The sequence below is a fragment of the Mesorhizobium sp. YM1C-6-2 genome (genome assembly GCF_003666685.1).
Taxonomy (GTDB): domain Bacteria; phylum Pseudomonadota; class Alphaproteobacteria; order Rhizobiales; family Rhizobiaceae; genus Mesorhizobium_K.
The window spans coordinates 55,271-109,238 of record NZ_RCIZ01000007.1 but is presented as its reverse complement, the minus strand read 5'-3'; the positions used below and the strand labels follow the sequence as shown (position 1 = coordinate 109,238).

Annotated in this window: 60 protein-coding genes, 1 tRNA gene and 1 riboswitch (2 of these 62 cut by a window edge); of the genes, 23 read left to right on the top strand and 38 right to left on the bottom strand. The window is 65.3% G+C overall.

The window, feature by feature from the left end:
* Together D8676_RS18215 and rpmB are read right to left on the bottom strand one after the other, a co-directional pair.
* Positions 1 to 647, bottom strand: partial view of a queuosine precursor transporter gene (locus D8676_RS18215; RefSeq protein ID WP_121582523.1) — the 5' portion only. The gene continues 31 nt to the left of window position 1, outside the view; 647 of the gene's 678 nt are visible here — the first part of the coding sequence; its start codon is at positions 645 to 647; its stop codon lies beyond the left edge, outside the window.
* 56 nt (positions 648 to 703) lie between these two features.
* On the bottom strand, positions 704 to 997 hold the full coding sequence (rpmB, locus tag D8676_RS18210; RefSeq protein ID WP_121582522.1) for a 50S ribosomal protein L28: 294 nt from the start codon (positions 995 to 997) through the stop codon (positions 704 to 706).
* A gap of 216 nt (positions 998 to 1,213) precedes the next feature.
* On the opposite strand from rpmB, the gene D8676_RS18205 reads away from it, so the two are divergent.
* Together D8676_RS18205 and D8676_RS18200 are read left to right on the top strand one after the other, a co-directional pair.
* Positions 1,214 to 1,990 carry a DUF3108 domain-containing protein gene (locus tag D8676_RS18205; RefSeq protein WP_121582521.1) on the top strand — a complete coding sequence of 259 codons (777 nt, stop codon included), beginning with the start codon at positions 1,214 to 1,216 and terminating at the stop codon, positions 1,988 to 1,990.
* 32 nt (positions 1,991 to 2,022) lie between these two features.
* Positions 2,023 to 2,925: an EamA family transporter gene (locus tag D8676_RS18200; protein WP_121582520.1), complete on the top strand. Its 903-nt coding sequence runs from the start codon at positions 2,023 to 2,025 to the stop codon at positions 2,923 to 2,925.
* Here the strand turns inward: D8676_RS18200 and D8676_RS18195 are convergent, their stop codons facing one another.
* Together D8676_RS18195 and gloB are read right to left on the bottom strand one after the other, a co-directional pair.
* Entirely contained in the window at positions 2,926 to 3,354 is a 429-nt protein-coding gene (locus D8676_RS18195; protein WP_121582519.1) for a cupin domain-containing protein, read from the bottom strand.
* Between the two features lie 4 nt (positions 3,355 to 3,358).
* Complete coding sequence (gloB, locus tag D8676_RS18190) at positions 3,359 to 4,120, bottom strand: hydroxyacylglutathione hydrolase (RefSeq protein WP_121582518.1); 762 nt, start codon at positions 4,118 to 4,120, stop codon at positions 3,359 to 3,361.
* A gap of 107 nt (positions 4,121 to 4,227) precedes the next feature.
* On the opposite strand from gloB, the gene D8676_RS18185 reads away from it, so the two are divergent.
* Entirely contained in the window at positions 4,228 to 5,022 is a 795-nt protein-coding gene (locus D8676_RS18185) for a class I SAM-dependent methyltransferase (RefSeq protein ID WP_121582517.1), read from the top strand.
* Complete coding sequence (locus D8676_RS18180; RefSeq protein WP_121582516.1) at positions 5,004 to 5,540, top strand: isoprenylcysteine carboxylmethyltransferase family protein; 537 nt, start codon at positions 5,004 to 5,006, stop codon at positions 5,538 to 5,540. Before D8676_RS18185 ends, D8676_RS18180 begins: the two co-directional genes overlap by 19 nt.
* Here the strand turns inward: D8676_RS18180 and D8676_RS18175 are convergent.
* Positions 5,516 to 6,616 (bottom strand): 3-oxoacyl-[acyl-carrier-protein] synthase III C-terminal domain-containing protein, encoded by a 1,101-nt coding sequence (locus tag D8676_RS18175; RefSeq protein WP_121582515.1) that lies wholly within the window; start codon positions 6,614 to 6,616, stop codon positions 5,516 to 5,518. The genes D8676_RS18180 and D8676_RS18175 overlap by 25 nt on opposite strands.
* 146 nt (positions 6,617 to 6,762) lie before the next feature.
* Here D8676_RS18175 and D8676_RS18170 point away from each other — a divergent pair, with 146 nt between their 5' ends.
* Positions 6,763 to 7,563 carry a DUF1194 domain-containing protein gene (locus D8676_RS18170; protein ID WP_121582514.1) on the top strand — a complete coding sequence of 267 codons (801 nt, stop codon included), beginning with the start codon at positions 6,763 to 6,765 and terminating at the stop codon, positions 7,561 to 7,563.
* Between the two features lie 85 nt (positions 7,564 to 7,648).
* On the top strand, positions 7,649 to 8,053 hold the full coding sequence (locus tag D8676_RS18165; RefSeq protein ID WP_121582513.1) for a cupin: 405 nt from the start codon (positions 7,649 to 7,651) through the stop codon (positions 8,051 to 8,053).
* Between the two features lie 4 nt (positions 8,054 to 8,057).
* Here D8676_RS18165 and metA read toward each other — a convergent pair whose 3' ends face one another.
* Positions 8,058 to 8,996, bottom strand: coding sequence for a homoserine O-succinyltransferase (metA, locus tag D8676_RS18160; protein WP_121582512.1), 939 nt, complete (start codon positions 8,994 to 8,996; stop codon positions 8,058 to 8,060).
* 48 nt (positions 8,997 to 9,044) lie between these two features.
* Positions 9,045 to 9,122: riboswitch (SAM riboswitch) on the bottom strand.
* A gap of 132 nt (positions 9,123 to 9,254) precedes the next feature.
* Between metA and hisC the strand changes: the two genes are divergently transcribed.
* Together hisC and D8676_RS18150 are read left to right on the top strand one after the other, a co-directional pair.
* Entirely contained in the window at positions 9,255 to 10,364 is a 1,110-nt protein-coding gene (gene hisC / locus D8676_RS18155) for a histidinol-phosphate transaminase (RefSeq protein WP_121582511.1), read from the top strand.
* 4 nt (positions 10,365 to 10,368) lie between these two features.
* Complete coding sequence (locus D8676_RS18150; protein ID WP_121582510.1) at positions 10,369 to 11,301, top strand: prephenate/arogenate dehydrogenase family protein; 933 nt, start codon at positions 10,369 to 10,371, stop codon at positions 11,299 to 11,301.
* A gap of 66 nt (positions 11,302 to 11,367) precedes the next feature.
* Here the strand turns inward: D8676_RS18150 and D8676_RS18145 are convergent, their stop codons facing one another.
* Positions 11,368 to 12,351 (bottom strand): DUF2125 domain-containing protein, encoded by a 984-nt coding sequence (locus D8676_RS18145; protein ID WP_121582509.1) that lies wholly within the window; start codon positions 12,349 to 12,351, stop codon positions 11,368 to 11,370.
* A gap of 109 nt (positions 12,352 to 12,460) precedes the next feature.
* Here D8676_RS18145 and D8676_RS18140 point away from each other — a divergent pair, with 109 nt between their 5' ends.
* Together D8676_RS18140 and D8676_RS18135 are read left to right on the top strand one after the other, a co-directional pair.
* Entirely contained in the window at positions 12,461 to 12,976 is a 516-nt protein-coding gene (locus D8676_RS18140; protein ID WP_121582508.1) for a gamma-glutamylcyclotransferase, read from the top strand.
* Positions 12,977 to 13,096: 120 nt separating this feature from the next.
* Positions 13,097 to 14,044, top strand: a complete 948-nt coding sequence (locus tag D8676_RS18135; protein ID WP_121582507.1) for an aldo/keto reductase — start codon at positions 13,097 to 13,099, stop codon at positions 14,042 to 14,044.
* 36 nt (positions 14,045 to 14,080) lie between these two features.
* Here D8676_RS18135 and D8676_RS18130 read toward each other — a convergent pair whose 3' ends face one another.
* The 4 genes from D8676_RS18130 to ftsE all read right to left on the bottom strand — a co-directional run bounded on the left by D8676_RS18130 (position 14,081) and on the right by ftsE (position 17,419).
* Positions 14,081 to 14,884, bottom strand: coding sequence for a 1-acyl-sn-glycerol-3-phosphate acyltransferase (locus tag D8676_RS18130; RefSeq protein WP_121582506.1), 804 nt, complete (start codon positions 14,882 to 14,884; stop codon positions 14,081 to 14,083).
* A gap of 78 nt (positions 14,885 to 14,962) precedes the next feature.
* A complete protein-coding gene (locus D8676_RS18125) occupies positions 14,963 to 15,568 on the bottom strand; it encodes a YdcF family protein (protein ID WP_245426904.1) in 606 nt (201 codons plus the stop codon).
* Between the two features lie 209 nt (positions 15,569 to 15,777).
* Positions 15,778 to 16,767 carry an ABC transporter permease gene (locus tag D8676_RS18120; protein WP_121582504.1) on the bottom strand — a complete coding sequence of 330 codons (990 nt, stop codon included), beginning with the start codon at positions 16,765 to 16,767 and terminating at the stop codon, positions 15,778 to 15,780.
* On the bottom strand, positions 16,760 to 17,419 hold the full coding sequence (gene ftsE, locus D8676_RS18115) for a cell division ATP-binding protein FtsE (RefSeq protein ID WP_121582503.1): 660 nt from the start codon (positions 17,417 to 17,419) through the stop codon (positions 16,760 to 16,762). Before ftsE ends, D8676_RS18120 begins: the two co-directional genes overlap by 8 nt.
* A 185-nt stretch (positions 17,420 to 17,604) precedes the next feature.
* Here ftsE and D8676_RS18110 point away from each other — a divergent pair, with 185 nt between their 5' ends.
* From D8676_RS18110 to D8676_RS18100, 3 genes are read left to right on the top strand one after another with little or no spacing between them, the layout of a single operon-like run.
* Positions 17,605 to 18,267, top strand: a complete 663-nt coding sequence (locus tag D8676_RS18110) for a hypothetical protein (RefSeq protein WP_348629021.1) — start codon at positions 17,605 to 17,607, stop codon at positions 18,265 to 18,267.
* A gap of 10 nt (positions 18,268 to 18,277) precedes the next feature.
* The gene (gene hpt, locus D8676_RS18105; RefSeq protein WP_121582501.1) at positions 18,278 to 18,820 is read left to right on the top strand and encodes a hypoxanthine phosphoribosyltransferase; all 543 of its coding nucleotides are present in this window, start codon (positions 18,278 to 18,280) and stop codon (positions 18,818 to 18,820) included.
* Positions 18,821 to 18,825: 5 nt separating this feature from the next.
* Complete coding sequence (locus D8676_RS18100; RefSeq protein ID WP_121582500.1) at positions 18,826 to 19,467, top strand: glutathione S-transferase family protein; 642 nt, start codon at positions 18,826 to 18,828, stop codon at positions 19,465 to 19,467.
* 62 nt (positions 19,468 to 19,529) lie between these two features.
* On the opposite strand, the gene D8676_RS18095 is transcribed toward D8676_RS18100, so the two are convergent.
* The 4 genes from D8676_RS18095 to argH all read right to left on the bottom strand — a co-directional run bounded on the left by D8676_RS18095 (position 19,530) and on the right by argH (position 25,307).
* Complete coding sequence (locus D8676_RS18095; protein WP_121582499.1) at positions 19,530 to 22,214, bottom strand: TIGR02302 family protein; 2,685 nt, start codon at positions 22,212 to 22,214, stop codon at positions 19,530 to 19,532.
* A gap of 107 nt (positions 22,215 to 22,321) precedes the next feature.
* Positions 22,322 to 23,587, bottom strand: a complete 1,266-nt coding sequence (lysA, locus tag D8676_RS18090) for a diaminopimelate decarboxylase (RefSeq protein WP_121582498.1) — start codon at positions 23,585 to 23,587, stop codon at positions 22,322 to 22,324.
* A 19-nt stretch (positions 23,588 to 23,606) separates the two neighbouring features.
* Positions 23,607 to 23,813: a lipoprotein gene (locus tag D8676_RS18085; protein ID WP_121582632.1), complete on the bottom strand. Its 207-nt coding sequence runs from the start codon at positions 23,811 to 23,813 to the stop codon at positions 23,607 to 23,609.
* 93 nt (positions 23,814 to 23,906) lie between these two features.
* Positions 23,907 to 25,307 (bottom strand): argininosuccinate lyase, encoded by a 1,401-nt coding sequence (argH, locus tag D8676_RS18080; RefSeq protein ID WP_121582497.1) that lies wholly within the window; start codon positions 25,305 to 25,307, stop codon positions 23,907 to 23,909.
* Positions 25,308 to 25,346: 39 nt separating this feature from the next.
* On the opposite strand from argH, the gene D8676_RS18075 reads away from it, so the two are divergent.
* The 4 genes from D8676_RS18075 to D8676_RS18060 all read left to right on the top strand — a co-directional run bounded on the left by D8676_RS18075 (position 25,347) and on the right by D8676_RS18060 (position 29,448).
* Positions 25,347 to 26,042 carry a TlpA disulfide reductase family protein gene (locus D8676_RS18075; RefSeq protein WP_121582496.1) on the top strand — a complete coding sequence of 232 codons (696 nt, stop codon included), beginning with the start codon at positions 25,347 to 25,349 and terminating at the stop codon, positions 26,040 to 26,042.
* A gap of 97 nt (positions 26,043 to 26,139) precedes the next feature.
* Positions 26,140 to 28,086: a tetratricopeptide repeat protein gene (locus D8676_RS18070; protein WP_121582495.1), complete on the top strand. Its 1,947-nt coding sequence runs from the start codon at positions 26,140 to 26,142 to the stop codon at positions 28,084 to 28,086.
* A gap of 14 nt (positions 28,087 to 28,100) precedes the next feature.
* Positions 28,101 to 29,102, top strand: coding sequence for an amidinotransferase (locus D8676_RS27375; RefSeq protein WP_183097144.1), 1,002 nt, complete (start codon positions 28,101 to 28,103; stop codon positions 29,100 to 29,102).
* A 10-nt stretch (positions 29,103 to 29,112) separates the two neighbouring features.
* A complete protein-coding gene (locus D8676_RS18060; RefSeq protein WP_121582494.1) occupies positions 29,113 to 29,448 on the top strand; it encodes a hypothetical protein in 336 nt (111 codons plus the stop codon).
* Between the two features lie 55 nt (positions 29,449 to 29,503).
* Here the strand turns inward: D8676_RS18060 and D8676_RS18055 are convergent, their stop codons facing one another.
* The 7 genes from D8676_RS18055 to D8676_RS18025 form a co-directional block, all read right to left on the bottom strand.
* A complete protein-coding gene (locus D8676_RS18055; protein WP_183097143.1) occupies positions 29,504 to 30,379 on the bottom strand; it encodes a 3-hydroxybutyryl-CoA dehydrogenase in 876 nt (291 codons plus the stop codon).
* Positions 30,380 to 30,494: 115 nt separating this feature from the next.
* Positions 30,495 to 31,424 carry an electron transfer flavoprotein subunit alpha/FixB family protein gene (locus D8676_RS18050; protein ID WP_121582492.1) on the bottom strand — a complete coding sequence of 310 codons (930 nt, stop codon included), beginning with the start codon at positions 31,422 to 31,424 and terminating at the stop codon, positions 30,495 to 30,497.
* A gap of 18 nt (positions 31,425 to 31,442) precedes the next feature.
* On the bottom strand, positions 31,443 to 32,189 hold the full coding sequence (locus tag D8676_RS18045; RefSeq protein WP_121582491.1) for an electron transfer flavoprotein subunit beta/FixA family protein: 747 nt from the start codon (positions 32,187 to 32,189) through the stop codon (positions 31,443 to 31,445).
* 204 nt (positions 32,190 to 32,393) lie between these two features.
* Positions 32,394 to 33,164 (bottom strand): rhomboid family intramembrane serine protease, encoded by a 771-nt coding sequence (locus D8676_RS18040; protein ID WP_121582490.1) that lies wholly within the window; start codon positions 33,162 to 33,164, stop codon positions 32,394 to 32,396.
* 37 nt (positions 33,165 to 33,201) lie between these two features.
* Positions 33,202 to 33,783: a cob(I)yrinic acid a,c-diamide adenosyltransferase gene (locus tag D8676_RS18035; protein WP_121582489.1), complete on the bottom strand. Its 582-nt coding sequence runs from the start codon at positions 33,781 to 33,783 to the stop codon at positions 33,202 to 33,204.
* 10 nt (positions 33,784 to 33,793) lie between these two features.
* A complete protein-coding gene (locus D8676_RS18030) occupies positions 33,794 to 33,988 on the bottom strand; it encodes a twin transmembrane helix small protein (protein ID WP_121582488.1) in 195 nt (64 codons plus the stop codon).
* 26 nt (positions 33,989 to 34,014) lie between these two features.
* Positions 34,015 to 34,848, bottom strand: coding sequence for an SDR family oxidoreductase (locus D8676_RS18025; protein WP_121582487.1), 834 nt, complete (start codon positions 34,846 to 34,848; stop codon positions 34,015 to 34,017).
* Positions 34,849 to 34,978: 130 nt separating this feature from the next.
* On the opposite strand from D8676_RS18025, the gene D8676_RS18020 reads away from it, so the two are divergent.
* Complete coding sequence (locus tag D8676_RS18020; protein ID WP_121582486.1) at positions 34,979 to 35,830, top strand: YihY/virulence factor BrkB family protein; 852 nt, start codon at positions 34,979 to 34,981, stop codon at positions 35,828 to 35,830.
* Here the strand turns inward: D8676_RS18020 and D8676_RS18015 are convergent.
* Positions 35,827 to 36,714 carry a DMT family transporter gene (locus D8676_RS18015; RefSeq protein WP_121582485.1) on the bottom strand — a complete coding sequence of 296 codons (888 nt, stop codon included), beginning with the start codon at positions 36,712 to 36,714 and terminating at the stop codon, positions 35,827 to 35,829. The two genes, D8676_RS18020 and D8676_RS18015, sit on opposite strands and share 4 nt — an antisense overlap.
* Before the next feature lie 165 nt (positions 36,715 to 36,879).
* Here D8676_RS18015 and D8676_RS18010 point away from each other — a divergent pair, with 165 nt between their 5' ends.
* Positions 36,880 to 37,167, top strand: coding sequence for a hypothetical protein (locus tag D8676_RS18010; RefSeq protein WP_121582484.1), 288 nt, complete (start codon positions 36,880 to 36,882; stop codon positions 37,165 to 37,167).
* Here D8676_RS18010 and gluQRS read toward each other — a convergent pair whose 3' ends face one another.
* Entirely contained in the window at positions 37,168 to 38,043 is an 876-nt protein-coding gene (gluQRS, locus tag D8676_RS18005; protein WP_121582483.1) for a tRNA glutamyl-Q(34) synthetase GluQRS, read from the bottom strand.
* A 95-nt stretch (positions 38,044 to 38,138) separates the two neighbouring features.
* Between gluQRS and D8676_RS18000 the strand changes: the two genes are divergently transcribed.
* Complete coding sequence (locus tag D8676_RS18000; RefSeq protein ID WP_121582482.1) at positions 38,139 to 38,780, top strand: DNA-3-methyladenine glycosylase; 642 nt, start codon at positions 38,139 to 38,141, stop codon at positions 38,778 to 38,780.
* A 130-nt stretch (positions 38,781 to 38,910) separates the two neighbouring features.
* Positions 38,911 to 39,468: an HNH endonuclease gene (locus D8676_RS17995; protein WP_121582481.1), complete on the top strand. Its 558-nt coding sequence runs from the start codon at positions 38,911 to 38,913 to the stop codon at positions 39,466 to 39,468.
* 13 nt (positions 39,469 to 39,481) lie between these two features.
* Here the strand turns inward: D8676_RS17995 and D8676_RS17990 are convergent, their stop codons facing one another.
* The 12 genes from D8676_RS17990 to D8676_RS17935 form a co-directional block, all read right to left on the bottom strand.
* Positions 39,482 to 39,991, bottom strand: coding sequence for a disulfide bond formation protein B (locus tag D8676_RS17990; RefSeq protein ID WP_121582480.1), 510 nt, complete (start codon positions 39,989 to 39,991; stop codon positions 39,482 to 39,484).
* 38 nt (positions 39,992 to 40,029) lie between these two features.
* The gene (locus D8676_RS17985) at positions 40,030 to 40,623 is read right to left on the bottom strand and encodes a YqaA family protein (RefSeq protein ID WP_121582479.1); all 594 of its coding nucleotides are present in this window, start codon (positions 40,621 to 40,623) and stop codon (positions 40,030 to 40,032) included.
* Between the two features lie 196 nt (positions 40,624 to 40,819).
* Complete coding sequence (locus D8676_RS17980) at positions 40,820 to 41,659, bottom strand: amidohydrolase family protein (RefSeq protein ID WP_121582478.1); 840 nt, start codon at positions 41,657 to 41,659, stop codon at positions 40,820 to 40,822.
* Positions 41,656 to 42,582 (bottom strand): Gfo/Idh/MocA family oxidoreductase, encoded by a 927-nt coding sequence (locus tag D8676_RS17975; protein ID WP_183097142.1) that lies wholly within the window; start codon positions 42,580 to 42,582, stop codon positions 41,656 to 41,658. Before D8676_RS17975 ends, D8676_RS17980 begins: the two co-directional genes overlap by 4 nt.
* Positions 42,579 to 43,523, bottom strand: coding sequence for a threonine/serine dehydratase (locus D8676_RS17970; protein WP_121582476.1), 945 nt, complete (start codon positions 43,521 to 43,523; stop codon positions 42,579 to 42,581). Before D8676_RS17970 ends, D8676_RS17975 begins: the two co-directional genes overlap by 4 nt.
* The gene (locus D8676_RS17965; protein WP_121582475.1) at positions 43,520 to 44,542 is read right to left on the bottom strand and encodes a succinylglutamate desuccinylase/aspartoacylase family protein; all 1,023 of its coding nucleotides are present in this window, start codon (positions 44,540 to 44,542) and stop codon (positions 43,520 to 43,522) included. Before D8676_RS17965 ends, D8676_RS17970 begins: the two co-directional genes overlap by 4 nt.
* Positions 44,543 to 44,571: 29 nt before the next feature.
* Complete coding sequence (locus D8676_RS17960) at positions 44,572 to 45,663, bottom strand: DUF4432 family protein (RefSeq protein WP_121582474.1); 1,092 nt, start codon at positions 45,661 to 45,663, stop codon at positions 44,572 to 44,574.
* Between the two features lie 11 nt (positions 45,664 to 45,674).
* Complete coding sequence (locus D8676_RS17955) at positions 45,675 to 47,159, bottom strand: amidohydrolase family protein (protein ID WP_121582473.1); 1,485 nt, start codon at positions 47,157 to 47,159, stop codon at positions 45,675 to 45,677.
* Positions 47,159 to 48,247, bottom strand: coding sequence for an ABC transporter ATP-binding protein (locus D8676_RS17950; RefSeq protein ID WP_121582472.1), 1,089 nt, complete (start codon positions 48,245 to 48,247; stop codon positions 47,159 to 47,161). Before D8676_RS17950 ends, D8676_RS17955 begins: the two co-directional genes overlap by 1 nt.
* Positions 48,244 to 49,026, bottom strand: coding sequence for an ABC transporter permease (locus D8676_RS17945; protein WP_183097141.1), 783 nt, complete (start codon positions 49,024 to 49,026; stop codon positions 48,244 to 48,246). Before D8676_RS17945 ends, D8676_RS17950 begins: the two co-directional genes overlap by 4 nt.
* Positions 49,020 to 49,892, bottom strand: coding sequence for an ABC transporter permease (locus tag D8676_RS17940; protein WP_121582470.1), 873 nt, complete (start codon positions 49,890 to 49,892; stop codon positions 49,020 to 49,022). Before D8676_RS17940 ends, D8676_RS17945 begins: the two co-directional genes overlap by 7 nt.
* A 78-nt stretch (positions 49,893 to 49,970) precedes the next feature.
* Positions 49,971 to 51,134 (bottom strand): extracellular solute-binding protein, encoded by a 1,164-nt coding sequence (locus D8676_RS17935; protein ID WP_121582469.1) that lies wholly within the window; start codon positions 51,132 to 51,134, stop codon positions 49,971 to 49,973.
* Positions 51,135 to 51,263: 129 nt separating this feature from the next.
* Here D8676_RS17935 and D8676_RS17930 point away from each other — a divergent pair, with 129 nt between their 5' ends.
* Both D8676_RS17930 and D8676_RS17925 read left to right on the top strand, forming a co-directional pair.
* A complete protein-coding gene (locus tag D8676_RS17930) occupies positions 51,264 to 52,028 on the top strand; it encodes a helix-turn-helix domain-containing protein (RefSeq protein ID WP_183097140.1) in 765 nt (254 codons plus the stop codon).
* 176 nt (positions 52,029 to 52,204) lie between these two features.
* On the top strand, positions 52,205 to 52,654 hold the full coding sequence (locus tag D8676_RS17925; protein ID WP_183097139.1) for a GNAT family N-acetyltransferase: 450 nt from the start codon (positions 52,205 to 52,207) through the stop codon (positions 52,652 to 52,654).
* A 57-nt stretch (positions 52,655 to 52,711) separates the two neighbouring features.
* Here the strand turns inward: D8676_RS17925 and D8676_RS17920 are convergent.
* Positions 52,712 to 52,788: transfer RNA gene (locus D8676_RS17920), tRNA-Arg, on the bottom strand.
* A 221-nt stretch (positions 52,789 to 53,009) separates the two neighbouring features.
* A protein-coding gene (locus tag D8676_RS17915; protein ID WP_121582466.1) for a HAMP domain-containing sensor histidine kinase crosses the window boundary here: on the bottom strand, positions 53,010 to 53,968 show its 3' portion. The gene runs 535 nt beyond the window's last position; the window shows 959 of its 1,494 coding nt (coding positions 536-1,494); the start codon falls outside the window, past its right edge; it ends in the stop codon at positions 53,010 to 53,012.

Genomic DNA, 53,968 nt, shown 5'->3' with positions numbered 1-53,968 from the left:
GCGATCAGCCGGTAGGGGATGAGCGCGAAGACGGCGATCAGGAGCTTCACCGTCAGGTCGCCCAGAGCCCACGAGATCCAGCGCGCCGTCTCGACCGGGAGGAAGCCGAGAAGCCTTGCGTTTTCAAGGGCGAAGGCGTCGTTCGGGCCGATGAGGGCGAATGCCGCCGAGAAGGCCACGCCGAAGAATATCGCCGTATCCAGCACCGAACCCGCCAGAGAGCCGAACACCGGCGCCCGCCACCAGGACTGCCTGCGCAGCCAGTTGAAGACGGTGATGTCCAGCAATTGCGCCGTCAGGAAAGCCGCGCCCGAGGCGATCGCGATTCTCACCAGCCGGCCCGCGGCGGTTTCGTATGGAATATAGCCGTATTTGAACAGCAGCGGCGGCGCGACGATCGAGCAGATGATCGCCAGCGTGAAGCCGACGAAGACGATCCGCCGGGCCACCGTCGGCCCGTAGCGACGGTTGGCGAGATCGGTCACCAGGAAGGCGAAGGGGTAGGTGAAGGCGCCCCAGGTCAGGATGTCGGCGAGCGCGAGGCCGCCGATCTCGCCGTTCACCGGGAACTGGACGAGCACGTTCGAGGCCACGACGACAAGCGACATGGCCACCACGAAGGGCACATAGGAGGAAAGCCGGGACATTTTTTTATCCTGGGTGATGGAACCAGCCGGGCGGCGGAAACCGCCCGAAAGCCAGGTCAGGCAGCCTGTTCGGCAACCTTCTTGGCAATCTGCTTCTTGAGCAGGCGCGCACGCTGCGAAAGCTCCGCAGCATCTGCCTTGGCGAGGAAAGCGTCGAGGCCGCCGCGATGCTCCACCGAACGCAGCGCGTTGGCCGAGATGCGCAGGCGCACGTTCTGGTTCAGCGCTTCCGAGATCAGCGTCACGTTGACGAGATTCGGCAGGAAGCGGCGCTTCGTCTTGTTGTTGGCGTGGCTGACATTGTTGCCGGTCAAAACGGCTTTGCCGGTCAGTTCGCACATACGGGACATTTTTCGTACCTTCAGGTCTACAACGGCCAGGAAGCGGCGCACCGGGATGCTGGCGCGCAGTCGCTGCGAGCGGCCTTTTGGAAAAGTCGGGGTTCCATAGTTGCATTTGCGGCTTGCGTCAAGCGCGCCGGCAGCCGCGGGTCTCCACAGAATGGCCGGATTTCCGGGCAGGATCGCGCCAGGAGGCCATCAAGCCTTGTCGATACTGGTGACTGCATGTTCCGAACCCTCGCCGTAGGCGCTCTTGTCCTCGCTACCATCGTTCCGGGCTCGGCCGCCTACCGTGCGCCGCTCTACCGCACCGAATATTCGCTTTCCTTCCTCGGCCTGCCCGTCGGGCGGGTGAATTTCGAGAGCCGCATCGACAACAAGAGCTACTCGATCGACGGCGAAGCATCGGCCTCCGGGCTTGGCGCATTCTTCTATGACACGACCGGCAAGCTCACCGCCTCCGGCCGCTTCACCAAGGGCATCGAGGCGGACCGCTTCCGCGCCGAATACCGTTACAACCAGAAGCCGACTCTGGTCGACATCCGCTTTGCCGGCGGCGATGTCGTCGAAGTCGTCAACGACCCGCCACTGAAGAAGCGCGGCAAGAACTGGGTGCCGATCAAGCCGGCCGATCTCAAGTCGGCCGTCGATCCGATCGCCGCGACGCTGGTCAAGGCCGACAGGCTGGAGGATGTCTGCAAGGGCGGCGCGCGCATGTTCGACGGCGAGTTGCGCGCGGATCTGTCGCTCTCCTACGTCAAGACGGGCGAGGTGTCGTTCACGGGTTTTGAGGGGCCGACCATCACCTGCCGACTGAAATTCACCCCAGCGGCCGGCTATCGCAAGGGCCGCAAGGCGCTTGAATTCCTCAGGACCAAGAGCCGGATCATGGTGACATTTGCCCAGATCGGCGAAACCGGCGTATACGCGCCGGTCCACGCCACGATCGGCACGCAGATCGGTACGATCACGGTCCGGGCGCGGCGTTTCGAGGCCTTGTAGGCGCCGGAGGCACCCCGCGCCGGAGATTTCATATGGCGCGCGCTACCCTGATCGGCTTCTCGGCAGTCGCAATGTGGGCGCTGCTTGCGCTCCTGACCGACGCGTCGGGCAAGACGCCGCCATTCCTGCTGTCGGCGATCACCTTCGCCATCGGCACGATGGTGGGGCTCGTCGCCCGGCTCTTCATGCCCGCGCCCGAGCGGCCGGCCAAAATTCCGTTCCAGGTCTGGGTCGTCGGCATCGGCGGGCTCTTCGGCTACCATTTCTTCTACTTCACCGCGCTGCGCAACGCGCCGGCGGTGGAGGCGAGCCTGATCGCCTATCTCTGGCCGCTGCTCATCGTGCTCGGCTCGGCGCTGATGCCGGGCGAAAGGCTGCGCTGGAACCACATGGCTGGCGCTCTGCTCGGGCTTGCCGGCACGGCGCTGATCGTCACCAAGGGCGGCGGCCTCGCCTTCGAGAGCCGCTACGCCTTCGGCTATGCGATGGCGGGCGTCTGCGCCCTGCTGTGGTCGGCCTATTCGCTCCTGTCCCGCCGGTTCCCGGCGGTGCCGACCAGCATCGTCACCTGGTTCTGTGCCGCCACCTCGGCACTTTCGCTGCTCTGCCACTTCGCCCTGGAGGAAACCGTGCTTCCGGCCACGACCGGCCAGTGGCTGGCCGTTCTCGGCCTCGGCCTGATGCCGGTGGGCGCTGCCTTCTACGCGTGGGATATCGGCGTGAAGCGCGGCAACATCCAGGTTCTCGGCGCTGCGAGCTATGCCGCGCCGCTGCTGTCGACGCTTATCCTGGTCGTCGCCGGCTTCGCCGAGCCGACCCTGCGCATCCTCGCTGCCTGCGTGCTGATCACAGGCGGGGCGGTACTTGCGGCGAAGTCGATGCTGTCCGGCCGCAATGCGACACCCGAGGCTGCGGCCGACAACGCCGCGGCATAGCTAGGCCGGGACGTCGGGCCTCCAGCCGGGCTCGGCCAGCTCGAATTGCGCAAAGTCGAAGCCGGGCGCCACGGTGCAGCCGACCAGCGTCCAGTCGCCCAGGCTGCGCGCCGTCTGCCAGCAGTTCGCAGGTACCACCGCCTGCGGCCGCTCACCCGCACCGAGGTCGGTGCCCAGAACGAACGAGGCCGCGCCCTGCGCCTCGTCGAAGAGGTCGAGTTCGAGCGGCGCGCCGGCGTAGTGATGCCAGACCTCGGCGGCATCCTTCACCCTGTGCCAGGCCGACACGTCGCCCTTTTCAAGCAGGAAGTAGATCGCCGTCGAATGGCCGCGCCCGCCGCCCGGATTGTCACGAAAGGTCTCGGCATACCAGCCACCTTCGGGGTGGCGTTGCATGCCGAGAGCCGCAATGATCCCGGCGGCCGTCATTCGCCTAGAAATTGTCCTTGCGCTTGCGGATTTCGGCGAAGACCTCGGCGTCGGTCGCGTTCTCCATGCCGAGATTTTTGCGGATCGCCGGATCGTGCCAGCGGATGAACGGATTGGTCGCAAGCTCTTCGGCAAGCGTCGTCGGCAGCGTCGGCTTGCCGTCGGCGCGCAGCTTTTCCACCTTCGCCGCGCGTTCCTTCAGCGCCGAGTTGGTCGGATCGATGGTGAGCGCGAAACGGGCGTTGGCCAGCGTATATTCATGGCCGCAATAGAGCGTGGTCGCTGCCGGCAGCGCCACCAGCTTCTTCAGCGACTGGAACATCACTGATGCCGGCTTTTCCAGGAGCCTGCCGCAGCCCATGGCGAACAGCGTGTCGGCCACGAAGGCGACATGCGACTTCGGCAGGTAGTAGCAGATGTGGTCGGCCGTGTGGCCCGGCGTCTCGATGATCTCGGCCGGCTGTCCGGCAAACTCGAACTTTGAGCCCTCCGACAACTCGACGTCGATCCCCGGTATCTTCGAATCCTTGGGTCCGAAGATCTTCAGGCCGAATCGCTCCTTCAGCGCCAGGTTAGCCTCGACATGGTCCTGATGGTGATGCGTCGTCAGGATCATGGTCGGCTTCCAGCCGGTCCGCTCGATCGCGGCCAGGATAGGCCTTTCCTCCGGCGCGTCGATCAGCGCCGTCTCGCCGCTCTTGGGATCGTGGATGAGGACGCCGAAATTGTCTTCCCGGCACATGAACTGGTCGATCTGCAATACCATTCGAAGAAACTCCAATCTTTTCGGGCGGAACATAGGGCGGCGAACCCCTGCTGTCACCCGGCGAAAACCGATTCCGGTTTTCGGGCCGATGCAGTAGGGTCCGCCGCATGAATTCGGACATCGTCAATCTGCGTTCGTTCTATTCGTCGGTGCTCGGACGCCTCGCCGAGCGCTCGATCACTATGGCGATCTCCTCCGTCTGGGCCAACCTGCCGAACGAAAGACTGGTTGGGCTCGGCTACACGCTGCCCTGGCTTGACCGGTTCGGCGCCGATTCCGAACGCGTCTTCGCCTTCATGCCCGCCACGCAGGGAGCCGTCGTCTGGCCCGCCGCCGGACCTTCCGCGACGGCGCTGGTGTTCGACGAGGAGCTGCCGCTGGTCGATTCCTCGATCGACCGCATGCTGCTCGTCCATTCGCTGGAGCATGCCGAGAACCCGCGCGAGACGCTGAAGGAGATCTGGCGCGTGTTGTCGCCGGCCGGCCGCGTCGTCATCGTCGTTCCCAACCGGCGCGGTGTGTGGGCGCGTTTCGAGCACACCCCCTTCGGAACCGGTCGGCCCTTTTCGCGCGGCCAGCTCAACGAATTGCTGCGTGATGCCAATTTCACGCCGTCGAGCTGGGCCGACGCGCTGTTCTTTCCGCCCTCGAAGCGCCGCTTCATGATGCGCTTCCACGGCATCCTCGAGCGCACCGGCCGCCGCCTGTGGCCGATCTTCTCGGGCGTCATCGTGGTGGAGGCGCAGAAGCGCCTCTATCAAGGCCTGCCTGTCGCCAAGCGCGCCTCGCGCCGCGTCTTCGTGCCGGTGCTGTCGCCGCAGGGAGCCGCCACGCGCAATCTGTTTGCCGCGGCAGGCTCGAAGCCTGCCGGTGGTGATCCGCCATGCATGCCGACTGGCTAGGACCCCCGCAGGTCGCGGCGCTGCTTGTGCTTCTCCAGCGCGGTCTCGAGGAGCTTCATTCGCAGCGCCATACGCGGGCGCTGCTCGCCGAGGGCGCGGCGGAGGCGGGACGCAGCTACTATTTCGTCGTCGCCGTCGCGCATCTCGCCTGGATCGCCTCCATCTTCTTCCTGATCCCGGCCGATGCACCGGTGATCTGGCCGCTGCTCGCGCTTTTCCTGCTGCTCCAGATTGTCCGCTATTGGGTGATCGGCACGCTCGGCCGCTACTGGACGCACCGCATCATCACGCTGGATACGGCTCCGGTCGTGAAAGCCGGCCCGTACCGCTACCTGAAACATCCGAATTACGCGGTCACCATCGCCGAGACATTGCTCCTGCCCGCCGTCTTCGGTGCTTTCGCACTTGGCGTCATCATGGCCGCGGTATGGACGGCCGTGATCCGCTACAAGATCGAACTTGAGGACGCGGCGCTTTCGGAACGCCGCGCCGCTCAAAGCTCCAGCACGGCGAAATAGGCGGAGAAACCCGGACCGAACGCCGTCAGCAGATGGCGGCCGCGCGCGCTGCGGCTAAGCGCTTCGTCGAGCACGAAGAGCGCGGTTGCGGAAGACATGTTGCCGTAGTTGCGCAACACGCTCCACGAATGCCGCAGGTCCTGCTCGCCCACCCCCAGCACGTCCCGGGCGGTCTCCAGCACCTTGCGTCCGCCGGGATGGACGAGAAAACCGTCGAATTCCTCGAGCGCCAACCCATGCCGGTCGAGAAAACCTGCCAGGGCCTCTCCCAGATGCTCCTGCATCAATACCGGCAGCTCGGGCGACAACACGACGCCAAAGCCGTCATGCTTCATGTCCCAGCCCATGATACGCCCCGTGCCGCGCCAGAGGTGCTCGCCGGTCGCTCCGATCCGGGCCGGCCGAGCCGAAGCGTCGACCCCGCCTTGCGGCTCGCTGCGCAGCACGACGCCAACCGCCCCGTCGCCGAAGAGCGCCGCCGACACGAACATCTCGATGCTCGGATCGTCGATGCGCAGACAGAGCGAGCAGAGGTCGACGGTCAGGAAGAGAACGTTCGCACCGGGGATCGATTGCGCCAGCCGCGCGGCGCGCGACAGGCCGGCCACCCCGCCGCCGCAGCCGAATCCGAAGAGCGGCAGTCGCTCGACGTCACTGCGGAAACCCATTTTCTCGGCCAGCCGGGCATCGAGACTGGGCACTGCAATGCCGGTGATCGTGTTGACCATCAGCATGTCGATATCGCCGACTGCGATGCCTGCGGCCGCTACCGCATCCCTGGCGGCCTGTTCCAGAAGGTCCAGGGCGTGCCGGCAGAAGGTGTCCGAGCGATCCTCCCAGCCATGCCGCTCCAGATACCATTCCTCCGGTTCGCAGGCGTAGCGGCGTTCGATGCCGGTGTTCGCAAAAAGCTGCTCCAGCTTGTAGAATTGCGGCCAGACGGCTCTCGCCCGCTCGGCGACTTCCTTCTGCGTGACGATATGGTCCGGCACCGCGGTGGCGAGCGACAGGATGGACACGCCGTCCGCGCGGCGTGCCAGCTTTTCTTCAGCGAGATGGTCCGTGATCGCCAGCATGTTTGCTCCGATCCGCCGAGCAAGGTCCCGACCTCTTCCAACGCTGCTGGTCGGTGCTTTCTTCCCGATATAGCGGCCGGCCTTCAATTCGCCCCTATCACTGCCGAACCTGCCATGGTCGCATTGTGCGGGAGGCTTGTGCCCGGATGATGGCCTTGCTCGGTGTGTTTCTTTGCCTGGGCTGTGAGCTGACGGCCAAGCCCGCTCTGGTCGCGGCCGAGCCGGTTGATGTCGAGCTGGTGCTTGCGGTCGACATTTCCCGTTCGATGGATTCGGAAGAGTTCGCGCTGCAGCGCGCAGGCTATGTCGCCGCGCTGCGTCATCCCGATTTCGTCAAAGCCGTGCGCTCGGGCAGTCATGGCCGCATCGCTCTCACCTATTTCGAGTGGGCGGGCACGGTGCGCGCCGAGACCGAGGTGCGCTGGCAGGCGATCGACAGCGCCGAGACAGCCGACGCCTTTGCCGCCCTCTTGGAGAGCCGGCCCGTGCGCAGCTTCCGCGGCACGTCGATTTCGGGCGCGCTGACGTATGGCGCCGGCCTTTTCGACGACAATGCATTCGACGGCTACCGCAAGGTCATCGACATCTCCGGCGACGGACCGAACAACACGGGCCCCCCTGTCGTTTTCGCGCGCGATGCGGCGGTGATGGACGGCATCACCGTCAACGGCCTGCCCATCCTGATCCGGCCGTCGTCCACCATGCGCGATCTCGACCGCTACTATGCCGAATGCGTCGTCGGCGGGCCGGGCTCTTTTGTCCTGCCGATCAGGCAGGCGTCGGAATTCGCCGCCGCCATCCGCCGCAAGCTGATCCTGGAGGTCAGCGGTGCGCCGATCGCTGAGCGCGCCGTTCCCGTAGAGGCAACGGAGCCGATGGACTGCGAACGTGGAGAGCGCGAGCGGCGGCTCTTCTCGGATCCCTATTATCCGCAACTGGACAAGTGAGGGCCCGCGCACTCAGGGGGAGTTGACCTCAACTAATGTTGAGGTTCTAGAACCTCGCCTCCAAATCGGGACAAGGAGTGAAACGATGCAGAACCAAGCCGCCAAGCAGCCCCGCGCCGTTCGCAAATACACGATCGGCGAGGCGCGCGACTGGATGGTATGGGAAGGCGTGGCTCTCGCCGACGTGGTCAACGAGGACGAGATGCCGGAGGTCAAGCTCGGGGCCGTGGGGTTCCTCCGTGCGCCAAAGGGCGTGACCACGAATTTCGAATTCGCCTATGACGAGGTTCTGGTGGTGACGAAGGGCGTCTGCACCGTCGTTTCCGCCGGCCGCAGCGTCACCATGACGGTTGGCGAAGTCGTCTACCTGCCGGCCGGTACGCCCGGCAGCTTCCGCACCGACGAGGACACCGAACTGGTCTATGTAGCATCCTCGCCCTATGGGGAGGTCAACCGGCAGGCGAGGGCCGAGTTGCTCGGAGCGGAGTAGCGTCTCAGGACATCACGAGGGAAGGGCGCTGGCCGATCCCCTCGAGGTCGAAGGACGTCGTCTGGTAGACCTGGTTGATCCAGTTGCCGAACAGCAGGTGGGCGTGCGAACGCCAGCGGTTGAGCGGCGGTCGGCTCGGGTCGTCATCCGGATAGTAGCCGTGCGGCACCGCGATCTGGGTGCCGGCAGCCACGTCGCGATCGTACTCTTCCTTCAATGACGTCGAGTCGTACTCGATGTGATTGAACATATAGAGGCGGTTGCCGGTCCTTTCGGCGACAAGGCTGGGGCCGGTCACTTCGGACTCCATGAGCAGTTCGAGGCCTTGAACCGCGCGGATGTCGGGAGACCTCACTTCCGTCCACCGCGACACCGGAATTGCGAAATCGTCCGAGAAGCCTGCCAGATAGGGCGAGGCCGGGGCGTTGTTGCTGTGGCGGAACACCCCGAAGGCCTTCTTGTCGAGCGTGTATTTGGGGATGCGGTGGAAATGCCAGGCGGCCGCCATCGCTCCCCAGCAGATGAAGAAGGAGGAGTGAACGTTGGTCGTCGTCCAGTCGAGGATGCGCGTCAATTCGTTCCAGTACGAAACCTCTTCGAACGGCAGCAGCTCGATGGGGGCGCCCGTGATGATGAAGCCGTCGAACTTGCGGTCCGCGACTTCTTCCCATGTCTGGTAGAAGGCAATCAGGTGTTCTTCCGGCGTGTTCTTCGCCTTGTGGCCGCCGATGCGCACAAGCGTCAGTTCGACCTGGAGGGGAGACGCGCCGATCAGGCGTGCGAATTGCGTTTCCGTGCGGATCTTGTTGGGCATCAGGTTCAGGAGCCCGATCTGCAGCGGGCGGATGTCCTGGCGCAGCGCCGTCCGCTCGTCCATGACGGATACGCCCTCGCGCACGAGGATTTCGTGTGCGGGCAGCTGATCGGGTATCTTGATCGGCATCGCAAACTCCAAAACAAAAAAACCGGCCTTTGCTCGCGCAAAGCCGGTTACGATGTGCAAACGGCCCTTTAGCGAGTTGTTTAACGTGGCTGCAAGCCGACCGGCCAAATCACCACGGACCAAGTCTGTCTTCTATGCCTCGCCGCCCCCCGCGTCAACGGGGTGGACGGTACAGGCCCGGCGGCAGTCTCGACAAGGGCGGCGGCGGCCTGTATTCCGCTGCCATTCTCCCTTTCGAGGCACTTCCGGACCTGCATCATGACCAAGGCAACCGATCTCTCACGTCCGCAGCCGCGCGCCGGCGTCATGGACATCGAGGCCTACGTGCCCGGCAAGAGCGCTGCACACGGCGCTGCCAAGGTCCATAAGCTGTCGTCGAACGAGAATCCCCTCGGCTCCTCGCCGAAAGTCGTCGAAGCGGTGCGCGAGGTCGCGGGCAGGCTGGAGTTCTATCCCGACGGCGCCGCGACCAGGCTGCGCGAGGCGATCGGCCAGGCGCACGGGCTCAATCCAGCCAACATCGTCTGCTCGAACGGGTCCGACGAAATCCTCGGCCTGCTCGCCCAGACCTATCTATCGCCGGGTGACGAGGCGATCTTCACCGAGCACGGCTTCCTGGTCTACAAGATCTACATCCAAGCCGCGGGCGCCGTTCCGGTCTCGGTCAGGGAGACAGAGGAACGCGCCGACGTCGACGCCATCCTCGCCGCGGTGACGGCGAAGACGAAGATCGTCTTCCTCGCCAACCCCAACAACCCGACCGGCACCTACCTGCCGTTCGAGGAGGTCCGCCGCCTGCACGCCAGCCTGCCGAAGCATGTGCTCCTGGTGCTTGACGCAGCCTATGCCGAATATGTCCGCCGCAACGATTACGAAGCGGGCGTCGAACTCGTCGGCAACGCGCAGAACGTGGTGATGACGCGCACCTTCTCCAAGATCCACGGCCTCGGCGGCCTGCGCATCGGCTGGATGTACGGGCCTGCCCACATCGTCGACGCCATCAACCGCATGCGCGGCCCCTTCAACGTCAACGCCGCCGCCATCGAGGCGGGCATTGCCGCGATGGGCGACCGGGCGCATGTCGAGCGCACCGTCGCGCACAACGAGCGCTGGCTCTCGTGGCTTGCCGGGGAATTGCCGAAGCTTGGCCTGCGCGTCACGCCGAGCGTCGGCAATTTCATCCTGATCCACTTCCCGGAGGCCGAGAAGCATTCGGCGGCCAGGGCCGACGCCTGGCTTTCGGAACGAGGCTATATCCTGCGCCGCGTCGCGGCCTACGGCTTTCCCAACGCGTTGCGGATGACGGTCGGCACCGAGGAAGCCAACCGCGGCGTGGTCGCAGCACTTGCCGATTTTCTGAAAAGCTGACGTCATGGCCGAACCTCTCTTCGACAGAATCGCGCTGGTCGGCATCGGCCTCATCGGCTCGTCGCTCGCCCGTGTCGTGCGCCGCGAGAACATCGCCCGTCACATCGCCATCTCCACGCGCAGCGAGGAGACGCTGGCCCGCGCCGGGGAACTGGCACTGGGCGACAGCTACACCACCGATGCGGCGGAGGCGGTGAAGGATGCCGACCTGGTCATCGTCTCCGTGCCGGTAGGCTCGTCGGAGGCGGTGGCGAAGGAGATCGCACCCGCCTTGAAAAAGGGCGCGATCCTCACCGACGTCGGCTCGACCAAGTCTTCGGTGATTGCACAGATGCAGCCGCACGTGCCGGAAGGCGTGCATTTCATCCCAGGCCATCCGCTGGCCGGCACCGAGAAGTCCGGCCCGGATGCGGGCTTTGCCGAACTTTTCGAAAATCGCTGGTGCATCTTCACGCCGCTGCCCGGCACCGATCCGGCCGCGCTGGAAAAGCTGTCCGAGTTCTGGCGGCGCTGCGGCTCCAACATCGACACTATGGACGCCGAGCATCATGACAGGACGCTCGCCATCGTCTCTCACCTGCCGCACATCATCGCCTACAACATCGTCGGCACGGCGGACGATCTGGAGACGGTGACCAAGTCCGAGGTGATCAAATATTCCGCCTCGGGTTTCCGCGATTTCACCCGTCTGGCGGCTTCGGACCCGACCATGTGGCGCGACGTCTGCCTGCACAACAAGGACGCCATCCTCGAGATGCTGGCGCGTTTTTCCGAAGACCTGGCATCGCTGCAGCGGGCGATCCGCTGGGGGGAGGGGGACAAGCTGTTCGACCTCTTCACCCGTACGCGGGCGGTCCGCCGCTCGATCATCGAGGCCGGCCAGGACATCGACGCGCCCGACTTTGGCCGCCAGGCCGTCGAGCACCCGAAGAGCTAGCTTCGCCGGGTATTCTTCAGGGCTCGCCGCCGACGGGGCCTTGCAGGACGCCCTATCTGGAACCGCTCAGATCGGCGGTATCTCGGCGATCGTGAAGAAGGCGAGCCTTGCCTCGCCGCGTTCGATCAGCAGCGGCAGCGTTGGATCGTTGCCCATGAAGGTGAGCGCCGACGTCACGTTGCGTATCTCCCTGCGTTTCTCCGGGAAAGCTTTCGACAGGACGGCGGACAGGCCGTTGGGATCGCGCACCGTCAGCTTCAGGTCGGCATCGAGAAGTCCGTCCTCGCTGAACGAGAACGTGCCGTTGACGGTAACCCCCGACTTTCCGTCGACCGACAATTCGGCGTTGCGGATCGTGCCCGAGCGGCCCCGCAGGTTCTCCAGGCGGACGCTGCGCAGGTCGGCGCCGCCGTTGATCGTGAGGTCCGACTGGCCCGACAGGGCCGGCAGGGTACGCCCCTCCACCAGCGCCGGGTCGAGGGCGAGGTCTTCGAAGCTGCTCGCCAGGTCCAAATCCTGGCCGTTGGGGCGCATATGCGCCTCGAAGGCGCCGATGGTGGCAAGCGGCGTACCCGTCGCGGTGGTCGCCGCGAGCCCTCCCCCTTCGAGCGACACGCGCTCGGGCAGCGGCCTTGCCCAGCGCACGCTGGCGCGCAGCTTTTCCCAGTCGAGATTGAGCATGCCGTTGCGCGGCGTCGCGACCGTCGCCGGCCCGTCGAGCTCAGCGATAAAACGCGTCGGATCATAGATTTGTCCGGCCGTTCTCAGGTTTCCAGCGGTCAGGCCAAGCGCCTCCACGGCATTGGCATAGGCGATGCGGTCGCAATAGACGCCGAGCCGGAACGGAAAGCCGCGCGCGATCGGATTGTCGCATTCGACCGTCACGCCGTCCCGATTGGCCTCGGCGATCGCCGCCCTGGCGTTTGTCACCAGCCGGTCAGCGAGATAGAACCAGCCGGCGCTGTAGCCGCCGAACAGGACGACGACGAAGACGCCAAGCCACAGGATGCGCCGGCCGTAGTTCGGTGGCTTTCGATCTGTCGCCGTCATTGTTCCCCCTGTCGCCCCGTTCCAACGCGAAAGGCCTCAACCTTTCGGCGATCATGCGCTAGTCGTTTCCTCTGCGCCATCGTGGCGCAACAGACATTGGCTTGGCGATATGGGCGATTTTTGGGTTTTTGGCTATGGCTCGCTGATGTGGCGCCCGGGCTTCGCGCATACGCAGACGCAGCGCGCGCGCCTGCACGGGTTCCGCCGTTCGCTCTGCGTCACGTCCCACATCTATCGCGGCACGCGTGACAGACCGGGCCTGGTGCTCGGGCTCGATCGGGGCGGATCTTGCGTCGGCATGGCCTTCCGCGTGCCGCATGAACTGCGCGACGAGGCGCTCGCCTATCTGCGCGACCGCGAACTCATCACCAGCGTCTATCTCGAGCGCATGCTGCCGATCAGGCTGGAAAGCGGCGAGAGCGCGGTCGCCGTCGCCTATGTCGTCGACCGGACGCATGAGCAGTATGCCGGAAGCCTCGACGAAGTTGCGGCGGCAAGAATCGTGTCCGGCGCGGTCGGCCAGGCCGGTCCCAACGAGGAATATGTGCTCAACACCGTCGCCCACCTGAAGGCGCTCGGGATTCGCGACCACTGGCTGGAAGAGGTCGGCCGGCTCGTCTCGTGACAGGCAAGTCACTTTCTGGCGAGTGGATTGTTCAGGCGCGTGATTTGAACTCGGCAGGGCCGCGGACTAGGGTGCCGCCGGCCGCATGTCGGCCGGTTGGACAGACTACGGAGAAGTGCCTTGCAGAAACGCCGCCTGGGTAGAACCGACCTCGATATCGCTCCGCTGGTGCTGGGCGGTAACGTGTTCGGCTGGACCGCCGACGAGAAGACCTCGTTCGACATTCTCGACCGTTTCCTCGATGCCGGGCTGAATGCCATCGACACCGCAGATTCGTATTCGCGCTGGGTCGACGGCAACAAGGGCGGCGAATCGGAGACCATCATCGGCAAATGGATGAAGAGCCGGAAAAACCGCGACCGTGTCGTCGTCATCACCAAGGTGGGCTCAGACATGGGGCAGGGCAAGAAGGACCTTTCGGCCGCCTACATCGCCCGGGCCGTCGAGGATTCGCTGAAACGCCTGCAGGTCGACGCTATCGACCTCTACCTCTCGCATTGGGCGGACGACACCGTGCCCTATGACGAAACGCTCGGTGCCTATCAGCGGCTGATCGAGCAGGGAAAGATCCGCTGGTGCGGCGCCTCCAACCTCGATGCCGGCCGCCTCGAAGCGGCGCTCAAGGTGGCGAGCCAGAGAAAACTGCCGCGCTACGAGGTGCTTCAGCCCGAATACAATCTCTACGACCGGTCGAGCTTCGACGGAGCCTTGCGCGACCTTTGCGTCAGGGAGGAGATCGGCGTCATCACATACTTCTCTCTCGCCAAGGGCTTCCTGTCCGGCAAGTATCGCAGCGAGGCCGATCTCGGCAAAAGTCCGCGCGGCGGCGGCATTGGCAATTATCTGGACGCGCGGGGAAAGCGTATCCTCGCCGCGCTCGACGCGGTGTCCGCGCGTCACGGGGCGACGCAGGCGGAAGTTGCGCTCGCCTGGGTCATCGCACGCCCCGGCGTCACTGCGCCGATCGCCAGCGCCACGTCCGTCGAGCAGACCGACAGCCTGATCCGGGCGGCATCGCTGCAGCTCAAGGCCGCCGACATCAGGGACCTCGATCAAGCCAGCGCGTAGCTTCGCGGCATTGCTTAGAGAGGTTCCGTTTTTCCGCTAACTGCTCAGGGGCTCGGACGGCAATGCGCCGAGCTCCCGCAGCCTTTTCACTGCCGTCGGCGGAAGCGGCGGACTGTCGGTTCGTGCTGCCTCGACCAGAAGCTCGTCGCAGCCGGCCTCCGTCTCCGATATCAGTCGCCGCATGAACTCGTCCTTGCCGAGCCCTGGCGGGATCGGCGGCAGGAAACGGGCGTGGATGGTGCCTGGATAGCGCAGGAATTTCCGGCGCGGCCAGTAGAGGCCGGCGACATGCGCCACCGGCACCACCGGCAGGCCGAGCTGCGCATAGAGCTCGACGATGCCGTATTTGTAGGCAGGCTCGTCGCCCGGCGCGCGCCGCGTGCCCTCGGGATAGATGATCAGCTGGCGCGGATTGCGCTCCAGCTCTTCCTTGGTCGCCGCCACCACCGCCTTCAAAGCCCTGGCGCGGCTGCCGCGATCGACCGGGATCATGCGCATCTTCAGGATGTACCAGCCGAAAAAGGGTATCCAGGTCAGCTCGCGCTTGAGGATATAGATCGGGTCGTCGAGATAGGGAAAGAAGGCGATCGCGTCCCAGAAGGACTGGTGCTTCGGCGCCAGGATGAAGGAGCCTTCCGGCAGGTTCTCCGTGCCCGTTATCCTGTTCCTAGTGCCTGCGATGTTCGCGTGCAGCCACAGGCTGCTGCGCGCCCAGAACTTCGGTACGAACCAAGCCTTGTGGCGCGGCGACAGGAAATAAAGCGGGCTCCAGACGATCATCTGGACGATCAGGCTGACGTAGAAGACGAAATTGAACGCCAGCGAACGGATGTAGAGCATGCGCGCGGAGCCCGGTGATGAAGCGGCTGTTGGTTACACCAGTCGCGCGCAAAGGGAAACGCCGTTCAGCCGCGCCGTCTAATTCTGTTGGGATTGCGCGGCCGCGGAAGCGTTGATCACCGGGACGCTGTCGGCTGGATGAGATGGCACCACGCCGCGCGCCAGCGCCACGAGGTACTTGTTGTATTCGGTGAACAGCACGCGAAGCGCGTCCGGCCTCACCATCCAGCCGCCATTCTCGAGGTTGGCGTTGACGACGGGGTAGGGCTCTAACTCCTCCCTGTCGAGCAATCTGCCCAACTCCAGCAGGCTGCGCGGCATGTGGTAGTTGTTGGTGACGAGGATCACCCGGCCGTAGGCGTGCGTGCGCACCCATTTGACGCTCTCCTCGGCATTGCCGACGGTGTCGAGCGCGGCCCGGTCGATGTCCACGCAGCAGGAGAACAGCGCCTTGTCGCCGCCCGTCGCCGCCTGCAGCATCCCGCTGCTCGTCGAGGGATGCACGCCGCTGATCAGCAGCCGCTCGCCCTTGCCGAGCTTCAGCAGCCCGATCGCCGCGTCGAGCCGCGCCTGGCCACCCGTCAGCACGATGATGGCGTCTGCCACGGGAGGGTCCTCGGGCGTCGACAGCCGACTGACATGGGTGGCGAAGAGCGCGAAGCCGCCGACGAACACCAGGACCATGCCGAGGATCGCGAAGCCGGCCGCGCGCAGGGAACCGGGCAGCCGACGCTTCCGCGCGGACGCCTCAAAGCCGCGCCCGGGCCCCGCGCCGGACGCTTCGTCGAGATGATGTCCCTTCATCGCCAGCATGAGTAGCGCCGAATTGCGGCGATGTGTAGGAGCATCGTCCGGTTATCCATGGCGCAATCGGGCAGATCGAACATCGCTCGCTAATCCGTCTGGCGGGTCTCGATGTCTGTCAGATAGGCGACGACGGTGACGTGCGAGGTGGCCGCGGTCAGCACGCCGACCAGGAGCACGATCAGCGCCACGCCGGCATAGCCGCTTGCCCCGATGGCGAAATTGCCGAACAGCGCCGTCGCCTGGTCGGCCTGAGGCGTCGCCAGGTTGCGCGCCGACCAGAAGGACACCACGATGAAGACCACGATGGCGGCGATGCCGCCACCCGCCGCCCCCTTCATGCCGGTGACCAGAAAATGCCGCCGGAATTCTTTCGCTATGAAGCGCGCCTCGGCGCCGACGAAATGCAGCACCTCGATGATGTGGCCGTTGCCGGCCATGGCGCCGCGCGTCGCGAACACCACCGACAGCACCGTCGCCGTCAGCATCAGCGCAAGCGCCGCAATGCCGATCGTCACCGTGGTGCGCGCCATGGTCACCAGCCGGTCGACCCAGGTGCGGTGGTCGTCGAGCGAGGCCTGCGGCACCTCGGCCGTGATCGTCTCGCGCAGCCGCGCGAAATTCGGCGGGTAGTCTTCGTTGATGGTCACGATCACCAGCCTGGGAACCGGCAGCTCGTCGATGTTGAGGCCGCTGCCCAGCCAGGGCGCCAGCAGCCTGGCGGTCGCTTCGCGGTCGACGATGCGCGTGCCGGTGATGCCCGGGAAGCCGCTGGCGATCTCGGCGGCGCGCTCGAGCGCGGCTTCCATGTCCAGGCCCTCACCCGGCTTGATCTGGATCGTCGCCTCGCGCGAGATCTGGCTTTCCCACATGGAAGCCGTATCGCGCACCAGCGTGACGGCGCCGAGCGTCAGGCAGGACAGGAAGGTCATGATGGCGATGACCGACACCAGGGCCCGTCCGGCGACGTTCTGCGCCGGCACGATCGGCGCCGTGCGGCGCTGGGCACGCGGCAGCGTGTCGGCCTCGTCGGCGATGCCGTCTTCGGTGAAGCTCGCGCCGGAAACCGTCTCAGTCATAGATATCGAGCCTTCCGCCGGACAGAATCATGCGCCTGGCGTCGACCTGTTCCATGAGGCCGAGATCGTGGGTGGCGATCACCACCGCCGTACCCAGCCGGTTGAGCTCGATGAAGAGTCGCAAGAGCCGGCGCGCCAGCGGCGGGTCGACGTTGCCGGTCGGCTCATCGGCAAGCAGGATCTCCGGCTGTTCGATCAGGGCGCGCGCGATTGCCGCGCGCTGCTTCTCGCCGCCCGACAGCACCGGCGGCAGCACATGCATGCGCTCGCCGAGCCCCACCCATTTGAGAAGCTCGGTCACGTCGTTCCTGTAGCTCGCCTCCTCCCGCCCGCGCACGCGCAGGGGCAGGGCCACGTTCTCGTAGGTCGTCATGTGGTCGAGCAGGCGGAAGTCCTGGAACACGACGCCGATGCGTCTGCGGATGTAGGGCAGTTCGCGCCGGCTGATCCGCGCGCGGTCCTTGCCGAACACCGAAATGAGGCCGCGTGTCGGCTTCAGCGACAGGAAGAGGAGGCGCAGCAGCGTCGTCTTGCCGGCCCCCGACGGTCCGCTCAGGAACTGAAACGAGCGCGCGGGTATGTCGAAGGACAGGTCGCGCAGGATTTCCGCGCCCATCCCATACCGCAGCCCGACATTTTCAAAGCGGATCAAGTGCTGGATAACCTCGATTGCGGCTTCGCCAATTTCATGATTTCGGCCGTTCGGCTAGGATCGACCATTGGTCCCGTATGGTTAATCATCGGTTAATTTTGGGCCTTGGAGACGGGTTGGTCGCGAAGCGTTAACCATTTCGGTCTACCTGCAGATGACTCGGGGTTCGAAAGGATGGCCGGCTGATGGCTGACGGGTCGAAGCCACGCGCCGTTTCGGGCGAAATCATGACCGACTCGCCGGAAGGTGCGGCCGGCAGCGCGTCGCCGGCCGGCGACGTCATCGACGCCGAATACATAAGCCTTCCTTCCGAGCCGCCGCGTGCCGAATCGAAATCCTCCGAAAGCCTGAAATCGCAGGAGCCGGCGCCGTCTATCGGATCGGCCGCCCCGCCAGCCGGCGGCATGGACATGCTGCGCCGGCCGGAACCATCAGCCGCGCCCCGGAAACCTGCCCGTGGCGGGCCGCTCTTCTGGACGGTGGGCCTCGGCCTCGTGCTCGCCTCCTTCTGGGTTTCCGGTGGCTACACGCTGGTGCGCGGCGGTCAGTTCGCGGCAACCGAGGCGCCGCGAAGCGCGCTGCGCATCTCCGGCGTCACGTCCCGCGTCGACACGTCCGGGGCGAAGGCCATCCTGCTCGTCGATGGCGAGGCGGCGAATGACGGCACGGCGACGGAGCATCTGCCCGCGCTGGAGATAGCCGTCACCGGCAATGACGGCATCATCACCCGCTACAGGCTGGGGACATCGGGCCGTCCTTTGTCGCCCGGCGAAACATTCGCCTTTTCCAGCCGTCTCGATGTCCCTAAGAACGGAGTGAAGACCGTTTCGGTCGCCTTCGCGGAGTAGGAGTGCATCAATGCCGGTTGTCAGGGGCAAGGAGATCGAGGTCCTGTTCTCCGCATCAGCCATCGCGCGGCGCAATCTGGAACTCGCCAAGGAGATCGCCGGCAAGGACTATCACGACCTGCTGGTCATCTCGATCCTCAAGGGTTCCTTCATCTTCGCTGCAGACCTCATTCGCGCCATGCACGATGTCGGCCTGTCGCCGGAGGTCGAGTTCATCTTCATCTCCAGCTATGGCGCAGGCACGAGCAGCGGCGAGGTGCGGGTGCTGCGCGACATCGACAATGAGGTCGCAGGCCGCGACGTGCTCCTGATCGACGACATACTGGAATCGGGCAAGACGCTGAAGTTCACGCGCGAGCTGATGCTGTCGCGCGGCGCCAAAAGCTGCTCGATCGCCGTGCTGCTTGACAAGTACATGCGCCGCCAGACGACCCTCGACGCCGATTATGTCGGCTTCCAGTGCCCGGACTACTTCGTCGTCGGCTACGGTATGGACGTGGCGCATGCCTTCCGCGAGCTGCCCTTCGTCGGCATCGTCAAGGGCGACGCCTGAGGAGCATGATCCTCGAACTGCACGGCTATCGCTACAGCGTCTATCTGCGCATCGCCGCGATGACGCTGATCGAGAAGGATCTCGACTGGACCCATGTCGAGGTCGATCCCTTCGACGAGCCAATCCCCGACGCTTATCTCGCGCTTAATCCCTTCGGCCGCGTGCCGACGCTGGTTCATGACGGCTTCGTGCTCTACGAGACGACGGCGATCACCCGTTACATCGATGAGGCCTTCGCTGGCATCTTGCTTCAGCCCGTCGAGCCGGAAAAACGGGCGCGCATGAACCAGATCATCGCCGTCGCGGATTCCTACGGCTACTGGCCTATGGTTCGGCAAGTCTTCGCGCAACGCGTGTTCAGGCCGGCTTCAGGCGGGACGGGAGATGAGGCGACGATCGCGGAAGGTGTCGAGACATCGGCCCGCGTGCTCGCTGCGCTGGACGGTCTGGCGACCGGCGGGCGTTTCCTCGTAGGCGACGCCCTGTCGCTTGCCGACCTGCATCTCGGCGCGATGATCGCCTATTTCACCGCCGCGGAGGAGGGCAACGCCGAACTCAGCCGCCATCCCAAGCTGGCGGAATGGTGGACCGCGTTCTCGGATTGGCCGTCTCTGCGCAAGAGCGACCCGGGCCTGCCGTCGCCCTGAATTATCGAAACTTGCGTGGCGAGGCTGCCGCGCAGCAGGTATCCCTGCATTTCGAGGCAGACCTATTTCATCTCCAGCAGCCGCTCGAGGTAGCTCCGCTCCAGTTCGGGGCTGAGCGCGTTGCCGAGCCGCTTGCGAATGGCTTCCAGGATCTGGCGGGCACGCTGCACGTCGATCTCGTCGGGCACGGTGACGGAGTCGCCGAAATCCGGGCCTCGCGTGGCGCGCGGACGGCCAAGCGGGTCGCGGTCGGCATTCTGCTGACGGCCGCCTTCCTGGCCGCCGCCTTCCTCGCCCTGCTGGGCCTGCATCATCTGGTTCATCATGTCCTGCGCGCCCTTGCGCAGGGCTTCCAGCGCACGGCCCTGCTGGCCGACGGCGCGGTCGCCTTCGCCGCGCCCGAGCGAGCCTTCCGCCTCGCCCATCGCGTCGCCGGCCTCGCCAAACCCTTCGCCGGGCTGCATGCCCATGCCTTCGAGGCCCTTCATCAGCGCCTCGAGCTCGCCCTGCAACTGGCCCTGGCCCTGCTGCAACTGGCGCATCGCCTCGGCGAATTCTTCCGGCGTCATCGGCTGGCCCTGGCCCGGCTGCTGGCCTTGCCCCTGCTGTCCGGGCTGCTGGCCCTCGCCATTCTCGCCCTGCTGCTGCTCGCCGCCCGGACCTTGCTGCTGCTGTCCGCGCTGCATCTGATCCATGCGGAACGTCTCGTTCATCATCTCCTGCTGGCGGCGCATGATCTCGCCGAGCTTGTCCATCTGCTGGCGCATCTCGGAGTTCTGCTGCCCATCCTGGCCGGGCTGCTGGCGGCCCGCCTGCAGGTTGTTCATCATCTCCTGCAACTGCGCGAGCAGGTCCTTGGCCTGGTCGCGGTTGCCTGATTTCGCCAGGTTCTCGATCTGGTCGAGCATGCGCTGCAGGTCGTTCTGGCGCAGCTCCTGGCCGTTCTGCGGCATGTTCTCGGCCATGTTCGGGTTCTGCATCGCCCGCTCGGCGAATTCGCGCAGGAACTCGTCCATGGCCTCGCGCAGCTCGGCCATCAGCTTGTCGATCTCTTCCTCGGAGGCGTTGTTCTCAAGCGCCTGCTGCAGCGCCTCCTGTGCCTGGCGCAGGCGCTTCTCGGCGGCCGACAGGTCGCCGTCCTCGATCGACAGCGCCATCTCCCACATATAGTCGGCGACCTCGCGCAACTGCTCGTCGGTAGCGGCCATCTCGAGCTGGGTGCGCCCGGCCATGATGCCGAGATAGTGCGAGGGGTTCTCGAACGTGTCCTCCGGCCTGATCGTGATGGCGTCGATAAGGTTGAGCGTGTCCTGCTTGCGGTTGGTGTCCAGCGAGAAGATCTTGCCGTGCTCGACCACCGCCCTGGCAAGCGGATTGGTGAAGATCTTCTCCGGCATCACGAAGGTCTTGGTTTCGCTCGACGCTTCCTGGCCGGCGGCGTCCTTGGCCTTCAGCGTCAGCTTTATCCGCGATCCCGACCAGACATGTTCGGTCAGGTCGCGCGACGTCTTCGCCGCCGGCCCCTTGGCGTCGCGGCGCGGCAGGGTGAGCTTCATCTCGGGCGCGCCATAGAGCGGGTGCGCTTCGGCTGACGGTGTTTCCTCCAGCTCGAAATCCGCGAACGCTTCGGTCGCGCCGTAGTCGTCCTCGACCTCATAGGCGAGTTCCAGCGCGCCGTTCGCCGCGCGTTTCGGCTCGTCGGAGAAGCGGATCACCGGAGCGCGGTCCGGCGTCACCGCAAAGGTCCAGCTGGAAATGTCGCGGTCGCCAGACTTCAGCGTAAGAACGCCGTCCGTCGTCAGCTTGCCCGTAAACTGGCGCAGGCCCGTCGTGGCGGTGGGCGCTGCAGCCGGCTCAGCGTCTGCGGCTTCGTTATCCTGTCCGGCCGGCGCGCCCTGTGGCGCGATGTCCCGGGTGTTGCCTGCAGCGTCGGTGAAGGCAAGCGTCTCCTCGCCTGAGCCGCCCGTCACGCGAAGCGACAGCTCGCTGTTCTCAGGCACGGTGAAGGTGGAGGGCGGCGGGCGCACCGCCTGATCGGCGGACGGGTTGGCCGCCTGGCCACTCGCCGGTGCATTGCTGTTCGAGGTCAGGAACACCGGCGCCTTGCCGGTGTAGGCCGGCGGCGTCACCCAGGCGTCGATGCGCGGCGGCACAGTCTCCATCCAGCCATGCGCCTTGAAGCCATCGCGGAGCGAGCCGCCGAACGGTCCGAAGGAGAAGGCGAAGGCGGTGACCAGCAACAGCGCGGCGACAGCGCGGATGCCCCACGGGTCGCGCTCGGGAACGCGGGTGCGCGGGAGGTCGCCGCCGACGCCGCCGAGGCTCGCCGCCATGCGGCGCTGATGCTCGCGCCACAGCGCCTCAGCGAAGGCGCCGCCGCCCTGGCCCTCTGCTCGCCCGACCGGCCGATCGGTCTGCACCAGAACGGGCGTGTGGACGAGTTCGTTGGCGCGCTCGATGCGACGATCGATCTCGCCCGATGTCGGGTGGCGGTAGAAGCGCAACGGATACAGCGAGGCGAGGGCGGCAATGCCGAAGCCGACCACGACGGCAAGCCGAGCAAGATCGGGCAGGACGCGGAAGACGCCGAGCCAGGAGAGGCTCAGGAAGAGGACAGCGACCAGCAGCAGGGGAAGGACGAGCGGCCAGCCGCGTTCGACGACCATCGCCGCACGGACCGCAAAGCGCGTCCGCGCCAGCCTGGTCGTCAGACCGAGGTCAGTTCCTGCCGCATTCGTTTCCGTCATCGGCCCTTCCAGTTACCGCGCTGTGACGCGGCCGATGCCTTAAGATAGCAGTAAGTGCGGCAAAGGCGAGGCGCTTCCGGAAATCGTGATTGGCCGTCACCGGGCGGCTATAGCCACTCCGGAACCGAATCCAGCGCGATCAGTTCCTCGTAGGTGCCGCGTGGGCGCACGACATGGAAGCGGTCGCCGTCTACGAGCACTTCCGGCACCAGGAGACGCGAGTTGTAGGTGCCGGCCTGTACCGCGCCATAGGCGCCGGCGGTGCCCACCGCGATCAGGTCGTCCGACTTCAGCTTCGGCAGGTCGCGGTCGAGGCCGAGGAAATCGCCGGTTTCGCAGACCGGGCCGACGACGTCGGCCGTCATGCGCGGCGCGTCGGGCTTCGCCTCCAGCACCGGGCGGATGTCGTGGAAGGCGTCGTAGAGCGTCGGCCGGATCAGATCGTTCATAGCCGCGTCGACGATGAGGAAGTTCTTGGCGTTGCCTTCCTTGGCGTAGATGACCTGCGTGACCAGTATGCCGGCATTGCCGACGATCAGCCGGCCCGGCTCGAACATGACCTTCAGGCCGAGCGGCGCGATGCGCTTGCTGACGATCTCGGCATAGGCGTCGGGCAGCGGCGGCGGATCGTTGTCGGTGCGGTAGGGGATGCCGAGCCCGCCGCCGAGATCGACATGATCGATCGCATGGCCGTCAGCCTTCAGCGTTCCCACCAGTTCGGCCAGCAGCGCGAAGGCGTCGTCGAAAGGCTGCAGCTCGGTGATCTGGCTGCCGATATGCATGTCGATGCCGGTCACCTTGATCCCCGGCAGTTCCGCAGCACGCTTGTAGACGGTCCGGGCGCGCTGCCACGGGATGCCGAACTTGTTCTCCGCCTTGCCGGTCGAGATCTTCTTGTGGGTCTTCGCGTCGACGTCCGGATTGATGCGCAGGGAAACCGGCGCGGTGGCGCCCAGCCGCATTGCGCGCGCCGACAGCAGTTCCAGTTCCGGCTCGGATTCGACATTGAAGCAGAAGATGCCGGCGTCGAGTGCAAAGTCCATTTCCCGCGCCGTCTTGCCGACGCCGGAGAAGACGATCTTGCTGGCCGGTATGCCGGCGGCAAGCGCGCGGCGCATCTCGCCTTCCGACACCACGTCGGCGCCGGCGCCGAGCTTCGCCAGCACGCGCAGCACCGCCTGGTTGGAGTTCGCCTTCAACGCATAGCAGACCAGGCTGTCCATGCCTGAAAAGGCCTTGGAGAAGACCTTGTAGTGTCGCGTCAGCGTCGCCGTCGAATAACAATAGAAGGGCGTTCCGACGACTGCGGCGATCTCCGGAATGGCGACGTCCTCGGCGTGGAGCACGCCGTCGCGATAGTGGAAATGGTTCATGTGGTCGGCGCGGAAACGGTCAAAGCAATGGATCGAGGATGAACGGCTTGTCGTTGCGCGGTTTCTGCGGCTCCGGCGGCATTGGCCCGCCAGTCTTCTCGGCTTCCTTGCGGGCGTCCACCTGAGCCTGGTAGGGCGTGTCGAGGTTCGACTTGCGGCCGCAGCCGGCGACCAGCGCAACGGCCAGAACCAAAGTGATCGCCGCGAAAACCCTGCTGCCGTTCATCGAGCCCATCCGTCCGGTGGAAAAATCCGTCCGCAGCTTGTAGCGAATAATTTCCCGCTTTGCACCCGGCAAATCGAGCCGCCAACGCTCTGCTCAGGCTTTCGCCAGCCGCTTCTTCCAGGCGCGTATCTGTTTCTTCACCTCCGATGGCGCGGTGCCGCCGTAGCTGGTGCGGCTCTTCACCGAATTCTGCACCGACAACACCGAGAACACGTCCTCGGTGATGCCGGGATGGATCGCCTTGAGATCGGCCAGGGCAAGTTTCTCCAACCCGACCTTCTTCTGTTCGGCCAGCGCCACCGCCCGGCCGGTCACGTGGTGCGCCTCGCGGAAGGGCAATCCCAACGTCCTGACCAGCCAGTCGGCGAGGTCGGTGGCGGTCGAATAGCCGGCGCCTGCCGCGCGTTTCATCGCCGCAGCATCCACCGTCATGTCGCGCACCATGCCCGTCATCGCCGCGAGCATCAGGTCGAGCGTCTCGGCCGCGTCGAACACCGCTTCCTTGTCCTCCTGCATGTCCTTCGAATAGGTCAGCGGCAGGCCCTTCATGACGGTGAGCAGGGCGACCAGATTGCCGTTGATGCGGCCGATCTTGGCGCGTACCAGCTCGGCCGCGTCCGGGTTCTTCTTCTGCGGCATGATCGAGGAGCCGGTCGAGAAGGAATCGGAAAGCTTCACGAAGCCGAACTGCGGCGTCGACCAGATGACGATTTCTTCGGCCAGCCGCGACAGGTGTGTGCCCGAGATCGCGGCGACCGAGAGGAATTCCAGCGCGAAGTCGCGGTCTGACACCGAATCCAGCGAGTTGCGCGTCGGGTCGCGGAAGCCGAGCGCCTTCGCCGTCATGTGCCGGTCCACGGGGAAGCCGGTGCCGGCAAGCGCCGCCGCGCCGAGCGGGCTCTCGTCCATGCGCTCGATCGCGTCGCGGACGCGGCTGAGGTCGCGTGAGAACATCTCGACATAGGCCATGCAGTGATGGCCGAAGGTCACCGGCTGCGCCGCCTGCATGTGGGTGAAGCCGGGCATCACCGTCGCCGCATGCTCTTCCGCGCGCTCCAGGAAGGCCGCGATCAGATCCTTCAGCGCTTGCGCCACGCGCAGGAACTCGTTCTTCACCCACAGCCGGAAGTCGACGGCCACCTGGTCGTTGCGCGAACGCGCCGTGTGCAGCCGGCCCGCTGCCGGTCCGATCAGCTCGGCGAGCCTCGCCTCCACATTCATGTGGATGTCCTCGAGTTTTTCCGAGAACTCGAACTTCCCGGACTCGATTTCTCCGAGGATGGTCTTCAGCCCCTTGGCGATCTTCTTCTGGTCGGCCTTGGTGATGATGCCCCGCTCGGCCAGCATTTCGGAATGTGCGATCGAGCCGCGTATGTCTTCCGCATAGAGTTTCTTGTCGAAGGAGATCGAGGCGTTGATCGCCTGCATGATCGCCGCCGGACCCGAGGCAAAACGTCCGCCCCACATCTGGTTACTGGTCTTGTCATCGTTCATCGTGGTAACCGGACCTGAGTTCGTGCTGTTGGATCGTCTATGGCCGAAGAGAAGAAAAAATCGATGTTTCCCGCGCTGCGCCTGATCCTGCTCGCGGCCGTGGCGGGCGCGCTTGCTGGCGCGGTCGCGGTATATGTCACCAGCCGCCCTGCTGGCAACAACGGCGCCGAAACGTCGGCGACCTCCGTCAGCGAAGCCGACGTTGCGGCCTGCGCGGCCAAGACCGATATCGCGAAGGAGGTCGCGGCCTCCGCCACCGGCGATGTCGCGGCCGTGCTGCCGGCCGATCCGCCGCAGTCGGTACGGGCGCTCGCCTTCAACACGCCCGACGGCAGGCCGATGACGCTCGCGGAGCGTGCAGGCAAGACCGTTCTCCTCAACCTCTGGGCGACATGGTGCGCGCCATGCCGCGAGGAGATGCCGGCGCTCGACGCGCTGCAAAAGGAACTGGGCGGAGAGAAATTCGAGGTGATCGCCGTCAATGTCGATACCGGCGACGACGTGAAGCCGAAGAAATTCCTTGCCGAGACCGGCATCGAGGCGCTGGGCTACTACCGCGACAACACGCTCGCCCTCTTCAACGATCTCAAGAAGCGCGGCCTGGCGCTCGGCCTTCCCGTCACGCTGCTGATCGACGACGAGGGCTGCCTGCTCGGCCATATGAACGGTCCGGCCGACTGGGCCGCCGCCGATGCAAAGCGGCTGATCGAAGCAGCGATCGGGCGGGCCGGATAGCGGGGCGTTCCGGGAGTTCTCAGCAGGTTCGCGATCTGCTAGCCTCGTCGGCGGGAGAATGTTTCATCCGTAGATGCGGACCTGAGGGACCGCGACGATGGCGAACCAGCTGCCGCCCAATGTTGGACCGGTCGACCCCGCCGTAGCCAGCGCGAGCGGAGCGGTGTCCAGTCATCGTCTCGCGGCTATCGTGTCGGTCGATGTCGTCGGCTACAGCCGCCTCATGGAAGCCGACGAGGCGGGAACCCATGAGGCGCTGACGCAGTTCCGTCGCAGTACCGTCGAACCCCTGATTGCCGAGTACCACGGCCGCATCGTCAAGCTGACCGGCGACGGGGCGCTGCTCGAATTCCCGAGCGCGGTCGATGCGGTCCGCTGCTCCTTTGAGATCCAGCAGCAGGCGGAAATCTGGAACGCCGAGCGGCCCGACGACCGCCGGATCGTCTTTCGCGTCGGCATCAATCTCGGCGAGGTGATCGTCGACGAACAGGACATCTATGGCACCGGCGTGATCGTCGCCGCGCGGCTGCAGGCCATGTGCGATCCGGGCGCCATCTTCGTCTCGTCGGCGGTCGTCGAGCAGGTGGGCAATCGCGGCGGCCTCGGCTTTGCCTATGTCGGAGAGCGCAGCGCGAAGAACATCATAGACCCAGTGGAGGTCTATCGCGTGACCGCGGAGGCCGGCGCCGGTCCTTTCATACTGCGTCGCCATTTTCGGTCCCGTCGCTGGCTTCTGGTGGTGGGCGTCTTGCCGCTCGTTCTGCTCCTCGGCCTGGTCGCGGCCTGGCGCTTCGATCTGCTGGGGATGGGCGAAGTCTCAATGCCTGCCAGCAAGCCTTCCATCGCCGTGATGCCGTTCCGGAACCTTAGTGCCGACGTTTCCCAGGACTATTTCGCGGAAGGGATGAACGAGGATCTGATTACCGATCTCGCCAAGTTCCCGGGCCTCTACGTCGCGTCGCGCAGCGCGTCCGATTACTACAAGGACAAGCCCGCGCCGGTGCAACTCGTGAGCAGCGATCTGGGCGTGAACTACGTGCTCGAGGGAGGCATCCAGAAGTCCGACAAGGCAGTGCGCATCACCGTCCAGCTGATCGACGCCGCGAGCGGCGAGAACCTTTGGGCGGAGCGGTACGACCGCAATCCGGAGCATATATTCGAGATTCAGGACGACATCACGAAGTCCATAGCAGGCACGCTCATGGGCACGACGGGCCTGCTCGCCGAAGCCGAACTCAGGCGGCTGGCGCGCAAGCCCGCCAACAACTGGATTGCCTACGACTACCTCATGCAGGGCTGGCACGAATGGTACAAATTCACGCCGGAAAGCAACAAGGAGGCGCGGCGTCTCTTCGAGATCGCCGGCAAGGCCGACCCCACCTATGCGCGCGTATATGCGGGCCTCGCCTGGACCTATGCGCTCGACTACGAATACGAATGGACGGACCAGTACGAGGAGACGGTGGCAAAGGCCCTCGCGCTGTCCAAAAAGGCCGTCGAACTCGACGAGAAGGACTATCGCGGCTACTGGGCGCTCGGCTGGTCCTACCTCTACAGTTGGGAGCACGAGAAGGCCGAGGCTGCCTACAACAAGGCCCGGCAGATGAACCCCAACGACGCCGAACTGATGGCGGAGATGGCGAGCATGCTCATCTATGTCGGCCGGCCAAAGCAGGCGGTAGAGCAACTGCGGGAAGCGATCCGACGCAATCCGTTCCACGATCGCTGGTATCTCGAATATCTCGGCTGGGCCTACCAGGAAGCCGGAATGGCCAAGGAATGCGTGGACACGATGAAGGTCGTCGATCCGCAGCCGGTCCAGACGGATCTGTGGCTGCTGCGCATTCTCGCAGCCTGCGATGCCGATCCTGCCGTCAACAAGATGGACGAGGCGCACGCCGTGGCGGCCAAGATCCTGGCGCTGGACCCGGGCTTCTCGATGGCGGCGCACCGAAAATACCAGGAGGAGACCCTTCCGTACAAATCGGTCGATCTGATCGACAAGTGGATCGTCGCTTTTCAAAGGGTGGGGCTGCCGCCGTGATGCGAAGGGAGGGGATGGCCGGCGTGCTGGATCTTGGGTTGGGCGAAGCTGTTACCGCTCAGCCGCTCGACGTGGCGCCAGCGCCCGAACGGGCGTCGCTGCGGACGCTCGGCAGACCGGCATTCCTGATGAGCCTGCCGCTTTTCCTGTCGACTGAAGAGCCGAACAACGTGCTGATGGCGGCCATGAGCGAACGGGAGCGCCGCATCGACCGCCGCAAGGCGATGGCGCAGTTCCTGGATCTCTATCAATTCATGGCGTCGCGCGCGGTGGTCTACCTGTTGCCGAGCCGACCCGGCCTGCAGGACCAACCCTATGTCGCCAATCTCGGCGTCGTGCTGCCCCATCTCGAGCGCGAGACGATCGTCGTCTCGCGCTTCCGCTCGTCACCGCGCATCGGCGAGGCCGCCGTTGGAACCGATTTCCTGCGCCTGTTCGAGTTCGACATTCAGGTTCCGCCCGCGACGTTTCGCCGGCAGCCGCTTCATTTCGAGGGCGAGGCCGACCTCAAGCATGTACGCGGCAACCTCTACATCGGCGCCCACGGGATGCGCACGTCCCGGAGCGCGCTTTCCTGGTTCGCCGAGAAATTCGACATGGAGGTGATCGCCTACCCGATCCTCGACGACCATCTCTATCACCTCGACTGCTGCCTGTTCTTCCTCAACGACCAGGAGGTGATCCTGTCGCGGAAGAAGACCGCCCCGGAAGCACTGCGGGCGATCGAGCGGCATTGCAACGTCGTGGATGCATCGGTCGAAAATGTCCGCTCCGGCATGACGAACGGCCTCATGCTGGGAGATTGCCTGCTGTGCGATTCGCCGCTCGAAGGCATCGACCGGACCCATCCCTATTATCCGAGCGAGAAGCGCAAGATCGCCAAGCTCGAGAAGATCTGCACCGCGCGCGGGCTCGAACTGCGCATCTTCAATCTGTCCGAATTCCTGAAGTCCGGGGCAGCGCTCTCCTGCCTCGTGATGCGACTGAATGACGAGAGGCCAACCAGACAGCCCTGAGGAGGAAGTCATGGCTTACGGGAATTCGAAGAACGCGCTTGAGGAAGAAAACCAGCTGTTGTCGATCTTGCTGACGGAGACGATGAACTACGCCAAGACGTTGAAGCCCGGCTCGCTCGGCGAATTCATCGCCCTCGACTGGGCGGGGTCCTTTGACAAGCTGCAGAGACTGAATGGCGAGTCCATTGCAGATGAGGACGGCTCATTCCGCAAAACCTTCGCCGATGAAGTCACGCTGCTGCGCGGCTTCCTGGAACTCACGGACGGCAAGGGATTCGGGGAATCCTGGGCGGAGCTGTTCACCAAGGATATCGAGATCGCGGAACGGCTTCTGACCGAAGACTGACCCGGCCCCGGGGCGTCGAACGTCGACTGCCCCGGATAGGAAGAGCTCCCGGTTCCTAACGCGTCGGCACCGGGTGCTCGCCGCGATAATCGTAGAAGCCGCGGCCGGTCTTGCGGCCGAGCCAGCCGGCTTCGACATATTTCACCAGCAGCGGGCAGGGCCGGTATTTCGAGTCCGACAGGCCGTCATGCAGCACCTGCATGATCGAGAGACAGGTGTCGAGGCCGATGAAATCGGCGAGCTGCAGCGGCCCCATCGGATGGTTGGCGCCGAGCTTCATGGCGGTGTCGATCGCGTCTACCGTGCCGACGCCTTCATAGAGCGTGTAGATCGCCTCGTTGATCATCGGCAGCAGGATGCGGTTGACGATGAAGGCCGGGAAGTCCTCCGACACGGTAACCGTCTTGTCGAGCTTCGCCGCGAATACCTTCGCCGCCTCGAAAGTGGCGTCGTCGGTGGCGATGCCGCGCACCAGCTCGACCAGCTTCATCACCGGCACCGGGTTCATGAAGTGCACGCCCATGAAGCGTTCCGGCCGGTCGGTCGCCGCCGCGAGGCGAGTGATCGAGATCGACGAGGTGTTGGTGGCGAGGATCGCCTCCGGATTGAGCTGGGGGCAGAGCTGGGTGTAGATTTTGCGCTTGACGCTCTCGTCCTCGGTCGCCGCCTCGATGACGAGATCGGCTCCGGCGAGGTCGCTCATCTCGTTTGCGGCGGAGATGTTGCCGAGCGCCGCCTTGCGGGCGTCCTCGGTGAGCTTGTCGTGCGCTACCATGCGGGCCAGGTTGCCGCTGACAGTCGCCAGCCCCTTCTCGATGCGGTCCGCCGAAATGTCGTAGAGCAGCACCTTGAAGCCCGCCATCGCGGCCACCTGGGCGATGCCGCCGCCCATCTGCCCGGCGCCGATGATGCCCACAGTCTCGATTGCCATCACACTGATCCCGTCACAGGGCCTTCGTGGCCCTTTTTGTGCAGTGCAAACTAAAGGGCCGGGGCGACTTCGTCCACCCCGGCCCTTCGAATTTAATACGATGGCTCGAAAAGCGTCAAAGCGCCTTTTGGAGTTCTGGTAGGATAGTGAAGAGGTCACCGACGAGGCCGTAGTCTGCGACCTGGAAGATGGGGGCCTCCTCGTCCTTGTTGATGGCGACGATGACCTTCGAATCCTTCATGCCGGCCAGATGCTGGATGGCGCCGGAGATGCCGACCGCGATGTAGAGGTCGGGCGCCACCACCTTGCCGGTCTGCCCGACCTGCCAGTCGTTCGGCGCATAGCCGGCGTCGACCGCCGCCCGGGAGGCGCCGACGGCGGCACCCAGCTTGTCGGCGACCGGCAGGATGACCTCCTGGAACTTCTCCGACGAGCCAAGCGCCCGGCCGCCCGAGATGATGATCTTCGCCGAGGTCAGCTCAGGCCGCTCGCCGCCCGACAGCCGGTTCTCGACAAAGGAAGAGAGGCCCGGATCGGCCGCCGCAGGAACCGTCTCGACCGCAGCCGCGCCACCCTCGGGCGCCGCCTGGAAGGAGGCGGTGCGCACCGTGATCACCTTCTTGGCGTCGGTCGACTGCACCGTCTGGATCGCGTTGCCGGCATAGATCGGCCGCTTGAACGTGTCTGATGACACGACCTCGACGATCTCCGAGACCTGCATGACGTCGAGCAGCGCCGCAACCCGCGGCATGACGTTCTTGCCGGAGGTGGTGGCCGGCGCCACGATGGTGTCGTAGCCGGGAGCGAGGCTGACGATCAGCGCCGCAAGCGGCTCCGCCAGCCGGTTCTCCAATGCGGGAGCCTCGGCCAAGAGCACCTTGCGGACGCCCGACAGCTTCGCCGCCGCATCGGCCGCGGCCTTCGCACCGTTGCCGGCGACCAGAACGTCGATGTCGGAACCGATCCTGGAGGCCGCCGACAGCGCCTTGGCGGTCTGGTCCGACAGGCTCTGGTTGTCGTGTTCGGCGATGAGCAGAATTGCCATTTTGTCTTTCCTTTCGCCTTACAATACGCCGGCCGTCTTCAGGCTGGACACCAGTTCGGCCACGTCCTTCACCTTGACGCCCGCCTTGCGGCCTTCAGGCTCCTCGGTCTTCACGACCTTGAGCCGCGGCGCCACGTCGGCGCCGAAATCGGCCGCCGTCTTCTCCTCCAGCGGCTTCTTCTTCGCCTTCATGATGTTGGGCAGCGACGCATAACGCGGCTGGTTCAGGCGAAGGTCCGTCGTCACGATCGTCGGCAGCTTCACCTCGACCACCTGCAACCCGCCGTCGACCTCGCGCGTCACCTTGGCCTTGTCGCCCTCGATCTCGACCTTGGAGGCGAACGTCGCCTGGCTCCAGCCGAGCAGTGCGGCCAGCATCTGCCCGGTCTGGTTGGCGTCGTCGTCGATCGCCTGCTTGCCCAGAATGACAAGCCCCGGCTTCTCCGCCTCGACCACCCCCTTCAGGACCTTGGCCACACCGAGCGGCTCGACCAGGTCGTCGACCTTGACCAGGATCGCGCGGTCCGCACCCATCGCAAGCGCGGTGCGCAGCGTCTCGGCCGCCTGCGCCGGTCCGATCGACACCACCACGATCTCCTCGGCCTTGCCGGCCTCCTTCAGCCGGATCGCCTCCTCGACCCCGATCTCGTCGAACGGGTTCATCGACATCTTAACATTCGCAAGCTCAACCCCAGACCCGTCACCCTTCACGCGGATCTTGACGTTGTAGTCGACTACCCGCTTAACCGGGACCAACACTTTCATGGACGCATGCCTCTCCGTAGATTTCCGGCGCGTCTATCAGCGCCACGCGCAGCCTGATTGTCGATAGCCGACATTCCCGGCATCAAAACAGACCTGTTCAGCGGTTTTTCCGACCTTGCGGCCTTGAAAAGCGGGCGGACCCTAGTTTGGCCTGCCTGATGCGTCAATATCGCCGAATGCGTCAAATCGGTTCAGATCGAAACTCTATTGCCGGCCCCACCGCGGCGCGGGTTCGGCCTCGACCGGGCGGACAGCGCTCGGCTGCTTCACCACCACGGCGCGCGGCGTGACGATCTCGCGGTCGAACAGCGGCACGTCGCGGCTGCGCAGGACGAGAACGAGCACCGCGCCGGCGATGATGCCGCCGACATGGCAGGCGAAGGAGATCTGCTCGTCGCCGCCGACGGCGAACATCACGAACTGGAACAGGATCCACAGCGCCAGCGTGATGTAGGCCGGGATGCGCAGCGGGATGCGGCCAAAGGCGAGGATCCAGACTTTCACCCGGGGGTGCAGCATCAGGTAGGCGGTGACGACGCCGGCGATGGCGCCGGAGGCGCCGATCAGCGGGACCTGCGATTCCGGCGCGATCAGCCCGTGGAGGAGCGCGCCGGCGACCGCGCAGAGCGCGTAGAAGATCAGGAACTTGATGTGCCCCAGCGCGTCCTCGACATTGTCACCGAACACCCAGAGGAACAGCATGTTGCCGCCGAGGTGGAAGATGTCGCCGTGCAGGAAGGAGTAGGAGATATAGGTCAGATCCTCGGGAAGGATCGTCAATTCCGGCGGCAGGTCGGCATAGTCGAAAACGACGGAGGGTATGTAGCCGAACGCATATACTGCGGCGGTGGCGAACTGTTCCGAACCCAGGGTGGTGAAGAAATAGACGATCACATTGGCCGCGATCAGGCCGATGGTGACGTATTGCAGCTTGATGCGCTTCAGGCTGTTGGCGTCGTGGAGCGGGATGAACATCTCTGGTTTCGCGCTCCGGAATCCCTCGTGTAAGGCGCTATCGGTTCTGGCCCGGCACCCATAGCACGTCGGCGTTTCCATTGTCATTGACCACCCGACCGGCGACGAACAGGAAGTCGGAGACCCGGTTGATGTAGCGGATGCCCTCGCGGTTGACGTGCTCTTCCGGGTTCTGCGCCAGCGCCACCATCATGCGCTCGGCGCGCCGCGTCACCGTGCGGGCGAGATGAAGAGCGGCCGCCGCCGGCGAGCCTCCCGGCAGGATGAAGGACCTCAGCGGCTGCAGGTTCTTGTTGAGCCCGTCGATGTCGGCCTCCACCCGGGCGGTCTGGGCGGCGATGATGCGCAGCGGTTCGTAGTCGAGTTTCTTGCCGGTGTCGGGCACGCTGAGGTCGGCGCCGAGGTCGAAGAGGTCGTTCTGGATGCGGCCGAGCATGGTGTCGAGCTCGGGATGCGCCTGCGCCGTGTGCAGGCGGGCGAGGCCGATGCAGGCATTGGCCTCGTCCACGGTTCCGTAGGCCTCGACGCGCAGGTCCGACTTCAGCCGCCGCTCGCCGCTGCCCAGCCCGGTCGTGCCGTCGTCTCCGGTGCGTGTGTAGATCTTGTTGAGCTTGACCATGATGGACCCGTCAGTACCGGCCGGCCACGTAGGCGCCGAGCAGGATCAGCACCAGCGCCACGAACTGCAGCAGCACGCGCGCCTGCATCAGCTTGTTGGAGGTGCTGCCGGAGCCGCCGCGCATCATGTTGATGAGGCCGCGGATCAGCACGACCACCACCGCGAACATGACGACGATAGCCAGTATGTTGAAAACGGTTGCCATCGGCTGATCCTGTCGTCGTCGGTTGGTTAGGAACGTGTCGCGAGAATGCGGTAGAACATGGCCGCCGGCAGAAAGCGCCTCATGGCCGCCCCCATCTTCGCCGGCAAGGTCACCACATAATGCGGCCGCGGCTTCGAGGAAAGGAGGGCGTGGCGCAAGACCGCATGCACGGCTTCCGGCCCCGGCTTCATCCGCGATACGCTGCCGCCGGCGTTCAGCCGGTCGAGCTGCTCCTGGTAGGCGGCCTTATGTACCGAATTCTCATGGTCCACATTCTTCAGGAACCATGTCAGCGCGTTGGTGGCGATCTTCGATTTTATCGGTCCCGGTTCGATCAGCGAGACATGGATGCCGCTTCCCAGCAGTTCGGAACGCATGCAGAGCATCAGGCCCTCGACCGCATGTTTTGACGCGGCATACGGGCCGCGATACTTGAACGGCGCCAGTCCCATGATCGACGAGCAGTGCACGATCCGGCCGTGGCCCTGCGCGCGCATCACCGGGACGATACGCGTCGTCAGGTCGTGCCAGCCGAAGAAATTCGCCTCGAACTGCTCGCGCAGCGCGGCCACGGAGATGTCCTCGACCGCCCCCGGCTGCGAATAGCCGCCATTGTTGAAAAGCGCGTCCAGCCGGCCGCCGGTCCGCGCCAGCACGTCTTCCACCAGCCTTGCGATCGAGTCCGGCTCGCGGTAGTCGAGATAGAAGGCTTCCAGCCCGTCGGCTTCCAGCGCCGTGATGTCCTCGGGCCTGCGCGCCGTCGCGAACACGCGCCAGCCCTCAGTCTTCAGGGCGCGGGCGCAATGGGCGCCGATCCCGGACGAGGTTCCCGTCACGATGATCGTACGCAACTCGTTCATGCCATTGGCCGTTGTTGACTTGCCATTTGAATGAATCCCTTCCCATATTCGGGCCGGGGAAACAATGACGACAAGGAAGATGGAGGGCCGCGGGGTGTTTCTGGTTCAACCGGCCGCGGAAGCACTCTGAATGCGCAAGATCGTCGCGCTCAAGCGTATCCTCTACGACGCGCTCGGCCACTTCAATTACGACGACGGCTGGTCGATGGCGAGCCATCTGGCGATCACCGCGCTGATGGCGTTGTTCCCCTTCCTGATCTTCGCTACGACGCTCGCCAGTTTCCTCGGCGCCGAGGCTTTCGCCGAGACGGCCGTGCATCTCGTCTTCGACACATGGCCGGCCCAGATCGCGGAACCCATCTCGCGCGAAGTCGTCAACGTGCTCACCGTGCAGCGCAGCGACCTTCTGACCTATGGCGTGCTGCTTGCCGCCTTCTTCGCCTCGAACGGCATCGAATCGCTGCGCACCGCGCTCAACCGCGCGTATCGCGTCGTCGAAACCCGTTCCTTCGTCTACCGGCGCATCCAGAGCCTCGCCTTCGTCTTCATCGCGACGATCAGCTTCCTCGTCATCAGCGTGCTTCTGGTCTTCGCGCCGATCATCGTGCGGCTGGCGCTGGCGAACTTCCAGGGGCTGGAGCCCTATCTGGGCACAATCACGCTGTGGCGCTACGTCGTCGCCTCCGTCGTCATCGTCCTCGGCCTGATCGCGGTCCACATCTGGCTGCCGGCGGGGCACCGGCGGTTCGTCGACATCGTGCCGGGCATCATCTTCACGCTGGTGGGCTGGCTTGTAGGGTCCACGGTCTTTGCCACCTATCTCGATAATTTCTCATCCTACGTGACGACCTATGCGGGGCTTGCCTCGATCATGATCGCGGTCGTCTTCCTCTACATCATCTCCATGGTCTTCATCCTCGGCGGCGAACTCAACGCCGCGATCAGCCGCTATTTCGAGGCGCGGGCGAGGGTGCCCGGCTAGGCGGCAGCGCTGGGCGCGGGAGTGCGCCGGGTGGCGAGCGCGACGCCGAAGGTCGCCAGCGCCATGCCGCCGATCTGCACCAGCGTCAGTTCTTCGCCGAACAGCGCCCAGGCGATCAGCGCCGTCACCGCCGGCACCAGGTAGAAGAGCGACGAGACCTTGGACATCTCACCGTCGCGGATCATCAGCATCAGCAGTCCGATGGCGCCGATCGACAGGACGAGCACCAGCCAGGCCATGGCGAAGACGAGTTCGCCGTTGAGCGTGAACTGTTGGGTCTCGAAGGCGAAGGAGAGGATGATCATCACCAGCGCGCCGCCGGCATATTGCCAGCAGGTGCCGGCGATGAGGTCGCTGCCGGCAAGGAAGCGCTTCTGCCAGATCGTTCCGACGCTCATGCCTATCACCGCGACGACGGATGCCGCGAGCGTCGCCCAGGTGACGCCGTCCTGGATCGCGCCGAGCTTCGGCGCCAGCACGATGGCGACGCCGACGAAGCCTGCCGCCAGCCCGGCCCAGTGGCGCGGCAGGATGCGTTCGCCGAGCAGTCTGCCGGCGAGGATCGCGGTGAGCAGCGGCTGCAGGCCGACGATCAGCGCCGAAAGCCCGGCCGGCAGGCCGCGGTGGATGGCCCAGAACACCCCGCCGAGATAGACGCCGTGCATCAGTACCCCCGCGACGCCGGCATGCAGGATGTCCGGCCATGCGAGCCGGCGCTTGCTGAACAGCGCGGCCGCAACCTCCAGCATGGCGAATGCCAGCACGAACCGCACCGCCAGGAAGCTGAACGGTTCCGCCCAGGGCATGGCGTAGCGCGCGCCGATGAAACCGGTCGCCCAGAGAAACACGAAAAGTGCGGGTACGAGCCCCCTGGCGGTGATCATGGCTGGCGCGGAAGGTTGGAGAAACGTGGACCGGTTCGCTCTAATGCCGATCAATCGGTCAAGCAAAGCGAAACAATTGATCCATACTATAAGGAGGATTGAACCCCAAGCACATCACGGGTTCAGGGTTGCGATACGTGCCGCGCGCGCCGGAAGGGGGCGGACATGATCTGGAACCTGGAGCCAGGCTGGCTGATGATGGCGGTGGCGACCGTTGCCGTCCTTGCGTTCTTTTTCGGGGCGGCGCTCGACGCGATCATGCACGAGGACGGGTTCGGCCCGACCGGCAACATGATGCTCTTCACGTTAGGTTTCTTCCTGGCGGTCATCATTGCCAATAGCTGGGGCATCAGCCTGCGGGATCTGAAGCTTGCGGTCGCCTGGGGACTTGGCGGCGCCTTCACGACCGTGAGCCTGCTGGCGCTGATCAAGGCCGCCGCGGCCCGCATCTGATCACGCTTCGAGCATTGCCTTGATTTCGTCCGGCGTCCGCCCGGCGCTCCTCAGCGCGGAAAGCCCGGTGTCGCGAAAGCTCTTGGAGAGCTTGCGCCCATCCGGGCCGGGGATCAGGCGGTGGTGGAAATAAGCCGGCTCCGGCAGTTCCAGCAGTTCCTGCAAAAGCCGATGAATGCCGGTAGCGGCAAAGAGGTCCAGGCCGCGCACCACATGGGTTATGCTCTGCAGCGCGTCGTCGGCGACGACGGATAGGTGGTAGCTGGTCGGCACGTCACGGCGGGCCAGCACCACGTCGCCCCACAAATCCGGCCTTGCTTCGACCTTCCGTGCCGTATCCATGTCCGGGCCGGCGAACTCCGTCCATGTCAGCGGCTTGTCGACACGCGCCATCGCGGCGGCAGTGTCAAGCCGCCAGGCGAACGGTTCGCCGTTCGCCATCCGCTTCTTGCGTTCGGATGCGCTGAGCGCCTTGTCCAGGCCGGGATAGAGCGGCACGCCGTCCGGGTCGCGCGGCCATGTCCTGCCGCTTTCTTCCGCCTGCGCGATGTGGGCGCGCGTCTCGCCCCGGCTCATGAAGGCTGGATAGACGAGTTCCCAGGCGATCAGGCGATCGAGCAGCCCGCCATATTCGGCGAGGTGCTCGGACTGGCGGCGCACCGGCTCTTCCCACTCGATCCCGAGCCATTCCAGATCGCGAAAGATGCCGGCCTCGAATTCCGGCGTGCAGCGCGTCAGGTCGATATCCTCGATGCGCAGCAGCAGTCTGCCGCCGGTCTTCCGCGCCATCGCTGCGTTGAGCAGCGCCGAATATGCATGGCCGAGATGCAGTTCCCCGTTCGGGCTCGGCGCGAAGCGGAAGGTTGGCCTGGTCATCGCCTGTCAGGAGTGACGCGGTTTCGGGTTGTTGCCGTTATCGACGGATTGCTATCTCTCGCGTCCGGACTTCACAAGGACCCACCGGAAGCGCGATGCAGCGTATATCGACCCTCGACGACATAGCAGCCGGGCTGGACGCCTTGTGCGCGGCCGACCCCCGGCTGGTGCGCGTGCGCGCCGCCGCGGGGGAGGTGCAGCTGCGCCGCAGCGAACCCGGCTTCGCGAGCCTGGTCTCGATCGTCGTCTCGCAGCAGGTTTCCCGCGCCAGCGCCGATGCGATCTTCGGCCGGCTTGTGAGGCTTGCCGATCCGCTCACTCCTGAGGTGCTGCTTGCCGCGGGCGAGGGGCTTTTCCGCGAGGCGGGTCTCTCCCGTCCCAAGCAGCGCGCCGTGCTTGCCGTGTCCATGGCCGTGCGGGACGGCCTCGACCTCGCCGGCCTCTGCGATCTCGACGCAAAGGCTGCGATCGACGCCATGACCGCCGTTCCCGGCGTCGGGCTTTGGACCGCCGAAGTCTATCTGTTGTCCGCTGCCGGCCATCCCGACGTTTTCCCCGCCCGCGACGTCGCGCTGCAGAGCGCGGTCGGTCATGCGCTCGGCATCGATCCCCGGCCGGGCGAGAAGGCGCTCATCGAAATCGCCGAATCATGGTCCCCCTGGCGGGGGGTGGCGTCACGCCTTTTCTGGGCTTATTATCGTGAAATCAAAGGAAGGGAGGGCGCGCCGCCTTCGTAAATTGCGCTGGAACGGCCAGATTTGTGACTTTTTTCCGGTACGTGTGGCGCGCGGACCGCTTCACATTTCTGTCACCTCCTGCCTACAATATCTGCGCGCATCGCATTGAGGCCAAAGGAGGATATCGCCAGTGACGATCGCGGTGTCCCCAGACGGGCTGCCTGCGCTGGTCCTGAACGCCGACTATCGGCCGCTCAGCTACTACCCCTTGTCGCTCTGGTCCTGGCAGGATGTCATCAAGGCGGTCTTTCTCGACCGCGTGAACATCGTCGCCGAATACGAGCATCAGGTGTCCTCGCCCACCTTCTCGATGCGGCTGCCGAGCGTCGTCAGCCTGAAGAGCTATGTGAAGCCGTCCCGCCATCCGGCATTCACGCGTTTCAACGTCTTCCTGCGCGACCGTTTCCAGTGCCAGTATTGCGGCACGCCGGAGGACCTGACCTTCGACCATGTGGTCCCCCGCCACAGGGGCGGCGCGACGACGTGGGAGAACGTGGTCGCCGCCTGCTCGCCCTGCAATCTCAGGAAGGGCGGCATGATGCCGGCTCACGCGAAGATGTGGCCGCTGCAGAAGCCCTACAAGCCGACCGTGCACGACCTGCACAATAACGGCCGGCTGTTCCCGCCCAACTATCTGCACGAAAGCTGGATGGACTATCTCTACTGGGATGTCGAACTGGAGCCCTGACCGGCGGCTCCCTTCAGGCTTTCTTGAAAGCGCCCCTGAACGCCACGACGGCGAGGATCAGGCTGGCGATCGCATTCCACCCCGCGAAGGAAAGGCCGAGCACGCGCAGCGCCGCCTGGTCGCAGGAGGGCGGCACGAAAGTGTTGATGGCGTCGAGCACGCCTTTGCCGCCCGTATCGACGGGGGCGACCACGCCGCAATCCGTCGGGCCAGCCCACCAGCCCCACTCGACGCCGGAGTGCTGCACGGCCAGGAACAGTCCCCAGGCCATCAGCAAGCCGCCGACGAGCAGCAGCAGGCGGGTCACCACCGGCGGCCAGCGCAGCGTGGCCGAGATCGCGGCGAGCGCCATGACCGGCACGCCGACATAGTAGGGAATGCGTTGCTCCAGGCAGAGCTTGCAGGGAATGTAGTGGCCGATGTGCTCGAAGCCGAGCGCTCCGCCGACCACCGCCGCCATCGCGACGGTCAGGAAGATTGCTGTGTTGCGCTGCTGGTTGTCGGCGGGGGCGTATGACGTCATCGGTCTGATCCGGGCGGTTGCGGCTAGGGCCGGCAGTGTCAGTGCAGGTATCTGACGAGCAAGTAGAGCAAAATGAGGACGGCGGCGGCGGCGGCGGCCAGCAGTCCGAGCCTCTCCTCGACGAAATGCCGGATCGGCTCGCCATACCGGCGCAGCAGCCATGCCAGGAACAGGAAGCGCGCACCGCGCGCGATGATCGCCGACAGGATGAACCAGCCGAGCGGGAAACTGATGACGCCGGCGAGGATGGTGACCACCTTGATCGGCGGCAGGTGGGCGAGGCCTGAGGTCACCAGCATCAGCAGGATGAAGCCGGTCGCCGAGCCGTCGGTAGGCATCAGCGCCTCGAAGTCGTCGAGCTTGCCGTAGAATTCCAGCACAGGCTTCGCGAACGCCTCATAGGCATAGTGCCCGATCATCCAGCCGGCGATGCCGCCGAGCACCGAGGCGATCGTCGCCACGATGGCGTAGCGATAGGCGCGGTCCGGCCGGGCGATCGCCATCGGCAAATAGAGAACGTCGGCCGGGACGAGGAAGACCGAGCTTTCGATGAAGGCGATGAAGGCAAGCCAGTATTCGGCGGATTTGCGCGCGGCGAGCGACAGCGTCCAGTCGTAGAGTCTGCGAAGCATTCGGGATTCCCGTGAGGACCAGCGTGTTTAGGAAGATTTTGCGCGCTGCACAATGGCGGCACAGCCACGAAGCACGGCGCCAGGGCCCTGATCACATGGAATTGCGCGCATAAGCCGCAGCGGTGCCTTGCCCTATGTAAGACGTGGCAGGCAGAGGCCTCGAACCGACAGGCCCCACATTCGACGTGGCTTTACGCTAGGGGTTTGCCTGCCCGGCTCGCCGCAATTTGATCGACAAGCCGTCACCCAGAATCAGCGCGCGGTCCCGCTCCGGCAGTGACGCCAGTCTCGGCAGCTCCATCGTCTCCTCGAACGAGACGAACTCCAGTGCCGGGCTGAAATCCGAGCCCCAATGCAGGTTGGAAGCATCGAACCGCTCCAGCAGGAGGTCGATGAAAGGCAGCGCGGTGGCATGCGGCGGACGAGGGTCGATCGCATAAAGGCCGGAGAGCTTGACGCCCACATTGGGGAGGGCTGCAAGGTCGATCAGTGGACCCAGGCGTTCCGCCGCTGCTGTCGGGTCAGGCGCCGTTTCGTGCCGCCCGGGCAGGCCGAGATGCGAGAATATGAATGCACAGTTCCCGAACTGCTCGACAAGCGGGCGCAGGCGTTTCGTCCCCTCCGGGCGCGCATTGAGCGAAATGACGGCGTGGACGTCGGAAAGCGCCTGCCAAAGCTCCGCAGGCCATTCGAGAACCGCCACTGCGGCGGCTTCGTCCGGCAGATAGAGCGCGATGCCGCAATGCCCCGCCGCGATCAGGCTCTCCAGCTGCCGGCGTGTGGGAGCTGGCGAGGGGCGGAGATAGGCGACGCTGTGTATCCACGGCCGCCCGGCGGCGAGTTCACGGACATAGGCGTTGTTCGCCGGATCGATGCCGTGGTCCTCGTAACAGACGACCAATCCGGCTCCAATGCCGTGTCGCTCCCGCAGGCCTTCGTAGGCCTCCAGGTCGGACAGTTCGCCGAGCGGCGATTTTCCGGAGCCGAACTGGCCGTAGCCGTGGCGGAAGAGATGCAGGTGCGCATCGACGATCATCGCGAGAGCGCCTCGACGACCATTTCGGCGGCGAGCAGCCCTTCATAGGCGTCCTGCGGCCCGACCGGCGCGCTGGGTTTTCCGGAACGGATGCTCTGGAGGAAACAGTCGAGTTCCGCGCGCAGCGGATCGTCGATGTCCTCCAAAGGGATGCGGCGGTATTCCGCTCCGTAGATGTCAATATGGCTTCCGGCCGCGAGTTCGGCGATTCCCTTCGTTCCGACGATCTCGACTCTGTCGGGCGGGCAGTCCGGCCCGGGATGAAGCCAGGCCGTGGAGAGCTGCCAGGTCGCGCCGCTCGAAGTATGCAACTGCGCCGTCGTTATCGAACGCGCCGTTCCGGCCGGGCGCCGGAAGGCGTCGGCCGACACGGCCGGCGCGCCGCTGAACCAGAGCGCCAGGTCGATATCGTGGATCATGGTCATCAGCACCGGATCGACGTCTGTATAGCGTTCCGCGTGGCTGGCATCCCGGTAGCGGCGCGAGTTGAACTGCAAGAGCGTGCCGATCTCGCCGCCGGCGAGGATGTCGCGCAGGCGGCGGTGGGCAGAAGAGAAACGCAGGATGTGACCCGGCAGGAGGAAGGCCCGGCTGGCCGCGGCCGCATCGACAAGAAGGCGCATGGTGGCGGCGTCGGGCGCGACCGGCTTTTCGACGAGGACGGGTATTGCGCGCTTCAGCGCTTCGGTGGCAAGCGGGGCGTGCGCCTTGGCAGGCGTCGCAATGACGATCCCGTCCGGCTCGAACCTTTCGAGCAGCGCGAACGCGTCCGCATCTCCGTCGGTAAGCCCGAATGTGCGCCGCAGCGCCGCCAATTCGTCGTGGCGGGGCTCGGCCACCGCGAGCGTCAGGCCGCCGATCGCGGTGAGCGTCTTCAGGTGCTCCTTGCCGAATGCACCGCCCCCCGCCACCAATATCTTCACGACACCGTCCCTTCCGCCCCGGCCCCGCAGATGATCGCGCAGATGCGCTTGCTGTCCTTGAATGCGGGATGGCCGCTCTGGAGGGCGGCGATCGAGGCCGCGCCGGAGAGGTCGGCTGCGATGCCGAATTCGAACCACAGCCAGCGCGATGCGTCCAGCATCGCCTCGTCGGACACCAGGACGACTTCGGCGATGTTGCGTCGCGCTATCTCGAACAGCCGCTCGTCCGTGCGCCGGCAGCTCATGGTGGCGACCCGGCTCGTCACCTCGGGGAGCGTCACCACCTCGCCGGCATCGAGGCTCGCCTTTATCGTCGGCGAGCCGATGGGCTCGACGGCGACCACCCGGATATCGGGCCGCCGCGCCTTGATCGCCGTCGACAGGCCCGAGACCAGTCCGCCGCCGCCAATGGCGACGACGATCGTGTCGAAATCCCATGCCTGGTCCAGGATCTCGAGGCCGAGCGTACCCTGTCCGGCGACGACCAGCGGGTCGGCAAAGGGATGGAAATAAGAGGCGCCGCTGGTGCGGGCATAGTCGTGCGCGGCGTCGTTGGAGACGCTCCACTCGGTGCCAACGACGCGAACGTCGGCGTCCCATCTGCGCATCTTTTCCACCTTGGCAGGAGAGACCGTTTCCGGGACGAACACGACCGCCGGCACCCCGGCCACCTTGGCCGTGCGCGCCACTGCCAGACCATGGTTGCCGCCCGAGGCGGTGACGATGCCCTTGCTGATCTCCTCCTGCGGCGTGCCGAGCAGGCGGTTCATCGCGCCTCGCGCCTTGAAGGACCCGGTGACCTGATTGAGCTCGAGCTTCATCACCACGCTTGCCTGCAGGGGGATTGGATCGCGCGCGAGCGATGCCTCGAGAATCGGGGTGCGCCTCACATAGGGGGTGATGCGATCCCGGGCGGCCTCGATGTCGGCTATCGTGATCATGCGACTTTCCCGTATGGCGAAGCGACGACGACGCAGCAATTGCCGGGCGACACGCGGCCCGGATGGCGCTTGCCATAGACGATCCCGTCGACCCGGTAATGCAATGTCAGCGGCTCGGCGGTGAGATCCCAGGTCTGGTGGATGCGTCCGGCCGGCTGTCCGGCCGAAACGCTTTCGCCGTTGGCGTGGAAGGCCTCGAATATGCCGTCGACGGGCGCGTAGACATAGGCGTCGACGCCGGCGATCTCGAGCACGGGGCCGTCCTTGCTGCGGCTGGCGCTGCCTTCCATCACGCCGAGATGCGTCAGCACATTGTGCACCCCGCGGCGGCAGATCTCGAGGGCGTCGAGCGAGACCGTGCCGCAGCCCCGCATCTCGGTGCCGACTGTGACCAGGCCTGCGCGACAGGCCGTCGCCGTGGCTGTCCGCTGGTCGCCGAGATTGGAGACGACGACCGTGTAGGGCGCGTCGAAGGCCTGTACGGCGGCGATGTTGCGGCGATGCAGATCCGCATCGGTCGTCGGCTCGATGATCGCGCTCGGCAGGATGTCCAGCGACGATCCGCCGGAATGCAGGTCGAGGAACGCGTCGGCCATCGGGAAGATGCATTGCGAAACATAGGCGGCGATCTGCTGGGTGATCGTCCCCATCCCGTCGCCCGGCCAGACGCGATTGAAGTTCAGCCCGTCGACGGGCGACGTGCGCGTCGCTGCGCGCACGGCATGGACGTTGTTGGCCGGCATCAGGATCAGCCGGCCCTGTATCGAGCCCGGATCCAGATCGCGGGCGAGTTCGCCGATCACGATCGGGCCCTCATACTCGTCGCCGTGATTGCCTCCCTCCAGGATCACCGTCGGGCCGGTCCCGTTCGCAACCACCGCGATCGGGATACGCGTCACGCCCCAGGCATCGTCATGCGGTGAGTGGGGAATGCTGACGAAGCCGACCTGCCGGCCCGGCTTGTCGAAATCGATACTGGTGAAGGCGTTTCCGTTGTAGTGCTGCGGAGTGTCGAGCATGGCATCCGTCTTGTGTTGGCGGCCTGGGATTAACGGCCGCGGATTGAAGCTATGATGTTCGAAAGGTTGTCCGCCGCTTTCGGGTCGAGCGCGCCGAAGGTCATCTCCGTCCGGAACGAGCCGCCCGGCTCGATCCACACGATGTGGCCATTGCGCTTCGCGGCGGCGAGCCCGTCCGGCGGCGCCGTCGCCGGGAGAACGAGGCCGAGCGCGTCCTGATCCTCGCTGCGCGTGATCCAGCGCACGGCATAGGGCAGTTCGGACGGCTTATAGCTCACGAAATCGCCGCTCCCGTCCGGGCGACGATGCAGCGCATGGGTCCAGCCGTCCTGTCCGGCTCTTGCCGTCATGGTCAGCACCAGCTCGGGCTCGACCGGCACGCCGGCCTGCAGCGACCTGTGCGACGAGGGATCGGCGGACACCGCGTCGTGATAAGCGCGCACCGCATGGCTGGCCTCGGGACCAAGCGCGGGCACGCGAATGGCCGCATCGGTCCGGTCGTCGCCGACCGTGTCGATCAGGACGCCGCCGTTGGCGGGCAGGAAGTTGATATGCGCGAGATAGAGGAACGGCATCGGCTTGCCTGAGCGGTTCTCGACCTCGATCGCCGCACTGAACGATGTCCCTCCTGCGTGGAGCCGCAGGCGCGGAAGCGCCACGAAGTCATGGTGGAAGGCTTCGGTGTCGCGTCCTGCCCCACTGAGTTCGACATAAGGCCCGGCCGCATCCTCGCCGAACGCAAGCGTCGCCTTCTGATAGGAGAGATTCGGCAGTTCGCCATGCAGTGGATGCGTGTCGTCCGGCCCCGGGTTGCCCATCGACGTTCCGCCGCAATGGATGAAGAACGCCCCGTAGGTCCTGAGATAATCGCGCGTCGGCAACGGCTCGTCGAACATCGAGCGCATGGTCAGCCGGCGGCCTAGGAATTCCGCGTCCCAGATCTGCTGCCCCTGGAAGGGAAGCAGGATCGCCGTCCCGGCCCCGTTCTCGACGCGCAGCGCGGCGACGCCCGAACGATAGCGGAAGGCGGTGACGCGAAGCGCGCCGCTTGCGGCGAGCAGCGTTTCGGTCTCGGTGAACATCCGCTCGTGCAGTTCGATGGATACGGGATTGGTCGGCATCTGGGTTTTCGTCAGGCAGGGCGCCGCATGCGCGGCACTGAGTTGGCTTCGACCGTATGGCCCATCCGGGAGAGCAGCGACTGCGAAGCCTTGCGCACTTCCGCGTAGATGGCGCGCTCGTCGAGCTTGGTGAAACGCCCTTCCTCCAGGATCACGCGTCCGTCGATGATGACCGTATGCACGGACTTCGACCGCGACGCGTAGAACAGGTTGCGGATCATGTTGGTGCTCGGCACCATCTCCGGGCGATCGAGCGTATGGATGACGATGTCGGCCCGCTTGCCGGCATCCAGCGAGCCGACTTGCTTCTCGAGCCCGACCGCCCGCGCGCCGCCGCGCGTGGCCATATAGAGGCCGTCTTCGGCGATCAGGAAGGTGCGGTCCATATGGACGTCGCGGGCCGCCATGACGGCCAGGTTCGCCTGCCGCCAGAGGTCGAAGTCGTTCGACCAGTTGGGAGAGTCCGAGCCGAGCGCGATGTTGGCGCCGCGCCGCCACAGTTCCGCATGGCGTCCGTGCAGCGAGCTGCCGTGCCCCCACATCATCGAGGCTGCCGGAGCCCATGCGATCGACGTGCCCCTGTCCAGCAGGGCCTCGCATTCGGCGTCAGTCAGGTGATTGGCATGTCCGAAGGTGACATTGCGGTCGAGGAAACCCGTCTCGAACAGATGGACGAGAGGGTCCTTTCCGAACCGCTTGCGGTCCGCCTCGGTGTCGGCCGGGCTGTAGGACTGATGGATGTTCAGCGTCACCGACGCGGCGTCCGCGCAGGCCTTGGCCTCCATCATCAGTTCTTCGCTGGCCGTGCCCAGGCCGAGCACCGCGACATGCCCGGTCACCAGCGCGTCCGGATCCGAATTCCGCTGGAGCTCGGTGCCCAGCGAGGCCAGCGCCTCGGCGCGGGTCTTCGGCGCGCGCCGCAGCTCGGTGTGCAGCTTCGCCTGGGCCGCGCACGTCAAGCAGCCGTCTTCGGCCGCGTCCGTCTTGCCTTGCGCAAAGCCCTGCGGCTGATCCCAGATGAAGGCGTCGCCCAATATGGCGCGGACGCCGACCTCCCTGGCCGCGCGCGCCGCCATCTCGGGCGTCAGGATGGTCCCGGCTTCCATGAAGCAGGTGCTGCCATTGCGCACCAGCTCCATGCAGGCGAGCAGGACCGAGAGATACTCCTCTTCGTCGTTCACCGTGTTGTAGAAATGGCCCTCGAACGTGTCGAAGGACTCGCTTTCCACGAGCTGGTCCGGCAGCACGCCGCGGAACAGATGGTAGGATGCGTGGAGGTGGCATTCGACGAAGCCCGGATGTACGGGTGCGCCTTGCGCATCGATCTCCCTGCCGGGGTCGTACCGCGCCGAGATTTCCGCGTCGTCGCCGACTTCCAGGATGCGGCCGTTCTCGCCGACCGCCACCGCGCCGTGCTCATAGATGGTGGCGTCGTCGTCCATGGTGATGACGTAGCCGTTGCGAACGAGCAGCGCGCATTTCTTCTTGGCGTCCATCACGCGTCCTCCCCGAGGATGATTGCCGCCTCTTCGGGCCAGCCGACTGCAAGCGGGTCGCCGACGGAGAGGTCGTCGAACTCGTGATCGCGGACTTCGGCCCAGAAGGTGACGTCCGGTCCGAGGCGTATGCCGATGCGGACGTTGTTGCCCTGGTAGATGATCTCGCTGACGGTGCCGCTTGCTCCATATCCAGCCCGGGGCGCGCCGCCGTCTCGAAGCGGTCTCACGGCTTCTGGACGGACCGACAAGACGGCGCGTTGGCCGATGCGAAGCGCCGTGTCGGCGGTCGGCGCCAGATAGGTCCCGCTGTCAGTTTCGAGCGCCGCCACGCCACCTTCGATGGTGCGCACGGTGCCGCGCAGCAGATTGGTCGCGCCGACGAAATCCGAGACGAATATCGACTTGGGCCGGCGGTAGATCTCGCGCGGGCTTCCGTGCTGGACGATCTGCCCGTTGTTCATGATGGCGATGCGGTCGGACATCACCAGCGCCTCGGTCTGGTCGTGGGTGACGAAGACGAAGGTGGCGCCGAGGCGCTTCTGGATGGCGCGCAGTTCGAGCTGCATCTGCTGGCGCAGCTTGAGGTCCAGCGCCGACAGCGGCTCGTCGAGCAGGAGTACGCGCGGCTCGCCCGCAAGGGCGCGCGCCAGCGCCACGCGCTGGGCCTGCCCGCCGCTCAACTGGCTAGGCTCCCGCTCGCCCAGTCGGTCGAGCCGCACCAGCGCCAGCATCTCGTCGACCCGGGCGTTGATGCGCGAGCGCTCCCACTTCTTGAGCTTGAGGCCGTAGGCGATGTTCTCGCGCACCGTCATGTGCGGGAACAGCGCGCCCCGCTGGAACACCAGGTTGGTCGGCCTGCGTTCCGGCGGCTGGTGGGTGACGTCCTCGCCATAGATATGCACCGCGCCGTCGGAGGGGGCCTCGAAACCGGCGATGATGCGCAGCAGCGTGGACTTCCCGCAGCCGCTGGCGCCCAGAAGCGACACGAATTCTCCGGCGCGCACCTCGAAGTCCACTCGCTCCAGCGCGGTCACCTGACCGAACTGCTTGCGCACCCCCACGATTTCAACCGCAGCTGCCGTCACTTTACCTTCCTTCGGTTGATGATGTTGGAGGCGATCACAAGGCAGACCAGCAGGCCGAGCAGGATCGTCGCGATGGCGTTGATCGACGGGTCGATGCCGCGGCGCATGAGGCCCCACACCAGCACCGGCACGGTCTGCTGGTTGCCGACGTTGAACCAGGTGACGACGAACTCGTCCAGGGAGAGCGCCGCGGCCAACATCGCGGCGCCGATCACGGACGGTCGGATAAGCGGGAACGTTATGTCGCGGAAGGCGCGGGCCGGGGTCGCCCCGAGGTCGCGCGCGGCCTCCAATATGCTGAAATCGAAGGTCTCAAGCCGCGCGTTCATGGTGAGGACCACGAACGGCAGGCTGACGAGTATGTGGCCGATGGCGGCGTTGAGCAGGCCCTGCTGCATGCCGACCGCGCGGAAGGCGACGGCAAGCGCAATTCCGATGACCAGCAGCGGGACGATCGCCGGCATCAGGCTGGCCGTCAGCAGCGCGGCGCGCAGCCGTGCGCGTTTCAGCGTGACGAGCCAGAATGCGAAGGCCGCTCCCACCACGCCCGAAAGCAGGGCCGACACCGCCGCAAGCAACAGGCTGTTCTGCAGCGCCGTCGCGATCAGCGGGTTGTCGAAGGCGCTTGCATACCAGTCGAGCGTCAGCCCCTCGATCGGCATGCTCAGCCTCGGTGACGTCGTGAAGGAGAAGATCACGATGACGGCGATTGGCGCATAGAGATAGGCGATCACCAGGCCGACGAAGGCGGCGGGCAATGCTCGGCTCGCTCTCACCATCGCGTCACCCATCTGATGATGTTCACCGCGGCGAGATAGGCGAAAAGCATGATGGCGACGACGACGAAGGCCATGGCCGCGCCGAGCGGCCAGTTCGAGCCTATTCCGCGGAACTGGTCCGCAATGATGTTGCCGATCAGCATGCTCTGCGAGCCGCCGACGAGGGCCGGTGTGACGAAGTCGCCGGCCGACAGCAGAAATGCGAAGGCGAAGGCCGTGCGCAGGCCGGGCAAGGCCATCGGCACCAGCACCGTGCGCAACGTATAGACCCAGCTCGCGCCGAGATCGCGCGACGCCTCGAGATAGTCGCGCGAGACGTTGAGCATCGCGGAATAAAGCGGCAGGACGGCGAGCGGCAGCAGCAGTCCGCTCAGCGTGATGACGACGGCTATGTTGCTGTAGATCAGGAATTCCAGCGGCTGGTCGACAAGGCCCAGCCATTGCAGGGTGGAGTTGAGCAGCCCCTGCTTTCCGAGAATGGTGCGCCACGCGTAGATGCGCACGAGATAGCCGCTGAAAAGCGACAGCAGGACGATCTGCAGGATCAGTTGGCCGCGCCGCGCGAAGACGAAGCGCATCATGTAGGAGAGCGTGAAGGCGACCGGCACGACGATGAGCGTGGTGACGAAGGCCACGCCGATCGTGCGCAGCATCAGCACGCGATAGAGCGGCGAGGTGAAGATTTTCCGGTAGTTGTCCAGCGTGAAGTCCGGGATGAGCTCGAAGCCCTTCGCCCGCCAGAAGCTGAGCACGAGCAGGCAAAGCATCGGAACGACGAAGAAGACGGCGTAGAACCCGCCGGCGGGAAGCATCGCGAGAAGACGCTCCTTGCCGGATGCCGACGAAGCTATGGGCGCGCTCGACATGTCTGCGATCGATAACTCGGATGGCCAGGGAACATGCGCAGGCCGCACCGCAAGGGCGGCCTGCGCGAGTTGCTGCGGTCAGGAGGCCTTGAAGGTCTGCCAGGCCTCGACCCATGACGGCGCGCCGACAACGTCGCCGTCCGGCTCCTGCGGCGGCACCACGATCTGCGTTCCCAGAATGCCGCCGCCCGGCTGGCGGACATTGTCGTACGGGAACATCGAGCGGATGTCTTCCGGCATCAGGTCGTATGCGGCTTCGACGGTGCAGCCTGACGCGAGTTCCGCAGCCAGCGCCGCGTTCGATTCCGGCTTGGTCATGAAGTCGATGAAGCCGTAGGCGTTGTCGACATTCGGCGCATCGACGGCGAGCGCGTAGGAGTCGGACCAGTAGAAGGTGCCGTCCACCGAGGGCGAGCCAACGACGAGTTCAACGCCCTTCTCCTTGGCGATCATCACCTGGTATGCCCAGCCGCCGATGCCGATCGAGGCGTCGCCGCGCACCAGGACGTCAGCCATGTCGCCATGCGAGGCGCCGATCGTCACCACGTTGGGCTTGCTCTTCAGCATCGCGTCCAGCACCTGCTGGAGCTGCTCCTCGGTGAGGCGGTTCGGCTCGGGCATGTCCAGCGACTTCGCCCAGAGCCAGATGTTGCCGAACGGATCGTCGAGCAGCACCAGTTCGCCCTTGTATTTTGGATCGGCGAAATCCGTGTATTTCGCCGGCATCGCGTCCCACTTCTTCGGATTGAACACGCAGGGCTCGTCGCCCCAGATGATCGGGATGCCGTATGTCTTGCCGTCCTTGACGAGCCAGGGGGCGTCCTTGAATGCGGGAAACAGGCCGCTCGCGGTCGGAATGCGGGCCAGGTCCAGCGGCTGGAACAGCTCCGTGCCGGCCTTCAGGATCGCTGTCTGGAAGTCCTTGTTGGGCGTCAGTATATCCATCGCCCCGCGGCCGCCGGTGTTGAGGCGGGTGAGCGCCTCGTCCGCGGCGGACTGGAAGGACGCGTTCATCTTGATGTTGTTCTGTTCGAGGAAGGGCTTGGCGACATTGCCGCCATGCTCTCCGTCCCAGCCCAGGAAGTTCAGCTCGCCGCCCAGCTTGCCGTCGGCGGCGTACGACTGGCTCGTGGCGCCGAGCACCGTCAAGGTCGACAAGCCCGCGGCACCCTGCAGGAAGCGTCGCCGGCTGACGTCGGCGTTCAGCTTGGCGTCAAGAAAGACTTTCAATCTGTCGTCCACGATCGTTCTCCTCTACGGCTCTCTTGCCAAGAGCGCTTATCCCCAGCGCCGCCCGGATGCGGCGGCTGTTTGTAGTTAAGGACGGTTTCGTATATGAAGTCAAGTACCACTTATGAAACAGGAGAGCCGATGAGCGGCGAAGAACGTGCGGGCTATTCCGCGCCCGCCCTCGAAAAGGGACTGGACATCCTCGAATTGCTCGCTTCCGAGGCGGACCCGCTGACGGCGCGGCAGATCGGCGAAAAGCTCGGGCGCTCCAAGAACGAGATTTTCCGGATGGTCTATGTGCTTATGGAGCGCGGCTATCTTAACCGCGACGCCGCCACCGACCGGCTGTCGTTGAGCAACCGGCTGTTCGAGCTCGGCATGCGTGCGCCCCGCTCGCGCACGCTGGTCGAGGTAGCCTTGCCGGTCATGGAGCGGTTTGCCAATGCCATCGGCCTTGCTACGCACCTGGTGGTGGTGAGCCGCGGCCAGACGGTCGTAGTCGCCAACGCGGCGCCGCCCTGGGCCGCCTTCAACTTTTTCCTGCAGCTCGGCTACGGCAATGCTGCGACCGAAGCGGTGTCCGGCCAGACGATCATCGCATTCCAGCCCGGCGAGCGCCGCCAGGTGATGATCGAGGAAAGCCTGGCGCTGCTGGAGCGCAAGCCGCCGCTCGCCGAGCTGAACCGGCAGCTCGACGAGATCGCAAATGCCGGTTCGGTCGTTTCACCGAGCCATTTCCTGGTCGGGGTGATCGACATCTGCGCTCCGATCCTGGACAAGTCGGGCCGCGCGGTCGCAAGCCTCGTCGTCCCCTGCCTCCAGCAACTCGACCGCCGGGAGGATTTCGAAGGCATAAGGGCAAGGCTGGTCGAGGCCTGCGCCGAGATATCCGCCGCTCCCATCTGACAGGCAGGTGATCGACGGGCGGTGCCGCCCGTTGCTCACGCTACCGCCCGCTATCTCGATCGTCGTTAGATCACGATTTCGCCGGAGACCCCCGTCGTCTTCTCTTGCCAGGCCATTTATGGACGACCGTAATTGCAGCGAAGGATATGATGGCTGCAATACCGACAGGGGCTGTGATGGCAGTCGTCATTCGAGCGGCACGTGAGAAGGACCGGCACGACCTGGGAGCCCTCAAGCTGCGATCTTCGCTGGCCTGGGGAGATCATGTCGAGGAGCTGCAAGCGCTTCCCGAAGCCAGGGAGGTTCCGGCCGTGCACCTGCCACATGTCATCGTCGCGGAATTCGCCGGGGCGCTCGCTGGCTTCGCAACCGTTCTTCCCGGCAAGGACGCTGTCCAGGCCGAGCTGGAGGATCTGTTCGTCGCGCCCGAGCTATGGCGAAAGGGAATAGGCAGATCGCTGCTCGCCGAAGCCGAACACCGCGCCGCAGCGCTCGGCGCACGATCGCTGCATGTCGTGGCCGGTGAGCGGGCTCGTCCATTCTACGAGGCTGCCGGATATCGATTTGCCGGCACCATCGCGACAGACCTTGCGCCCGCCGTCGAGCTGGAGAAGGAACTTCCGTAAAGCTGCGGTGGCCCGACCCCGGGTCTGCTATCCAACGTTGTCCGCAATGACAGAAAATGGCGCGCCCGAAAGGATTCGAACCTCTGACCCCCAGATTCGTAGTCTGGTGCTCTATCCAGCTGAGCTACGGGCGCGCGTCGGCCAAGAAGGCCCGTGACCGATGCTGCACCGGCCACGATGTGAGGTGCTAACTAGCGACGGCGCGCGCGAAAAGCAAGCGGGTCCATGCAAAACTTTCCGGAGCGTATCCAGCCGCCGCGATCCCGGCTGGTTTGACGCTGCGGCACCGCCTGCCGGTCGGTAGCCCCGGGCTGCGGGTCATGTGCGGCGTGGCCGCTATGGCGACCAATGCTCGTTAGGCCGGCCGCCTCAGCCCGCTGCGCGCCTCGTCGAGGCGCACCGGCTGGTCGGGTATCGACACCGAAAAAACCGTGCGGCCGCCGATGCTCTCGACCAGTTCGAGCGCGCCGCCATGCGCGCGCACCAGCTCGTGCGCGATGGCGAGCCCCAGCCCGGTGCCGCCGCTGCGCGCCGAGCCGCGGAACGCCGCGAACAGGTTCTCGCGCGCCTTTTGCGGCAGGCCGGGACCGGTATCGGTGACGAGGATGCGGCTGACGCTGCCGATGCGGTCCGCCGAGATGGTCAGCCGCCGCACCACCGACACCGAATCGTCCCCGGCCATCGCCTGGATCGCGTTGCGGGACAGGTTGGTGAGCACGCGGAACAGCTGCTCGGAATCGGCATCTACCTCGAAGCCTGCATCGACCGCATTGATGAATTCGATGCCGCCGGCATCGTCGACGCCGAGCAGGTCCTGCACCTCGTCGACGAGGCGCCTGAGCCGCAGCCGGCGGCGCGACGGCGGTGGCTCCTGGGTGCGGCCGTAGGCGAGCACCCCCTCGGAGTAGGAGACGGCGCGGTCGAGTGCACTGAGCAGTTTCGGCGCGAAAGCCTGCACGGAGGGGTCGCGCACCCCACGCAGCCGGTCCGAGAGCAACTGCGCGGAGGCCAGGATGTTGCGCATGTCGTGGTTGATCTTGGACACCGCCAGGCCAAGATCGGCGAGGTGCTTCTGCTCGCCGAGCGTCTTCTGCAGGCGCCGCTGCATGTCGGAAAGCTCGCGCTCGGCGACGCCGATCTCGTCAGAGCGGTCTTCCGGGTCGATGATGCGGCCAGGATCGTCCGGCGCCTGCGCGAAGTTGAGCATGGAGTTGGTCATCGCGCGGATCGGCCGGATCATGATGCGGTCGATGACCGCGTAGACCAGGGTCGCGGTGAACAGCGAGATCACCAGCGACAGGATCGCCACGTTGC

Coding starts and splice junctions, on each gene's coding strand:
- rpmB (WP_121582522.1), bottom strand. CDS start 997: ATGTCCCGTATGTGCGAACTGACCGGCAAAGCCGTTTTGACCGGCAAC.
- D8676_RS18205 (WP_121582521.1), top strand. CDS start 1,214: ATGTTCCGAACCCTCGCCGTAGGCGCTCTTGTCCTCGCTACCATCGTT.
- D8676_RS18200 (WP_121582520.1), top strand. CDS start 2,023: ATGGCGCGCGCTACCCTGATCGGCTTCTCGGCAGTCGCAATGTGGGCG.
- D8676_RS18195 (WP_121582519.1), bottom strand. CDS start 3,354: ATGACGGCCGCCGGGATCATTGCGGCTCTCGGCATGCAACGCCACCCC.
- gloB (WP_121582518.1), bottom strand. CDS start 4,120: ATGGTATTGCAGATCGACCAGTTCATGTGCCGGGAAGACAATTTCGGC.
- D8676_RS18185 (WP_121582517.1), top strand. CDS start 4,228: ATGAATTCGGACATCGTCAATCTGCGTTCGTTCTATTCGTCGGTGCTC.
- D8676_RS18180 (WP_121582516.1), top strand. CDS start 5,004: ATGCATGCCGACTGGCTAGGACCCCCGCAGGTCGCGGCGCTGCTTGTG.
- D8676_RS18175 (WP_121582515.1), bottom strand. CDS start 6,616: ATGCTGGCGATCACGGACCATCTCGCTGAAGAAAAGCTGGCACGCCGC.
- D8676_RS18170 (WP_121582514.1), top strand. CDS start 6,763: ATGATGGCCTTGCTCGGTGTGTTTCTTTGCCTGGGCTGTGAGCTGACG.
- D8676_RS18165 (WP_121582513.1), top strand. CDS start 7,649: ATGCAGAACCAAGCCGCCAAGCAGCCCCGCGCCGTTCGCAAATACACG.
- metA (WP_121582512.1), bottom strand. CDS start 8,996: ATGCCGATCAAGATACCCGATCAGCTGCCCGCACACGAAATCCTCGTG.
- hisC (WP_121582511.1), top strand. CDS start 9,255: ATGACCAAGGCAACCGATCTCTCACGTCCGCAGCCGCGCGCCGGCGTC.
- D8676_RS18150 (WP_121582510.1), top strand. CDS start 10,369: ATGGCCGAACCTCTCTTCGACAGAATCGCGCTGGTCGGCATCGGCCTC.
- D8676_RS18145 (WP_121582509.1), bottom strand. CDS start 12,351: ATGACGGCGACAGATCGAAAGCCACCGAACTACGGCCGGCGCATCCTG.
- D8676_RS18140 (WP_121582508.1), top strand. CDS start 12,461: ATGGGCGATTTTTGGGTTTTTGGCTATGGCTCGCTGATGTGGCGCCCG.
- D8676_RS18130 (WP_121582506.1), bottom strand. CDS start 14,884: ATGCTCTACATCCGTTCGCTGGCGTTCAATTTCGTCTTCTACGTCAGC.
- D8676_RS18125 (WP_245426904.1), bottom strand. CDS start 15,568: ATGGTCCTGGTGTTCGTCGGCGGCTTCGCGCTCTTCGCCACCCATGTC.
- D8676_RS18120 (WP_121582504.1), bottom strand. CDS start 16,767: ATGACTGAGACGGTTTCCGGCGCGAGCTTCACCGAAGACGGCATCGCC.
- D8676_RS18110 (WP_348629021.1), top strand. CDS start 17,605: ATGGCTGACGGGTCGAAGCCACGCGCCGTTTCGGGCGAAATCATGACC.
- hpt (WP_121582501.1), top strand. CDS start 18,278: ATGCCGGTTGTCAGGGGCAAGGAGATCGAGGTCCTGTTCTCCGCATCA.
- D8676_RS18100 (WP_121582500.1), top strand. CDS start 18,826: ATGATCCTCGAACTGCACGGCTATCGCTACAGCGTCTATCTGCGCATC.
- D8676_RS18095 (WP_121582499.1), bottom strand. CDS start 22,214: ATGACGGAAACGAATGCGGCAGGAACTGACCTCGGTCTGACGACCAGG.
- lysA (WP_121582498.1), bottom strand. CDS start 23,587: ATGAACCATTTCCACTATCGCGACGGCGTGCTCCACGCCGAGGACGTC.
- D8676_RS18085 (WP_121582632.1), bottom strand. CDS start 23,813: ATGAACGGCAGCAGGGTTTTCGCGGCGATCACTTTGGTTCTGGCCGTT.
- argH (WP_121582497.1), bottom strand. CDS start 25,307: ATGAACGATGACAAGACCAGTAACCAGATGTGGGGCGGACGTTTTGCC.
- D8676_RS18075 (WP_121582496.1), top strand. CDS start 25,347: ATGGCCGAAGAGAAGAAAAAATCGATGTTTCCCGCGCTGCGCCTGATC.
- D8676_RS18070 (WP_121582495.1), top strand. CDS start 26,140: ATGGCGAACCAGCTGCCGCCCAATGTTGGACCGGTCGACCCCGCCGTA.
- D8676_RS27375 (WP_183097144.1), top strand. CDS start 28,101: ATGGCCGGCGTGCTGGATCTTGGGTTGGGCGAAGCTGTTACCGCTCAG.
- D8676_RS18060 (WP_121582494.1), top strand. CDS start 29,113: ATGGCTTACGGGAATTCGAAGAACGCGCTTGAGGAAGAAAACCAGCTG.
- D8676_RS18055 (WP_183097143.1), bottom strand. CDS start 30,379: ATGGCAATCGAGACTGTGGGCATCATCGGCGCCGGGCAGATGGGCGGC.
- D8676_RS18050 (WP_121582492.1), bottom strand. CDS start 31,424: ATGGCAATTCTGCTCATCGCCGAACACGACAACCAGAGCCTGTCGGAC.
- D8676_RS18045 (WP_121582491.1), bottom strand. CDS start 32,189: ATGAAAGTGTTGGTCCCGGTTAAGCGGGTAGTCGACTACAACGTCAAG.
- D8676_RS18040 (WP_121582490.1), bottom strand. CDS start 33,164: ATGTTCATCCCGCTCCACGACGCCAACAGCCTGAAGCGCATCAAGCTG.
- D8676_RS18035 (WP_121582489.1), bottom strand. CDS start 33,783: ATGGTCAAGCTCAACAAGATCTACACACGCACCGGAGACGACGGCACG.
- D8676_RS18030 (WP_121582488.1), bottom strand. CDS start 33,988: ATGGCAACCGTTTTCAACATACTGGCTATCGTCGTCATGTTCGCGGTG.
- D8676_RS18025 (WP_121582487.1), bottom strand. CDS start 34,848: ATGAACGAGTTGCGTACGATCATCGTGACGGGAACCTCGTCCGGGATC.
- D8676_RS18020 (WP_121582486.1), top strand. CDS start 34,979: ATGCGCAAGATCGTCGCGCTCAAGCGTATCCTCTACGACGCGCTCGGC.
- D8676_RS18015 (WP_121582485.1), bottom strand. CDS start 36,714: ATGATCACCGCCAGGGGGCTCGTACCCGCACTTTTCGTGTTTCTCTGG.
- D8676_RS18010 (WP_121582484.1), top strand. CDS start 36,880: ATGATCTGGAACCTGGAGCCAGGCTGGCTGATGATGGCGGTGGCGACC.
- gluQRS (WP_121582483.1), bottom strand. CDS start 38,043: ATGACCAGGCCAACCTTCCGCTTCGCGCCGAGCCCGAACGGGGAACTG.
- D8676_RS18000 (WP_121582482.1), top strand. CDS start 38,139: ATGCAGCGTATATCGACCCTCGACGACATAGCAGCCGGGCTGGACGCC.
- D8676_RS17990 (WP_121582480.1), bottom strand. CDS start 39,991: ATGACGTCATACGCCCCCGCCGACAACCAGCAGCGCAACACAGCAATC.
- D8676_RS17985 (WP_121582479.1), bottom strand. CDS start 40,623: ATGCTTCGCAGACTCTACGACTGGACGCTGTCGCTCGCCGCGCGCAAA.
- D8676_RS17980 (WP_121582478.1), bottom strand. CDS start 41,659: ATGATCGTCGATGCGCACCTGCATCTCTTCCGCCACGGCTACGGCCAG.
- D8676_RS17970 (WP_121582476.1), bottom strand. CDS start 43,523: ATGATCACGATAGCCGACATCGAGGCCGCCCGGGATCGCATCACCCCC.
- D8676_RS17965 (WP_121582475.1), bottom strand. CDS start 44,542: ATGCTCGACACTCCGCAGCACTACAACGGAAACGCCTTCACCAGTATC.
- D8676_RS17960 (WP_121582474.1), bottom strand. CDS start 45,663: ATGCCGACCAATCCCGTATCCATCGAACTGCACGAGCGGATGTTCACC.
- D8676_RS17955 (WP_121582473.1), bottom strand. CDS start 47,159: ATGGACGCCAAGAAGAAATGCGCGCTGCTCGTTCGCAACGGCTACGTC.
- D8676_RS17945 (WP_183097141.1), bottom strand. CDS start 49,026: ATGGTGAGAGCGAGCCGAGCATTGCCCGCCGCCTTCGTCGGCCTGGTG.
- D8676_RS17940 (WP_121582470.1), bottom strand. CDS start 49,892: ATGTCGAGCGCGCCCATAGCTTCGTCGGCATCCGGCAAGGAGCGTCTT.
- D8676_RS17930 (WP_183097140.1), top strand. CDS start 51,264: ATGAGCGGCGAAGAACGTGCGGGCTATTCCGCGCCCGCCCTCGAAAAG.
- D8676_RS17925 (WP_183097139.1), top strand. CDS start 52,205: ATGGCAGTCGTCATTCGAGCGGCACGTGAGAAGGACCGGCACGACCTG.